Raw genomic sequence first — 57671 nt, 5'->3', positions numbered from 1 at the left:
GCTCTAGGATGGTCTTGCGGCGCTCCGAGTAACAGCGAAGTTCTGGCGCGTTGCCGGACGGCCGCAGATGAATGATCTCGTCATTCTGTATTCGTGCCCTAAGGCCGTTGGTTTCATCGACGTCGGCAACAGTCCCGAATGGAGCCAAGAACTGCTGCAGTGTGTCCGGATCCTCAAGCCTGCGGATCAAGCTGAGCAGCTGCGGGACATTTAGCGTATGCCATGGCCCGCCTCTCGTGGATTGCGGTCGATGTCTCTATGCCTGTTCGTTCCATTTGCCGAATTGCCCAGGTAGCGGTCTTAATCAAGATGAGAGATTCTTTGGCTGCCTTCTATCAAAATCAAACGACTTGGGTCCTTCAGATCGAACTCAATTACCCGCGGTACGAAAAGGCGTGCATATCGTGTAAAGGCGCTCGTCGGAGGAAACCGAACTACAGTATCGCAGCGCCCGAGAAGATACATCTCAACGAGGGCGGAAATTGCGCCGTCCATCCCAAGTGCTGCAGTGTGTAAGGGGCCGTCTTGATCGGATCGGAAATGCTTGGGGACGGTGAGAAGATCGGGAAACTTGGCCGACAGATGATCCAGGATTTGCGCGCTGTCCGTGCACAAGAACAGCCGCACAGGCTTGGGGTGCGGCAACGCTTTAGCCTTATCAACCGCAGTGCACACTTGTCGAACGGCGAACTCCGGATCGGCCCAGTAGGGCGCATGGTCCATGATGTCTTCACCGTTACCATGTCGAACATGAACCCCGATGATGCTGTGCCCCTCAAAACATTCTTGGTAAATGGCATCTATGCGTGTTTGAATTTCAGACCGAGGCTTGACACTCTGGAAGACCTGCCGCTCGGCATCCTCATCGCAGCGCCACATCAAGCAAGCGTCACACACTACTGTGTTCGCTTCGACATCGTGTTCGGCCTGAAAGAGCTCGCCCAACTCGTCGCGCTCTTGGAAAATCTGCTCATCTGGGCGGTAAAGGCAGTCGATCGCTGGCCTATTCCACCACTCCGGGAAGAATGGACCCGGGAAGGAAAAGTCGTTGATCCGGTCGTCGCAAATAGCCGGTACGCCAGCGATGTCATTGATCGGTTGGAAGAACACCGGAAAGGCATTTGTGAAGGGTTGGTCGAGATAGCAGGACCCGCGCCAGTCGACGGCTAGCGTTCGTCCCGACCGCTGAGCGTAGCGCCAAGCGGCCGCCAGCGACCACAGACAATCACCGAACCCCGTACGCCTCTGAGAGACGACGAACCTGCGCTTTACCAATCCACTGACCTGCATTTTCGGAAATCTCGTTTCAGAGACGAGGTTGCATCTGGCTTGGGATCTCTTAATCGATACTAGTCGACCGTTACGCCGGGCGATTTGGTAGAGGCTGCGCGTGGGGCAGAAGAGCTCCCTCAGCACTGCCTATCCTTATCTCTGTGACGCTCGCAAATCTTGACGCCGGGTGCACTCGCTTCCGGTTTAAATTCAGCGTTCTCTAATGCGCCCGGCGACATGTGTAAAATTGATTGCGTGGATGTGGCCCATCCATGTGATGGATACTAAGCGTTCCTTGACGATGAGCCTCTGCTGACGTGGGGCCGCGCTTTGCTAAGCGAAACAGCCGGTCGAGGCAGTCCACAAAGTCCCTTTTTCAAGTCCAATTCTTAACTGCCTCAACGTAACATGTCATTTGCGGGCGTTTCCTGAAGGACGGATGTGCAGGACCTGCCAGCCGTCGAATGTCAGGCGCAGGCCATCCACGTCATTTATGGCCATCATGGCGTCCGGTCCCATCGAAAGATGCGACACGGCGCCCTCTGACGCTTTCAAGTGCGCCAACATGGCGCAACTCCTGCCGGATAGCTTTCGAGCCGGCTGGACTGAGCGACTGGCACGCGATGCTGTGCGACGACGACCGAGAGAGGAATTTTGGCGTCTGCAGCCATGTGGAGGATCGTTCCGACGGTTCTGCGGGTTCTCGGTGTCGGAACCGACACCTGTGCGAACCCGCTCTCGTCCGTTTTCGACAGGCCCTTGAGGTTCATGACCCAGTTGTTCGCCGAGATCACCCGCCAGTTCAGCGATCCAGGTGAAGATCGGCACGCCTGTCGATGCGGCGATCATCGCCTCGGCCAGCGAAGACGATGAAGAGGGCCATTGGGTCAAGCACAAGGGCCGACCAGCGTTTCATTGCTTCAAAGCCCATTTCGGCGCCTACGCCGATACGGCCCTTGTCGAGGAGATCGCCGTCACGGCGCCCACACCGAGGACGGCAACGCCGTTCCTGATGCTCTGCCCGACAATCCCGGCGAAGTGTTTGCCGACAGCGCCTACCGAGGCAATCATCTCGGCGACGCGGTGCGCGCCAAGGGTGGAAGGCCGCGCGTCGTCGCAACCGCTATGTGGGGGCGCGACGAGGCCGAAAGCTCGACGCCTGGAACCAACCGATCCACAGAATTTGTAGTCGGATGGAGAAGATCTTCGGCACCTGTAGCAGGATGCGATGGCGAGGGCTGGCAAAGGCGGCCGTTCAAATTCGCCGCACTGCGATCGCCTACAGTATGAAACACAGTTTGATGGTCGCCTCGTCCCGCCCATCGTTGAAGTCCAGCCACCGTTTTCGGGCTAGCGCGCCCGAAATTCCATGGAGGTCAATACGTAATGCCCTAACCGCGCTTTTCGCCGCCGTCTCAGATGTGCAGCCGCCGACTGACACGAACTTTGTCTTCGCGCGGAGCGAAACCTCGCACCCACGACTTTGTGCCACCGATGGGGCCGCGCTGCCCAAACAATCCATTTTGTGGATGCACCTCATCCAAACAATCGATTTCACTGATCAAAACAATTTCCATTAGAAGACGCTGAGGCAGGCAATGATTAAGATTACTTGGGTAGCGCAAACGAGCGGTAAGGTGGAGTTGTCGGCTTGGACCCACATGCCCGCCATTTTATCTGGGAACGGCTACGTGCCCTGTTGGCGCAGGGCAAGACGATTCTACTGGCCACCCACTTCGTGGAAGAAGCGGAGCGGCTATGCAACCGACGTGCGTGCTTGAGAACGGACGTGCGTCCTCACTCGCTGATTGATGAGCAAATCGGGTGCGACATGATTGGAATCTATGTCGCTCACCCCGTGAGCTGAGTTCGGCACTCAGGCCGCATGTGCGACTTAGGCAGGTTAGCGGCGAGACTCTGTTTGCTATGCCTCGAAGCAGGAGCAGGTGTGCTCGCTGGCTGACACTGTCAATGACGAGCTCCGCGCCGCATCTGTCGAAATCCTACCATAGGGTATGGGGCGGGCCGCAGCTTGCTGGCGGTGTGGCGAGCCAGATTCGAAACTTCAACTATAATAGAGCAGGAAGAAAATGGGCGAGAACAGGAAAGTTGCTCTGGTTACGGGCATAACGGGACAGGATGGTGCCTATCTTACCCGTCTTCTGCTGGAAAAAGGCTACATCGTTCATGGGATTAAGCGACGTTCCTCTTCCTTCAACACGGGTCGCATCGAAGACATCTACCAAGACCCGCACGATCCCGATCCGCGCCTAATTTTGCATTACGGTGACCTCACTGATGCGACCAATCTCATCCGAGTAGTTCAGGAATCCCAGCCAGACGAGATTTACAACTTGGCCGCTCAGAGCCATGTCCAGGTGTCGTTCGAAACGCCGGAATACACAGCAAACGCCGACGGTATCGGAACATTGCGACTTCTTGAGGCGATCCGCCTCCTCGGTCTGAAGGACAAGACCCGCTTCTATCAGGCCTCGACTTCAGAGCTCTACGGCCTCGTGCAATCCGTACCGCAGAACGAAACAACGCCCTTTTATCCGCGCAGCCCTTACGCCGCCGCCAAGCTCTACGCCTACTGGATCGTGGTCAACTATCGCGAGGGCTATGGTATCCACGCTTCCAACGGCATTCTCTTTAATCATGAAAGCCCACTGCGCGGCGAAACTTTTGTGACGCGCAAGATCACCCGCGCCGCCGCTGCTATCTACCTCGGCAAGCAGGACAAGCTTTATCTCGGCAATCTCGATGCTCAACGCGATTGGGGCCATGCGCGTGAGTACGTGCGTGGTATGTGGATGATGATGCAGCAGGATCAACCGGATGATTACGTGCTGGCGACGGGCAAGACGACCCCTGTCCGCCAATTCGTCGAATGGGTTTTCGAAGATGTCGGCGTCGAGCTTGAATGGCGTGGTGAGGGAGTCGACGAAAAGGGCTATGATGTCGAGACCGGCAGATGCCTAGTCCAGGTAGACCCACGCTACTTCCGCCCCACGGAAGTCGATCTTCTCCTGGGCGATGCCACCAAGGCGAAGGAGAAGCTCGGCTGGGTGCATGAGACATCCGTGCGCGAGCTCGCCGCGGAAATGGTGCGGGAAGACCTCAAGGTCATGCAGACATCGGTAATAATGAAGGAAGCATAATGTACGATCTGAAGGGAAAAGCCGTGTGGGTCGCGGGCCACAAGCATGGTGGGCAGCGCTGTTGTACGCCGCCTCGCGTCTGAAGACTGCAAAGTTATGGCCGCCCTGACGTTTCCCCCAAATTTTATCCAGTCGTGAGTTCGTTTCCGGGGGTGGATTTGCCCTGATCCGATGTGCGAGTGCGGACGCGCGCCGTTGTAATCGGCGCGCCATACATTGAGCCTCGCGCGGGCCTGGGCCAGGGACGTGAACCGCGTCTCGTTGAGGAGTTCATCGCGAAGGTGGCCGTTGAAGCTCTCGCGTTAGGGTCCTAGCCAACCTCTGACTGTGAACTCGCGGAAGCGATTTACGGCAAGCGCACACAGCAGCTCGTCCACGGCGTTCGTACATGAAGTTTGGAAACTTATAACACTGGTACACACCTCCATGGCGGAACATTATCTCCAATATCTCAGCGATTACCGGATCTGCCTTCACCTACCTCGGCCTAGTGCAGAATCTTGGCCGAACGAACTCGGCGCTCTTGCTGCACACCAATGGTCCGTCCCGCGCGAAGTGCGATCATACCGCCGCAGCTTACCTTCAAATCCGGCACTGGCGAGGATCTAGATCCAAGCCGACGGCGCCGGGGATCAAAGAAAAGCCCGCCGACCGAAACCAGCCGCGGGCTTGACTGGGATGGCCCGCGCGGACGGTCAAGGCTGCGCCGGCCGACCATGGCGCAGGGACCACCTTAGTCAACGGCACGGCCCGATGACGGCGTGCCGATGTACCACAACATGCGGCCAGATAGAGCCTTCCGGCCTCGCGGAAAAAAGCCCGCTGGTTTTGAGCCAGCGGGCAAGTTCTGGAGTGGCTGAGATCAACCCAGCATCAGTCAACGACCGGCGGAAGGGTTGGTTGCAGTGGATGCAAGCTAGCCGCATCATGCTGTGAATCATAGCAAAGTGAAAAACAAACTCTGGATTCTAGGTCGGACTCGCCCCAATATTTGTTTGGGGGAATTCACATGAAAATTGGAGCACTCATCGCAAGTGCAGCCCTGTGCGTCAGCGGCTGCTCTACGGGCGCTGTCGTGTCGGACAGCGATCTCACGGCAATGAATACCGTTGCGCTGTGTCACGTTCTCGCCAGCAGCACGGACGAACAGTATCGTAGTCGGGTATCGGCCCTTCTAGTGCGCAGGCGCGCAACAGCAGAGAAGTGCACCAGGCTTGTGCAAACCGACAATGCTGTCGCGACAGGCATAGCGGTCGCGGCTGTCGGCGGCGCAGCTGTGGGTGTCGCTGCCAACAACGGCTATGGAGGCGGAACATATTACCGGCCACCGCCACCACAAATCTATGGCGTCGCGTGGGACCAATTCTATGGCCAGAACTACAGCGTTATCTGGCGCTGCCGCGACCGGTCCACCGGGCGGTTCGTTGACGATTACTATTGCGCCGGCCTGCCCATGGTCGACAGCGCATGGCCGGGCTGGTCGGCGTAGCGGATGAGCAGGCCATACCGCAAATATCGATTCAATCGGTGGCAGAGACCCACCGGTGCCAAGCTGTGGCGTCGCCAACTTGCGAGCGTGCCGGCAATGCTCGGTCTTACGGCAGCGGCGGCAGTGGCCGCCTTCCTGGCGCCGTCGGGCGCGCAACGTAGCGACGATGCATCAAAGGCCAGCCCACGAAGGGCGGCGCCCGCCTCGCTTACCGGTGTCGCTTCCGTTATTGACGGCGATACGATCGAAATCCACGGCCAGCGCGTCCGTTTCAACGGCATCGACGCGCCAGAGAGCCGACAGCTGTGCCGCGATGCGAATGGCGCCGAGTATCCTTGCGGCCGGCGATCGGCCGAAGCGCTGGACACTTTCCTGGCCGCGTCGAGGCCGCTCGAATGCACATTCGTGACGTGGGATCGCTACCACCGCTTTGTCGGCGATTGTCGGCGCGCCGACGGCGCGGGCGTGGCCGCCTGGATGGTCAAGCACGGCCAGGCGCTGGATTGGCCTCACTACAGCCAGGGCGCCTATGCGGGGCAGCAGGCGCAAGCCCAAGCCTCAAAGATCGGCCTGTGGGCCGGGACGTTTCAGGCACCCTGGAAATGGCGCGCTGCGCACGCCGACGCCGCGGCGCCGTCGAGTCGCCCGCTGGGCATCATCAGCCGTAAGCTGGTCGCGCAGAGCGGCTATTCTTGCGAGCCGCGGAGAACGTGCAAGCAGATCGGTTCCTGCGACCAAGCCAACTGGTACCTGCAAAACTGCTCATGGGGCGGAAAACTCGATCGCGACAAGGATGGGATCCCATGCGAAACACTCTGCTAGCTGAAATGTAACGGAGTAAGCGCTACGGCCTGTTCGGCTTTCCGCTTACACCGATCCAACGAAGACCATGCATGGACGACGCGGTCTGCTAACCCCATTTTTTGACGAGGTATTCTATATCTGAAGGGCAGAAAAAGTTATTGCGACAATAGAGAGAAGACGCCTTAACTAAGACTTTCAAAACCGTTAAGTGTATGCTGGCAGGCGATCAAGGCGTGATGTTGCCCTGTCTGGGGGCGAGTAAAATGCAGACTGTGATGAGTCAAAAGCTGGCAAGCTATGGCCAGTGGACCTACCGTGGTGCCTGGGCCCTAGAGATTGCGGCCGCAGCGATTGGTCTTACGACAGGTGTAGCATTAGGCGTACAAGCGTTTTCTGCAAGCGAGTCTGTCACTGCAATGGATTTGACGCTCGCCAGTGCACCCTTTCTCATGGTCGCAATCGCGGAGCTCACCAAGATACCGATAGCTACACTGCTTTTCAGCGCGTCTTGGCTCTGGAAGCCCATAATCTTGGTCTTCCTCCTGGTTCTTGCAGGCATCACCTTCGAAACTGTCTTTATGGGGATGGAGAGGGCAGGCGCATTGCGTCAGCTGCGTTATGAGGAGCTCGTAAACAAGATTGATGCCCTTGAGCAGGAAGCGACAAAGCTCGCCTCTGCTGACGAACTTGGTCGAAGAGCCGATCAGGTCGATCAAGCCCGTTCCGAAATTGAGCAGCTGACCTCTCTTGCAGAAAAATCGCGTGCGACCTCTCAGTCGCAAATTGCCGAGGCCAATGCGGAATTGGAGGGAACGACAGCCCTTACTCCAGAGGCCTCGCGTGTTCGCGATCAAGTGGATGAGAAAAATGCTGTTCGATCGGCGCTGATTCAACAGCGTGATCGCGAACTTAAAGACGCTGTCGATCAGTTTGAGCGCCAACGCGACAGCTTTGTTGAACGTATCAAGATGGCGCGCGATTCAGGCGACAGCGACTCGGCACGCAGGCTAGAATCGGAAGTGGCTAAACTTGCCAACCCCCGCACGAAAATTATCACCAAGTTCGACACTCGGATTGAGCCGCTCGATCAAGAGATTGCTGCGCTGCGCGAAAATTTCGATCGTTTGCGGGCAAATAGCCCTCCTATGACTACTGACCAGAGGCAGAAGCTTGTCGATAGGCGTTCGTCTCTGGAGCAAACGCGCGATAGTGATGGTCGCCAACTAAAGTTGAAGCAAAGCATCTATCCTCAAGGAGCGATTGAAGCCAAGCCACTTATCAAAGAAAGTGGCTAGCAAAATTCCACGATAACCTTTGGGTTAGCGGTAGGAATGTTCGAATGTTCTTCGACGAAGCTCTAACAGAACGCAAAGTGGGGCCAACTGAGGCATCTCAGAGAAAGAATTGTCGTCGGCGCATTGCGGGCACCGTCTGACTGAATGTCAAAAGGGGGCCGAAAGCGGACTGTCAGTTCTTGAGTGCCGCTGCGCCGATAGGTGCCGTTCTGCAGCCGACCCCATTGCGGCCGTCAGGAAGGCTTCCGCCGCAGCCTGAAACTTGCCATTCGTTCGGCTCCATACGCGGCAAATCCGGGGGCCGATTTCAAGACGATCCGCTTCTGAACGCCGAATATCGAATAGCTGCCGTTAAGAGCGGGCTGGTTTTCAAGACGGCTTCCGACCCACGGCGGCCGTTCAACAAGCTCCAGTGGATTTCCGGAACACTGCCGTGTTTAGGACGAAACGCCAGCAGATCTGGTGTTGGTCGCGTTTAGGGTCGCGCTAGTGGGAAGGTAAGCGTGTGTCCACATTGCGACCCAATGTCGATCTCGCGCCGGAAGCCGCGAGCTATGGCGTGTATCTACTTTGAGCTTCCGCCCTTTCTTCTGTACATGATGCGAAGGCTCTCTCCAGCACACCACATTCGAAGATAGAGCCTAGCGGCTGTAGCTGGTCGATATCCGAAGCGGAATGGATATAGACTTCACCGTCGTGTGCGACGATCGGATAAGTGAGCCGTCGCGCATGTCGGAGGTTCTTTTCGATACGGGTTTTTCCGACATATCTAGGCAGGCCAGCGATAGCAGTGGCCAAACTCCCACTCGGCTCGTCCCATTGTTCTCTGTTGGCTCCTCCAACAGAAATCGGCCAGTATTCGTAAACGCTCCAGATTGATGGAGCGAGAGCACGTATTAAATCTGACATTTCTTCCAGGAGGTGGAAGTTCATTTTCGTGACGATCGTATTAATTTTGATGGCCACACCAAGCCCACGGAGCCAACTCATCCGATCAATTACGATCTCGAAATGCTTGGGATGCTGCCTTATGAGTCCATGTGTCGAGGAGTCGGGCCCGTCAATTGGTAGGCCAAGCAGATCAACATAGGAAAGCAGGGCAGCTTTGTCGCTCTCGCGATGGCGAAGACCGATACCATTAGTGTCTAGGTGAACGAACAAGCCTGCCATTTTGGCGTTCGCAACCAGGTCACGCCACTCATGATAGAGGGTGGGGTCACCTCCGCCTATCGTTATCTTGGAAATCCCATGCTCATACAGCCGGGCCAGTACCCGATTAGTTACCACGAAATCCGGCTTGGCTCGAACGAAGGGGACGTAACACCAACTACATTTCAAATTGCAGCGGTGCTCGAAATTGAGGATTGCACGCATTATCAAATTAGTTTTTTGCGAGAAAGCAGGTCTGGAAGCGCAATTTTCTTTTTATGACTGTTTTTATTCAGCCAGTCCTCCAGCGGGATGGAAGCTTTCCAAAGCGCATCGAAATGGCGACCCATCATCTCATAGTTCGAGATACCCTGTGGAACATCGCCCTTGCGCATCTTTAAGCACATGAAGCGATTGGATATTCTGCCGCCATCCTCAGCAAGATGATAGGGATCGAAGTAAGCTTCATCCTGTGTAATGAAAACGCTACAGCTCATTCCCGCATCGACAAATCGAACCTCCAGATTCGAGAATTCGTTGCACGCGCGGATAATGTCACCAAACGGCAGCTTGCTGTCATCTCGCTCCCCTGCAACGTTGACGGAATTTCTCAGCGCGCGTTCTTTGCAGAATGGATCCAGCAGGATAACCCGGAACGGAACCCTTTCGCACAACCGCTGTCTCACGGCTGGCCAGTGACGTTGCAATCCAATCGACAGATAAGACGCTCCCGAGTTCGCCGCCAGCGACATCGTGTGGGCATTATTTATTGTGAGCGCTGTGTCATTATTGCGCCGGTTCTGATCTGCGAGCCTCTGCATGTTATACAAATCTGTCACGCCATATGAGACGGCTGCGTCCGCTAATTTGTCCGCTAGGGTATTGTGTGCCAAAAGTGCCATACGTTGCGGCTCAGAAAGGGTCCAACGCACAGCTGCGAACATGCCCATCGCGATGGCCGCGACAATCACATATGCCCACCATGGCGCTTTCACAAAGCTGGTAAGCCACGTCGCACCGAACGCGCTTACAACAAAAACAAGTGCTTCAATAACAAGCCCGAGTTTGTACACATTCAGCCGTTTTGATCTCATCATGCACCCACCCAAAGACTGATTTTGTTGCGCTACTGCGACGGAACTTAACATAGTGGCTAGTGGCCAGTATTTCTGTGCTGAACGGTTGAGCCCGAGTATATGTGGCAGCTAGTCGGCAAATTAGACTGAATCCTACCAGTCCGCATTCTTCCCCTGACGTGACGTAGATCCAGGTCCCAGCTTCCAATGGGAATTAGTACCCATTGACAGAATCGGGGCCGATTGTGGGAAGTCCGCCATGTGGTGCAATCATCAAATTGCTGCCCCTCACGAACGTTGCGCTGAAGACTCGGCCGGATGGCCACTGGGATCACGATGCTACTCGAATCAAGATAGTGTCAGAACGTCCCGGGAAGGCTGCAGGCAGGCGATGTCAGGTCTATCAGCTTGTAGATATGGTACCGCCCATTCGCCGAGACTTCGTGATGGGCATAGGAGGTGGGAATTCGTGCCTTGAGTTGGACGCGGCTGTCGGAGCAGGCGAGCACGGCAGCAGCGATGGCCTGAACCTTAGGGCCGCTGACAAACACGTTCACCACCGCACGCGAGCCGAACCCGTCGAGATATGTTTCGAAAGCATCGAGGTGGGCTATCAGCCCAAAAGCCTGGATGTCGCGAACTTCGCCATCTTCGAGCCGGTGGGTTTCACGCACCTTGGCTACCTGCTGATCGAGCAGGGCATCGATATGCGCATTCTTCTCGCTTCTGGGCACGAGCAGGGAAATCCGCTCCGGACTGACGATATCGATCAATCCGTAGAATACGTCGGCATCTCCTCCGATCCCCACGAGCAGGACTTTTTCTTCGCCCATTCCGCCGCTGCCTTGAAGGTGAGGGACGGTGACGTATCGGTCCAAGCCGCTGGAAAAATCCTCTTTGCCGCTCGCGTTCCCGTAGATGCCCTCGGCGTATCCGAACTCAAGAGACTGAATCGATATTTTCTTGAATGCCACCGCGATTAGCCATTGGATATAGATTCGCGGCATCGTCGAGCATTCGACGAAAACCCTCCGCAGGCTTCCTTCGTATGAGCCACAGGAAGCGGCCAGTTGTGTGAGCAGGTGGTCGAGGAGATTGATGTTCTTCTGATACTCGATGGAAGCATCGAGGGTGATAACCGTCACATCGACCCCCCATCGGTTTCCCAGTGCGATGAGCTTTCGTCGGTTTTCTTCAACGGCCGGGATGTTCCCCTCCTTCAGAGCAAAGTCCAGAACCACGATCTTGCCGACCTTCAGGTCAAGATGGGTCCCGAACGCGGCGAAACGCGTTTCCCAGCCAAGCGCGACGATCGCGATATCTGCCTCAATCGTTTCGCAGGTACCTGGATCTCTCGTCATCTCGGTGACGGCCAGATGGCCAAAGACCCGATACTTGACAGTTGAGGCGCTCATTCGAAGTCGCTCTCGAAAAGCGAGTGCTGGAATTCGGTCTTGGATGCGGGCCGCGCAACTAGTTCCTTGAACACAGAGTCGGCCCAGTCTTCTGGGAGCCGATGCCTGGTAAAGAGCAGGTCGACCATCCGTGCCGCAGGGATTGTGTTGATTTCGTAAGGGCCGCGATAGGAGAACCCGAAGTAAGGTGCAAATCGCCGATGCAATCTGATCATCATCTCCTTCGATGCGGGGTCGGCGCGGTCCACCTCAAGGTTGCCGGCGGCGGAAACCTCTCGGATAAACCCATCCTTTTCCGCCCTGCGCAACACCTCATCTAGTTTCCCGCTGGGTTGCTCCAGTCGGTTCACTAGCGAGCGCATTTCATTTAGATCGAGCCTGAAAATGCCTCTCTCTGTCGTTCCGAGAGCATTTTCTTCGGCAAACTCCGTCTGGAGGCGAGCGGTCAGATAGCCTAACGCCCGCACCATGCGCACGCTCTCTTCTTCGTACGGGTGTGAAAGCGCCTGAAGTCCATCAAGCTTCCGCTGTGAGGCGGCGTTCACTGCCTGCCTTTGCTGTTCGAGATGAATCTGTAAATCCGAGTTGATGAACTCCACCAGTTTTCCTGGATCACTGGTGTTCGGAACACTGCGGCGGAAGATCTCTCCCATTATATCGAGGAAATCGCGGATACAGACGTCGCTCAATGATGTAATGATCTGGTGCCCTACGTACGGATATTCGTGGAGACCGAGCATCCGACACGCTTTCAGAAAAGCCCACCCCTGTTTCCGGGCGATCGACCTCTTCAGATTTGAAGCATCCGCCTTGCTCATAGGCCGGCGCTTGATGTCCGGGTTCATGAGCGCGAGCGCCAGCCCTTCGGCATAAGGCCGCGCTTTGCGATCAAGGAGGAATTGCTGCTGATCCGCCGTCCTCAAATTCACGGAGAGGAATTCATATGCTGCAGCAGCGAGTGCCACCAGCTCTTCTCTGCCCTCAGAATGGCCCGATACGATAACCCGCTCGATGATGTCATTGACGGAAAGCCGCCCCAGCCGGTTCTTGAGCGAAAACGCACTGAGCGGGTCGTTGCGTTTGAGAGCGCTCCGCAGATGGTCAGGAAGCGCATAGTAGAGCCGAAGCGACGACACGTTCTCGCACAGAGTGGCGAACTCCCTCGGATCGACTAAATCGAGATTTTCGACGTCGCGGTCGGCATTCGAGAGCGACTGGCCGGGTATGATCGTCCGGATCGTGTCGTAGAGGCCGCCGATGTAGGCGAGGACCCATTTCACGTTGCCGCGCGTCTTCCTCACCAAGGTGTTCAGGAACTGCTGCTGGAGCGGTGTCAGGGCTTCACAGTCATCAATCAAAATCTTGAAGAAGGGCACCCTGTCGCTGGCGAAAGATGGGCCTTCCAAAAGCGGACTAATCGCGGTCGCGACCTTGTTGATGATCGCGCCAGGATCTGTCGCTCTGAAACTTGTCGCTCCGCCATCGGCGGCAAAGAAGAATGCGTTGAAGCATGCGTCCACGTACCGGGTTATCCCACCCCGCAGCTGATCGATGCTGAAGAAATCGAGACGGGCAGGTTGCGGTATGAAGTGCAGTACTTCGCGATGCAGCGAGAGGGCGACGTCCCTGTCTTCCGAGGCCCGGTATTTTAAGTGGCCGTCGCGTCTGAGCTGGCCGATGCTCTCAAGCAGGCGTTCGACTATCTTCAGCTCTAGATAGTGAGAGAAAATTACGAACTGCCGCGGGATCACCGCGGCAGTATCGAGGCGTATCTGCTCCGGAATGAGGTTCAGAACTGCGTTGTCGATTAGGGGCGAGAATGTCTCATTGAGCTGGAAGAAGACGCCATACCAGTCGAGCTTGCCGACCTGGTCCGCGAGGCTTTTGTCTTCAAGGATATGGACGGTGGAAAGCGAGCGAAGAATGCTGGTCTTGCCGCTACCTCGCGTTCCTGCTACAAAGACCGGCTTGGCGGCGGCGGAAATCACGGCAGACCTCTGACTGAACCACAGTATCGGGCGGCTTTCGTACTCGATCCTGTTGGGGCCGAACGGATTCTGCATCGTTATTCGCCCCTTACCTTGATGCGCCAAGCCGAATTTGCCTTCGTAAGGCCGTCTATCTCGACGGCGCGCGCCGCTTGGAGCATCAGAAGGGAATCCTCTAGATCCAGTCCCAGCTCGGCGGAGGCGGCAATCTCAGTGATCTCGTCCCAGAAGAGCAACCCAGTCCCACGCTCCCTGGCATGGTCGCGGAGCCGGCGGAGCAGGTCAAACGTTTTGCTGTCCAGAAAGGCCTTCCCGCTGGATATGGTCGAGATAAAGCAATGTTCGCCTTCCACGACCGTCCCGTCGGTGACGTTGGTGCGGTAGGGTATAAGTCGGATGCCGACGAGCTCTCCCTGATCGGTCATGAAGAAGACGAGCTCGTTGAAGCCAGACTGTATCTGCGGTGCTGAGACGCAAATCAATTTGCCATCCGGAAACCTTGGATCGTTAACGATCTCGACCGGATCGGCATGTATGTGTCCATGCAGGTAGACGATAGGCTTGTTGCTCTGCAGCAGCTGAGTTCTGACAAACCCGCTGTTGAGCATTTCGCCGTATGGCGTTATGCGCGGAGTCTTCTGTGGTAGCAGATTGTGATGGCCGATCATGATGCCGAAACGCATGTCGGGCTGCTGGAGCAATTCCTGTAGGCCTGCAAGCATCTCACGCGAGATGTATGGCGTGTCCATTTGACCGTAATACCCATCGTCCGATGTTTCCTTGTTTGGATCGCTGGGAGGTGTCGCAGGCGAATGTCCCGAGGTGTCCGGCGAGCCGAGATCTACGGGTTCGGTAAAAGGACTGATTTCTTTGAGACGATCACGAAGGAAAGCGGGAAGGTTCTGAAGCTCCCAACTGCCTATCGCTGTGTTGACGAGGATGAAGTTCGCGCCTCCAGATCCTGTCGGAAGTCTGAAATGCACGGGTTGGTCCACGGGAACGGTCTGCCAACCGAAGCGGGCGGCTAAACCCGCCATTTCGCTGAATTTTTCAGTCGGTCCAAGTTCACGCGCGTCATCACGGTTCACATCGTGATTTCCCGGTACGAATATCAACGGAAGGGCCTGTGAACTGCGCCCCTGCGCGCGGCAGAGCAACGTGAAATGCTGGAATGCCGAAGCGATGAAGGTCTTGTCGCCACGGCTCGTGAAATCCCCCATGAAGGCAATAGAATCGAGGGGCTTCGAAGTCGTCAGCCGACGAAGTTTCGTCAGGACGGCACGCAGCGAAGAAGCACGCAGCTTCTGCGTTATTTTTGGAGCGAACTTGCTGTCCTTGGCATCGATATCGCTGGAGGTAGGATGCCAGTCAGGATAGTGGATGTCGCCAATTTGAAGGATTCGTACACGCCGCATAACTCGCCCCTGCCGAGAGCAATAGACTGATCCGTTCGCTTTTGCCAAGCGCGAATGAGAGTCGTCACGACTCGCAGGACTATCTCGTATGTTCCATGGTACTCCTTCCCGGTGTCTGGGGGGCGGCTCTTTGGCAGAACATTCTTCCGAGCAAAGACACGCCTCGGAAGAATTCATTGTCGCTGCGTGGGTCGGCAGTCGTGCAATATGGAACAGCCTGTTCGACCGTCGCGTGACTTGCTCTGCTCGTAGGACATTGTTGCACCATTACTGCCACGTCTGCTTTTGGTGCGCGCCCGAACTCGACCAGATGACCGCCTTCAGGCGCAGAGCCGGCATTGGTTCGGGGCAGATCAGCTCGTCTATTGTGCCCTGTGTTTCGGTTGCCGCCGGCAAATTGCTTCAATGCATTTGCCCGCCTAGAAAGGTGCCGCCTCGGACTCCCTGGTCGCTGTCACTTATTCGGACCCTGAAATTGGCTGCCGCCGCGATTTCTCTGACTTGTCGACGACAGGGAGCCCTTCCTTTCTGGCCTTGGCAAACGCTCGATCGCTCTCCAGGAACTCCGCCAGCATGAACGGGATCAGTTCCGCTACCGATTCGGACTCGCCATAGGTCTGACGATAAAGCGCCGCATAGTCCTTCAGTGCTTGGTTCAGGTCTGCACTTACGCTTATGGTGATCTTCGAAGGTGTCCGATCCGGAAGTTTGCCGAGTTTCAGATTGGTCATGATGACTCCAGTCAATTCGGGTACGGCCGCAGCACAAGATCCTTGTGCACGATGACGCGCAGTGGCCAACCGGGCCGGATAGTGATGGTGGGTTGGATATTGAGGTTCTTCTCGGTGATGCGCTGGCCAGCTTGACTGACGTTCTGCTGAGCGGATTCGCGGATTGCTTTGACTAGGTCGCTTTCGTCTTCCCCGAGGCTCAGCTCGGTGCCGACCCCTACCAACGTGGCCAGCGCAACGCCTTTGATCAGCTGCCAGGTGTGGAAATCCACCTTGTCCTCAAGCCCGGCATAGCCGGCGGTGTCTGTTGCCGGCAGATTGTCGATTTCGATCGAAGAGCCGTCGGGCAGCAGTATCCTTTGCCAGACCAGCAGCGCGCGCCTTTGTCCAAAGGCAACAACGCTGTCATAGGTGCCAATCATGCGAGAGCCTTGCGGAATGAGCAAGGTGCTGCCGGTGACTGTGTCGTGCACATTCTCGGTGACCTGTGCGACGACGAGGCCGGGCAAGTCGGAATTGATGCCAGTGATCAGGCTCGCTGCGATGACGCTGCCGGCCATCAGCTGATACGGCGAAGCCGGCGTCTGCAGTGCATGCAGATTGTAGATTCCACTTGTGTTCCGCTGGCTGACAAAATCGAGCTTGCGCTGTTGATTGTTTTGGTCGCCCTCGGCCGGTGCAACGGAAGCTAAATCGCGTGCGGCATCGGATTGTGGAGCCGTTGCCTCAAAGGGTGGACGCCCGCCCTGCCCGTTGCCGGCGATCTCCGCTTGCCGGGGTCGATTTTCGATCCGGAAGAAGACTTGCGATTCGCGTGCCTCGACCGCCTGCTGTGCAAGGCGCTGCTCCTCCGCCGAAACCTCCTGGCCCGGCGCGATGCCCAGCCGGCGTTGGTGCTCAAGGATGGGGCGGCCGAGGTCGCCGGGCAGCGGTGGTCCAAGCACCGGAGGCTTGGGCTTGATCCCGGAATAGTCCTTAGGCAGCCTTTCAATTGCCTCCGCGGTTGGCTTCCGCTCAGTGTTGTAAAGCTCTTCAGCCTGCTCTTTGATGCGCAGCGCCGGTCCCTGCAGCGCCATCATGGTGACGCCTAGAACGGTCCCGGAACCAACAGCAGCAATGGCGACAATAATGCCGCGCTTGAAGCGCACAGCGCGGCGAGGCGAGGCCCGCAGCTGCAGCTGTTCTGGATCGAGTTTCGGTGAAGCATCGGAGCGGGAAGTATCCGTCATGGGCCGTCCCTCACCTGCTGGAACGCGAAAAGAGCAATATCCGCCGCGGCGCTTGCCTGCCGTCGGTCCTCGTGATGCGCACCACCTGCTGCTGCTTGGCGCCGAGGCGCAGTTCGGCCGCGGCGAAGAGGCGATCGACGATGTAATAGTTGCCCCGTATGCGGTAGTTGACGAGCTGGTTGTCCCCGTCAGCACCGACGATGAAGAGCGGTGGGGCCTCGCCCTGATCGATGCGGCGCGGGAACTCGATGTAGACCTTGCTGCCATCATCGAACGCGCGCGTCGGCCTCCAGGGCGGCATGTCGCCGGTAATCGAATAGCGGAAGCGAATATTTTCGAGAGCCACATTCGACGCCACTGGCATAGCGGCGTCGGCCTGCGCATTGCGCCGGCGTAGCGCGATGATCTGGTCCTCGCTGTAAGTCCAGGAGATGGCTGCCATGGCGGTCTTATCCGTGCTTTGAAGCTGCAGGTGATAGCTTCGCCGGTCCGTGGTGATCACCAGATTGGTGGCAAGTCCTGGCGCGAAGGGCTTCACCAGCACATGGGTGCGCTGATCATCGCCGGAGCCACTGACGGTGTCGCCAATTACCCAGCGCACTGTATCGCCGGCCGACACGGATTGGAGTTTCTCGCCTGACTGCAGAGCGATATCGCTGACGCGCTCCGGTGCGGCATAGAGCTGGTAGAGCGCGCCTTCGGCAAAGGGGTAAACCTGCACCGCATTCACATAGCCATATTTGGTGGGTTGCTGCGTCGCCGCCTTGTTGGCATCGGCGACACGTTCTTCAGGCGAGCGCTTGTCTTCAGCAGCCTTGCCCGGCTCGGGCTGCAACTGGCCGGGCAGCGGCAGCGGTTTCGGCACTTCCACGACTTTGACGGGCTTCCCCGGCGCCTTCTCAATCGCGGCCGGCTTGAAGTCAGCATGGTCATAGGAAATCTGCGGCGGCGGCACCGGCTTCGAGGCACAGGCGGAAATGACCGCAGCCGACGCCGACAGGATCAGCGCAGTGCGGAGAGACGACAGTCTATTTATCATTGGCGGGCTCCTTTGGGGGAACGGAAGTTTGCGCGGCACTGTCGAGCTCGCGCGACCAGTCGATTGCGTTGATGAAGACGCCGAGCGGGTTTTTGCGCAGCTGATCGGTATTGTTCGGCGGCCGGATCACAATGGTGAGGATCCCGGTCCAACGCGTTGTGCTGGCGAGGCTGCCGCGCTCAAAGACCTGCTCGGTCCATTTGACTTGATAGGAGCTGTCGGACGCTCGAACCACGCTCGTCACCTGCACCGAGACGCTGCGCGTCCCGATCTTGCCGAACGGGTCGTTGGCCTTAGCGTACTCGTTGAGAAAGAGGGCTCCACGGTCGGTGGCAAAGTCGTAGGCCGACAGCCAATTCTGCCGCACTAGCACCGCATCGGTGGAAACAGAGCGGACATTCTGGATGAAGCGGCCGAGATGCCAGGCGATCTGGGCATCGGTGGGCTCGTAGGTTTGGATTGCCGGCGCGACAGCCCGTGTCTCACCGAAGCGGTCGACCTCGACAACATAAGGCACAACGCGGCCCTGCATCGACTGCCACAAGAGTCCACCAGAGAGCCCGGTGGCCAGAGCGAGGCAGCCAAAGGCCATCAGGCGCCAGTTCCTTGCCTGCACGCGCGCAGTGCCGATGCGCTCGTCCCAAAGTTGGGCGGCCTTCTGGTATGGTGTGACGGGGCGGGGCGTCTTCCCGTAACGTTGAACTGGTCGCTTGAAGAGCATCTAGTCTTCCTTATCGTTGAGAGAGGGGTTGGCGCCGCTTCCACCCCGATCGCCATCGCGGACGGCCTGCGTGGCGGCGTGGCGATGGGCGCGCGCGGTCTGTTCGGAACGCAAGCGCCTCGCCCACGCCGGCGCGGCATTGGCACCTGACGCGGCAGGGTTTCCGGTCATTGATGCGGTCGGCGTGCCGCCCGTCGCGGTCCAGGCGGCATCGCGGCCGGCATCGGCGCTGCGCCGGAATGGTTCTGTTGCAGATCGCATTCCCCGAATCGCGGCGCCGCCAGCTGCGCCGGCAACGCCCTGCAGTCCAGCAGCTACGCCGGAGAGGCCGGACTCGGGCGATGTTGCACGCCTCATCTGCCAAGCTGTGGAAGCAGCCGATCCCATGGCCGTGCCGGCTCGAACGGCGGCGAGACCGCCGCCGGTTGCCATGCGCGCGCCGGCAAGCGCCGCACCTCCGGCAACGAGCGTTGATCCGGCGGCCGCCGCGGTGGTTCCGAGTGCGGCTCCCGCGCCAAGCTGCGGCGCGCCGGAAACAAGACCCGAGGCAATTCCCGGTCCGAAAATGCCGAGCCCAAGCAGCGCCAACGCGCCCAGTACCTGTGACATGGCCGCGGCCAAGTCCGGCTCCTTGCCTTGCAGGGCGGAAGCGAACTCGCCGAAGAGCGTGGAGCCGATGCCGACGATGACGGCAAGCACCATCACCTTAATGCCCGACGAGATCACATTGCCGAGCACGCGCTCGGCCAGAAACGCCGAGCGGTTCCAGAGCGCGAAGGGCACCAGAACAAAGCCGGCCAATGTGGTGAGTTTGAACTCCAGGATGGTGATGAAAAGCTGGATGGAAAGGATAAAGAAGGCGATGAGGACCAGGAACCAGGCGAGAAGCAGCACGAAGATGGTCAGCGCGTTGCCAAAGATCTCGGGGAAGCCGACTAGCTGGCTCGCTTGATTGAGCAGCGGCCAGGCGCCCTCGAAGCCGGCCGCGGCAATGCGGCCTGGCCGCAGGAGACTGTCGGCGGACAGATTGCCGGACGAAGCGTTGATGCCGAGCCCGGCAAAGGAGCGGTAGATAATGTCGGCAAGGCTTCTGAAATTGTTCAGGATGAACGCGAAGGCGCCGACATAGAGCACCTTTCGGACGAGCCGACCGAGAATATTGGGTTCGCCGCCGAACGCCCAGACCAGGCCCGCCAGCGTGATGTCAATGCCGATCAGGATGGTAGTGAGAAAGGCGACGTCGCCCGAAAGCAGACCGAACCCGCTGTCGATATACCGGATGAAGGTCTGCATAAAGCGATCGATGACGCCGAGGTCATTCATGTCGCCGTCTTCCTCGTTGTCTTGAAGACTGCTGATCAGTTGCCGGGATAGGCCGTACCGGTGCCCAGGAAACGCTTCGTCGTCTCGCGGGCGGCTTCCTCAGACTGCGCCTTGCGGGCAGCATCTTCGGCTTCAGCCCGGAACTGGGTCGCGAGCAGCGTCTGGATCTGCATCTGCTGCTTGGTCGAAAGCGCGATCAGCTGATTGGTGGCCTGGCTTGCCTCAAGGGCACCTGCCGCGCCCTGACTGCGGTTGACGAGATCGGTAAGCAGGTCGCCGTCGGCCCGCACGTTCTCCACGATCTGCGACTGCGCGCTCATGGTTTGGCGGAACGCCTGCATGGCGTTTTGCCAGCGCTCGCGCGCGGCGCTCGCCACATCGTTGACCTCGATTGTGGCGTCGTAGCTTTCCGGATATTGCACACGCCACTGGTTCTGAAGCTTGTCGAGATCGAAGCTCAGGCCGCTGGCCTGGGTCATCAGGCCGTCGATCCGTTGGAGCGAACCTGTGAGCTGGCCCACGGAAGAAAAATCCAGGCGCTGAAGGTGCCGCGCCATGTTCTGCAGCATCGTCGCCTGGTTCTGAAGCGACTGGATCTGGTTGTTTATCTGCTCCAGGGAACGTGCCGCTGTCAGCACGTTCTGCGCATAATTCGACGGATCGAACACGATCAGGGCGTGGGCCGGCTGGACGTAGTCGGCCATTGGTTTTGCGATCAGGGAAACGGTGATCAGGCTGGTGAGAAGGCGGCGCCGCATCATGACGATTGCTCCTTGTCTGGTTGAGGGAATTGCTGGAGAAGCTCGGCAGCCCAATCGAGGCCGCGCGCAATCAGAAACCGGGCGGCAAAGCCCTCCTGTCCGTGCTCTGACAGCACCTTGTCGATCAGGGTCTGCGTGGCCGGATCAGAGGCGCCGCAGAGCGCAAGAGCGATCGGGCCGAGCCCGAGCTCGAAGAGGCGGTTGCCGCGGCGCGACTGCAGATAATACTGGCGCTTCGGTGTGGCACGGGCGACCAATTCGATTTGCCGCTCGTTCAGGCCGAAGCACTCATAGGCTGCCCGCACCTGCGGTTCCACGGCACGGTCATTGGGAAGAAAAATGCGCTGTGGGCAGCTCTCGATGATTGCCGGCGCGATCGACGAGGCAGCGATGTCTGCAAGTGACTGCGTGGCGAAAATGACGGAGACGTTCTTCTTTCGCAGCACCTTCAGCCATTCGCGGATGCGGGCGGCAAAGAGAGGGTTGTCGAGATAGACCCACGCCTCGTCGAGCATCAGCAGCGTCGGCCGTCCGTCGAACCGCTCCTCGAGACGATGGAACAGATAGGTGAGCACCGGGAGCACAGCGCCTTGGCTGTGCATCAGCTCTTCGGTCTCGAAACACTGCACATCCGACAAAGCCAGCCGATCTTCATCGGCATCGAGCAGCCGGCCGAAGGGACCGTCGAGCGTGTAGGGCATCAACGCGGCCTTGAGCCCATTGGACTGAAGCAGAACCGACAGGCCCGTCAGCGTGCGTTCCTGCACCGGCGCAGTCGCAAGGCTGATGAGTGCCGACCAGATCGCCTCCTTTACCTCCGGCGTAACGCTGACATTCTCATGGGCAACGAGGCCGGCGATCCATTCCGCCGCCCAGCTGCGAGTAGTCTGGTCGCCGATATTGCTCAGTGGCTGGAAGGCAAGCGCACCATCCGCGCCCAGCGCGTGGTGTTCTCCGCCCATGGCCAGTGTTGCCGCACGAGCCGAATTGCCCTTGTCGAAGACATAGACCTGCGCCCCGGCATAGCGTCGAAACTGCAGAGCGACTAGCGCGAGCAGAACCGACTTGCCGGCACCGGTCGGCCCAACGACCAGCATGTGGCCGACATCGCCGACGTGGGTGGAAAGCCGAAACGGTGTCGACCCGTTGGTCTCTGCGAAGAGAAGCGGCGGGGATTCGGTCCCAGTCACGTTGGCGAGATGCTCGTTGTCCACCGGACCGGCCCACGCCGACGACAGCGGCATGACATGGGCAAGATTCAGCGTGTGAACGAGCGGCTGGCGAACGTTAGCGTAGACATGACCGGGCAACGAGCCGAGCCACGCCTCGACCGCGTTGATGCTTTCACGGATCGTGGTGAAGCCGAGCCCATTGACTATGCGCTCAACCGCTCGGAGCTTTTCCGCGGCGGCCTGCCGGTCCTGGTCCCATACCGTCACCGTTGTGGTGAGATAGCCGAAGCCGACGTGATCGCCGCCCAATGCCTGAAGGGCGGCATCCGCATCGAGCGCCTTGTTGTCGGCGTCACTATCGACGAGAGGGACGGGTTCGTTGGTCACGACCTCGCGCAGGATAGCTGCGACCGATTTGCGCTTGGCAAACCACTGACGGCGCAACCGGGTCAGTGTCTTTGTGGCTTCCGTCTTGTCGAGCGGGATGAAGCGCGTCATCCAGCGGTAGGCGAAATCCTGATGGTTGAGCGCGTCGAGGATCCCTGGCCGGGTGACGTTCGGGAAACCAAGAACGGTGAGGGTGCACAGATGCTGCTCACCCAGCATCGGCTCCAGACCGCCGGTAAGCGGCGCGTCAACCAGAACACCGTCGAGATACATTGGCGTTTCCGGCATGGCGACCGGATGGCGGTAGGTCGAGATTGTGCCGTGCAGATAGGTTAGCGTCTCGGCATCATCGAGGGCGCGCACTTCCGGCATGAAGCCGGACAGCAAATCCAGGACGCGGTCGGTCTCGTCGCGAAACCACGCCAGCTCCTGGCGCCAGTCTCTAGCCCCTCCCGAGTGATGCGAGTCGACCAGTGCGCTTTCCGCCCGCGCCTGGCCATCTGGCGCCGGCATGAAGACCAAGGTCAGATGATAGCGACTCTCGAAGTGCGCGACCTTGCCCTCGAAGGCCGCGCGCCGTTCCTCATCGACCAGCCATGAGGCAGCATCGGGAAAAGCCGAGCTCGGATAGCCCAGCGCTTCAACGCGCTCGGCCTCGAAAAACAACCCCCATCCGGAGCCCAACCTTCGTAGCGCATTGTTAGCTCGTGCGCAGATGCCGACCAACTCGGCTTCGGTCGCGCTTTCAAGGTCGGGGCCACGGAACCGGAAGGTTCGCTGGAAGCTACTGTCTTTATTGAGCACGATGCCGGGCGCGACCAAAGCGGCCCAGGGCAGATGATCGGCAAGCCGATCGGCTTTGCCGCGATACTCCGAAAGGTTCAGCATGCAAGCCACCCCTTCAGGCGAAGATGACGGACAAGCACGCTGGCGAAGTCCGGATCGCGGCGAGCGGCAAAGACCGCGAGGGTGTGGCCGGCGATCCAGAGCGCCAGTCCGGCGATCCACTGCTGCAGGCCAAGGCCTATTGCCGCGGCCACCGTGCCGTTGAGGATCGCCACCGCTCGCGGCGCGCCGCCCAGCAGGATCGGCTCAGTCAATGCCCTGTGAACGGGGACTTCGAAACCCTCGATATGCTGCTCTCCGGTGGCCATCAGACGAGTGCCCCGCCGCCGAAGGAGAAGAAGGAGAGAAAGAAGCTCGATGCCGCGAAGGCGATCGACAGGCCGAAGACAATCTGGATCAGCCGGCGAAAACCGCCTGCCGTGTCGCCGAAAGCAAGGGTCAGGCCGGTGGTGATGATGATGATCACCGCGACGATCTTGGCGACCGGTCCCTGGACCGACTCAAGGATCTGCTGCAGCGGCTGTTCCCAAGGCATGCCGGAGCCCGCTGCGTGGGCCGGGACGGTGAGAAGAAACGCGAGCGCGGTGGACGAAAGGAAGCGAAGCTTCTTGAGCATGAGGTGACCTTTCAAAACTGCTGGAGTTGCGGAAGCGTGAGCGGGGTGACGGCGTAATCACCGCTGCTGTCGAGACCGGTGACCTCAGCGATCGCGTCAATGCGGCGCGAGGATCCGCGCCCAGCGATGAAGACGATCAGATCTACCGCATCAGCGATGAGGCGGCGGGGAACGGTGACGACGGCTTCCTGGGCGAGCTGCTCGATACGGTAGAGAGCGGAGCGCGCCGAATTGGCGTGAACCGTTGCGATGCCGCCGGGATGCCCGGTGTTCCATGCCTTCAGCATGTCCAGGGCTTCCGCGCCCCTGACTTCGCCCACGATGATGCGGTCGGGTCTGAGCCGCAGGGTCGAGCGCACGAGATCGGCGAGCGTGACCGACCCCCGCCTCGTCCTCAAGGCAACGCAATCCTTCGCCGCGCATTGCAGTTCGCGCGTGTCCTCGATCAGGATCACCCGCTCGTCGCAATCGGCGGCTTGTGCCAGCAGCGCATTGGCAAGTGTTGTCTTGCCCGACGACGTGCCGCCGGCGACCAGGATGTTGCCCCGCTCGCGGACCGCCTTCTTCAGCGCATCGGCCTGCAGCGGCAGCATGACCCGGTCGGCGACATAGTCGGCCAACGTGTAGAGTTTCGCCGCAGGCTTTCGGATGGCGAAGCATGGCCCCAGCACGACAGGCGGCAGCAGACCCTCGAAGCGCTCGCCCGATGGCAATTCGGCGCTGACAATCGGATTGTCCGCATGCGCCTCGGCGCGCACGTGGGAGGCGACCAGGCGGATGATGCGTTCGGCCTCAGAAGGATGCATGTGCACGCCGGTGTCGACCCGGCCTTCACCCAACCGGTCGAGCCGCAGCGCACCGTCGGGATTGACCATCACCTCAATGACGGTCGGATCGGCAAGGGCTTCGGTGATCGCCGGACCCATGGCGGTGCGCAGCATGGCGCGGCGGCGATGGTCGGCTTCCGGATGAGAACTCATCCTTCCCCTCCCCTGCGATCGTCGGTGCCAAGTGACCGTTTCCCGGAAGCGATTTGGCGGCCGACTTGTTCGACGAACTTCTCGAAGCGCTCCTGGGCAATCGCTTGCGTCGCCTTGTCCGGCACCGGCGTGTGAGCATGAAGCGTGATCGAAAAGCGGATGAAGAGCGCCAGGCTCTCCAGGATCATCTCGACATCGCGCCTGACATGTCCGAGGTCACGGGAAAGACGGTCGAGCCTCTTGCCGTAGCGGTGGTCGAGTTCATTCTCCCCACGCCGCTTGATAAAGGCCTCGACCGCGTGCGCCACAATGGCCGATTTGGTGGTCGATGGATTGCGGCTGAGGTTCTCCAGCTTCTCGCTCAACTCGGGTCCAAGCAAAAACTGATGACGAATGCGGTGGGGCTTCATGCTGCTTGTTCCCTCTGACCGGCGCTGATGCACCGGCGACGGGAACGAGCATCGTCGAGATCCTCGAAATCGCTTACGGCCGTTATCTACGCTGAGATGCGCCCGCGTATGGCGCGCCGTTCAGAAGCCGGGCACGATGTCCTTGTCGTCGCCCATTCCCTCATTGAGGCCGTACGCACGTGCTGCGGTGGAAATCCGATCCATGACGCGCTTGTCGGCGAGCGTCTCGCAGTCATCGTCTGCGGGCGTGAACAGATCGCCATGATCAGGCTCCTGGGCGACGAGGGTCCGTTCTTCGGGCAGGCCCGGATGGCGCTGCTGCTGGACACCTCCGTCTTCGATTGCCGCGCCGGCACTGTCGTCGTCGCCAACCAGACGCCGATCCACGCCGCGCACCTGTCCGCTCCAATCGTCCGGGCGCGACGTGGGCCGATCCGGGTAGGCACCGTCGCGCAGCACCGGCGAAGGCAGCACTCGCTCCGTGAAATTCGGATCCTGGTAATAACGCAACTTCTTGGCGCGAATCGGCGGCAATCCCGAAACCAGGATTAGTTCGTCAGCCTGCGGCAACTGCATCACCTCACCCGGCGTCAGCAGGGGGCGAGCGGTCTCTTGGCGGCTTACCATGACGTGGGACAACCAGGGCGCCAACCGATGGCCGGCATAGTTACGCATCGATCTGAGTTCCGTCGCGGTACCGAGCGCGTCCGAGATGCGTTTGGCCGTGCGCTCGTCATTTGAGGAAAAGGCAATCCGCACATGGCAATTGTCGAGAATGGCGTTGTTCTCGCCATAGGCCTTGGAGATTTGGTTCAACGATTGCGCTATCAGATAAGCGCGGATGCCGTAGCCTGCCATGAAGGCGAGCGCAGTCTCGAAGAAGTCGAGCCGACCGAGCGCCGGAAATTCATCCAGCATCATCAGGAGCTGATGCTTGCGGCTCTTCTTTGGATCGCCCTCCAGGCGCTCGGTCAGCCGCCGGCCGATTTGATTGAGCACCAATCGCACCAGGGGCTTAGTGCGCGAGATATCCGACGGCGGCACGACCAGATACAGCGACATCGGTCGCTCGGCATCCACAAGGTCGGCAATGCGCCAGTCGCAGGCCGATGTTGCCGCGGCCACCGTTGGATCACGATAGAGCCCGAGAAACGACATGGCGGTCGAGAGAACGCCTGAGCGCTCGTTCTCTGACTTGTTCAGCACCTCACGAGCCGCCGAGGCCACGACCGGATGGACCTGGGGCTTGTCCACCGTGCCGAGGTGGTTGGTGGTCATCATCCGCTGCAGTGTCGCAGCGAATGAGCGTTGCGGGTCCGACAGGAAGGTGGCGACACGGGCGAGTGTCTTTTCCTCTTCGGCGTAGAGCACGTGCAAGATGGCGCCAACTAGAAGTGAATGACTGGTCTTCTCCCAATGGTTCCGCCGCTCCAGCGCGCCTTCCGGATCGACGAGAATGTCGGCGATGTTCTGAACGTCGCGGACCTCATCCGGACCTTTGCGCACTTCCAGCAGCGGGTTGTACCGCGCCGATCTCGGATCGGTCGGATTGAACAAGAGACAGTGCGAGAACTTCGATCTCCAGCCAGAGGTCAGCTGCCAGTTCTCGCCTTTGATGTCGTGAATGACGGCCGAGCCGGTCCAGGAAAGAAGGGTTGGAACAACGAGTCCGACGCCCTTGCCCGAACGTGTCGGCGCAAAGGCCATGACGTGTTCCGGTCCGTCATGGCGCAGATAGCGATAATTCAGTCCGCCAAGGAAAACGCCGGCCGGCTGAAACAGCCCCGCCTTCTCGATCTCCAGCTTCATGGCCCATCGTGAGGACCCATAGGTGGTGACCAACCCCCGCTGCCGTGCGCGCCAGAGGGACCCAGCTATCGCGGCGGCACAGCCCAGGAACCCGCTGGCTCCGGCAAGTATGCCAGCCTTGTCGAAGACTTCAGGCGCATAGGCGTCAAATTGGAACCACCATTCGAACAGTTTCCACGGCTGGTAGATCGGCCAGCCGACTGTCACAAACCATGGCGCGCCGAGTGGCGGCTGATAGGAGAGCATGTAGGCGCACCATTGGGTTGCAGTCCACACGCCAAGAATGACAATTGCGAATACGACAGCGATCTGCCCAATCAGCAACTTCGTGGGTGTCAATGGCTTGCTCCGCTCTTCTGGGCAGACGGACCAAACATCGCGCGGAGCGATGAGAATTCGAACGGCCTCTACGTGCGACTAGGTGCGATGACAAGGTTGATAGGTATTGTTCAGCTGCGAACAGCGAAAATCCGCCGCAGCAACCTATCGGCGTGCCAGGTACGCGGTTTGGTTGCAGAAATGTTGGCATCTGCGCGGGGCACATTGAAGAAGGCTGTGTGTGGTGAGGAAGGCGCATCCGGGCCACGATGATGCCAAGCGTCAGGGGACTGGCACCCGGTGCTTGATGCCGTCCGGCGTCGGGGACAGGCCATCTGGCAGGCCTTGCCGCTAGCCGAGCAGCGCCGCGTGGTGCGTCATCTTCGTGCGCTGTGGGATGTGCATCGCTTCCGCATCGCGCCACAGATCGCGGCCGTGCTCGATCGCCGCGTTGCCGAGGGCAGGCTTGCCTATCGCGCCGCATCGATTGTCGGCGCCGAACAGGCAGACGGATGCATTCGCGTGCGGCAGCGGCTGCGTGGCCAACGCAGCCTCGTTGTCGATGCTTTCGACAGTGTGATCGTGACGACCGGACCGGCGCACGCCGATGTCTTGCGGACCAACACAGCGATTGCGGCGCTCGAGCGGATGGGATTGGTCCGGCTCGACCCGATTGGTCTTGCTTTGGAGACCGACAGTCAAGGCCGTGCGGTCGGCACATCCGGGCGCCCGACCGACAGATTTTCGTCAGCGGGCCACTGGCGCGCGGCAGCGTTGGCGAATTGATGGGAATTCCCGAAGTCACCGCGCATGCCGAGCGCATCGCCGCTGAAATCGACGAATGGCTTGGATATCAAACGGCGTTGCGCCACAAGGTGTCATGAAGCTGCAAACACGATAAGGCTATCCAGATGACACTGACCGAACGCGTTCCCCCAGTGGAAACCCGGATTCCCCTGAAATTTGCGATGCGACACTTGGCCGGAGCTGTCTCCGTGGTGACCGCAGGTGTTGGCGACGAACGGACGGGCGCAACCGTTACTACCGCCCATTCCCTATCGGTCGAACCAGAGGTGATGGTTGTGAGCATCAACCTGAACTCGTCTACCTGGGCAGCCATCAGCCGGCATGGGCATTTCTGCGTGAATGTGCTGCGTGCCGACCAGATGGCGATTGCCGACCGTTTCGCCGGACGCGGTGACCTGAGGGGGGCGGCGCGTTACGAGGGAGCCCGCTGGTCTAGCCTTACAAGCGGCGCATTGGCACTCGACAGCGCGCTCGCCGCGGTCGACTGTACGGTCGAGGACACGATTATTCGCCACAGCCACGCGCTGATCCTCGGCAGCGTCCGGCAGGTGGTGAGCGGAGAGCCAGGCCCGGCGCTGATCTATCATCACGGCGCATACGGATCATCGTGAGCTTGTTGGGTTCGGCTCCTTTCCAAACAGCTTGATTAAGCTAAACCGCGCGAAGCGATGTAAAGCGCCATCAGCCTGGCACTGGGCCACGGCGCCCCATCGCGCGAAGGGCAAGGTCGAAACCTTCGTCCACCGAGTTCACGATCCGGCCACTCAGTTCGTATCCAGGCAGACATCGGGATGGCGGGACAGGAGGCAGGGCAATGCCGTCGTGCATGACCTCGAGGCGACCATCGGGGTAGTCGCAGACGACGACCTTTTTGCGGGCAAGTCGCCTCGCGGTATCGGTCGGATCGAGAATGAACAGCACCTTGTCGTAGCGCAGTGTCAGGGCCTGAGACAGCGTGCGGACCTCCTTGCGGCACATGGCGCCGACCAGATTCTCGTGATCGGGGCGGCGCATGTCCTTCGGGTTGCGTGGTTCTTTGCGAAAACGTGCGTTAAAGTCCGCCATGAATGCCGGCGCAAAGGCGTTGGCCGCCTCGATGGTGTTGATGCCGCGAAGGCGCAGTTCCTTCATAAGCCGGTCCTGCAGCGTCTGATGGGCGCTTAACACGACCTTTTGCCTGTGGGGAGTTGGCGCAGATGATGTGGATGTTGAGCTCGTAGAGAGCCCGGCCGAACTGCGTCAGGCCACTGCTTCTATCCTTCTCCGAACATGTGTCGTCCGGAAGACGCCATGCTTGTCCCTGTAGAAAGAAAGCGGCTTGCCCCAGCGCCTTGCGGCATGAAAATAGTCGCACGTGTTCTCCGACCCCGCAAAGCGCAGATGCAGCAGCTTGCCGGTCGCGTCGTCTATGAAGACGAGCATGGCGCATTTGGGGCCACGATTCTCGAACCACCAGTGATGCGAGCCGTCGATCTGCACCATCTCGCCGAGACAGTCGCGCCGTCCGCGCGGCTGGTGCACGCGGCGCTTGCGTTCACGGCCCGATGTCCAGATCCCGGCCTCCGTCATCCATTTGCGCAGCGTCTCTGCTGACGGCGATTTGATGCCGCTCGATCACTCTTCGTGGGCAAGCGTTGGACCGAAGTCGACATAGTGTTCGCGGATCAGCTCCAAAGCGAAGTCGCGAATGCCATTGATGATGCGGGTGTCAGAGTCGGAAACGACAGCACATCGCGATGCCGTTGGGGGGGCGTCCACCGCATCGAGTAGGGCTGAGCATGAGGGGGAAGGCGGATAGCCGAAGCGTGACAGCGCGATGACCCGAAAGCCCTCGCCAACAGGGCGGCCGTAGGAGCACCGGCATACCGTCAGGCGCGATGCGGACCGACAGCCCCCCGGCGAAGGGCGCTGATTGATCGATCGAATTTGAATTCGGATCGTTTTATCAGCTGACATAATCCAAATCGAATTCCTCACGATGTTTCAGCACGCGCCTGGATTTTTCTGCATTTGGCTCCGGCGAAGACCCCGGTGGTGCGGTGTAAGCGCGCCTCCGGCATCTTGGACTGCTGCATTGCCGCAGCGATGGTTCCAACCTGCTAGGCGTCGCCAAACCGCGCATCATTGGGTTGGATGCCGGATCCCCGTGGGCGACGTTGCCGGATCCAAACCAACCATGGCCGCGACCAGAGTTGCCACGTCGGAATGGCCAAGCACCTTGCCGTCGCCGGACTTGATGGTTTCGCCGACATTGCCCGGCCCGGCGAACAGTCATTGATCAGCCCTTGTCGGTGGTGCCCAGTACGCTGGCTGAAACCGATCACGATCAGGAAAAGTCGATACTTGAACAACAGGATCGAGCAGGACCATCGGCGCATTCAATCGCCGTGTGCGGCCGATGCTGGCCTTCAAGTCGCCGGCCACCGCCAGCATCATCCTGTCCGGGATCGAAATGCTTCACATGATGCGCAAGCGACAGGCAAGTACGCATTCAATCCAAATCCCTCCCTGGCCGAGCAGTTCGCCATGCTGGCGGCATGACAGCGGCCGGTCTCGACCACCTTCATGACGCAGAAAAAACTTTGGGACCGAGCAGGGAGATTTTGCAGAGAGACAGGAAGCAGCGAGCGGTTGCTCATGGCATACTCATGCAATCGGTCAATCCCATTCCGGCGTCCACGGCACCTTGTTCTTGTCCACGCACCTGAAGTTCGTGCATGTGAGAGCGTCGATCCGCTTCATGTCGACGCTAGATAGAACGAAATCCATGACGTCGAAGTTCGACCGCATGTTTTCCGGCTTGGTTGACATTGTATTGACGGCGACGCCTTTCTGCAGAATCCATCTCAACACCACCTGCGCAGCCGACTTTCCGTAGGCTATGCCGATCTGGCCAAATTGCGGATATTTGAAAACCTCCCCCCTCGCGACCGAAGAGAACGAAGCCAGCGGAACGCCCGTCTGAAAGGACATGTCGAGCAGAATTGACTGATCGAGAAGCGGGTGGAATTCAACCTGGTTGATCGCGATTTCGCCATTGGTGAATGATTGCGCGTCCCGCATCATTGAGGCCGTGAAATTAGAGACGCCGATCTCGGTCGCGATTCCCTTACGCTTCGCGTCCTGAAGTAGGGCGAGAGACTTGCGATTGTCCCCGGACGGATCCGGCCAATGAAGGAGCAGAAGGGCGACCTTCGACACGCCAAGAGCGTTCAGACTCGCCTCCACCGATTTCAGGAACTGTTCCTCGGTGTAGTTCTCGGGATGCACTTTCGTGGTGATGAGAAGGTCGTCTGTCGAGACGTTAGCCTGGCGGATGGCCGCGCCCAAGTCGGCCTCGTTTCCGTACAGTTGAGCTGTGTCGAATGATCGATAGCCGACCTCGTACGCAGCGGCAAATGCCTTCTCCAAATCCTCGCCCTTGAGCGGATATGTTCCAAACGAACGTTCATGTCCCGGCCGAAAGCAGATCGACATTTTCCTTTCCTTTCCCAGGCGCCGTAGCGAACCGTGTGCACATTGAGCTGCTATAGATGGATGCTGTCCCAAACCACGGCGCGATCGATCGACTGGATCACCTTCCTCTCTGCCACGGCCATTCTCCGACTGACGTCCTTTCATAATGCAGTGGTCAACCTCCGTTGTGGATGGAGCCGACGTCAATCATGCGATCCAGCGAACGGATGAAGCTCCAAAGCTAGCCACATGCAATCCGTATCCGCGTAATACTGATGCCATGGGTAGAGAAACCCGCCAATACTATCGCTTGTGCAATCGAAGAATGGCTGGGCGAAGCCCGGAGCCATCAGGATTTCTTCGGTCAGTGTTTCCCGCTGCTGCGTCTGAAACTTCTGCATCCGTCCCACTCCCATGATCTGCACATGGGTCTCGATGAATGGATGCAGATTGTGGATCAGGCAGTCCGTCGCTTCCGGAGCAAACCAAAGATTGGCTTTCGCGGCAAAAGTCATGCCGTCGGTCTCCGGGTTCCCGGCAAGCATTGCCGCTGCACCGCTCAGACGAATTTCAATAAGGTCGTCCTGCGATGAGCGGTAGAGCGGCAGTCCGAGAATTTCCGCGGTCGGGTCGGTGATCGTCTCCGCATATCGCGGCCACCCTAGAGTGCTCGCCCTGGCGCCTACTGTCTCGAGAACACGGATCACAATCATTGCCTGTGCGTTCTCGATGACCGCGTCGATGAGCGTGGTCGATGAAAATGGCTGGATTGTTTGCCGAGGCTTACCAGCGATCTCAACGACGGTATCACCGATGTTGAAGACGATATTGCGCCCGTGAAGTGCGAATGACGAAGCGCCCTCAATCAGTTCGGCGTCAACCACAGCGTTGGAGAAATTGAGATCTCGCCGGTTGTTACGCCTAGCCATGAGCTTCCTCTCTTGCCATCGTCGCCCGGTCCGGTCCGTCCGACAGGGACATGGTGGTGTTCGTGGGAGGGCGTGGATCGCAGCGAAATCCAAAGATCGGTGCGCGCCACGCCGCTGACATCTGGGCCCATCAGCTGGCCAGCCGCGCCTCGCGTGCCGTCTGTGCAGCGAAATATCTCGCGATTGCATCGATAACCCGAGTTGTCGCCTTTCCATCGCCGTAGGCGTCCACGGGCCGGGCCATTCGTGAATATTCGTCCGGATCGCGCAGCAGTCGGGTCGCTTCACTCACGATGCGGGCGGTGCTGCGGCCCACAAGGCGCGCTGTGCCAGCTTCGACAGCCTCCGGCCGCTCGGTGATGTCCCTTAAAACAAGCGTCGGTTTGCCGAGTGAAGGGCCTTCTTCCTCTGCGCCGCTGCTGTCCGAGATGATGATGTCCGAGCGCAGCATAAGGCTGCAGAAATTCCGGTACGGTAGCGGATCCACCACCGTAATATTCGCCTGGTTGCTCAGATAGGGCAACATGACTTCGCGCACTGCCAGGTTCTTGTGCAATGGGATGATGACACGCACGTTCTCCTGGGATGATAGCTGCACCAGAGCTCTTGCGATCTCGTGCATCGGTGCACCCCACGACTCGCGTCGATGTGCTGAGGCGACCACGATTCGCCGCGTATCGTTCTTGAGGTCGGCAAGTGCGGGCTCGGCGAAGGCGGGAGCATTTTCGGCCGCCCAATGAAGTGCATCGACGACCGTGTTGCCGGTGACCGTGATACGATCCTCACGGGCACCTTCGCGGATAAGGTTCTCGCTGCTCCGGATGGTCGGCGCCAGGTGGAGATCCGTTATCTGGGCAACGAGGCGCCGATTGGCCTCCTCTGGATATGGTGATGCAATGTTGCCGCTGCGTAAGCCCGCCTCGAGATGGATGATGGGGATACGGTGCTGGAAGGCGGCCAGGGCGCCTGCCAGGGTGCTCGCGGTATCGCCATGAACGATCACCGCGTCCATTCCCCATTGTTCCATTTGCACGGAGAGCATTTCCAGTATTCGATGTGTGACCTGCGACAAGGTCTGGCGAGGTTGCATGACGTTTAGTTCGATGTCCGGTCGAATACCGAATTCCGGTAAAGTGATATCAAGCATCTCGCGATGCTGCCCCGTGGAAACAACGAGTGGCTCGAACCTGCGGTCGAGCTTCATTGCGTTGATGACTGGGGCGCATTTAATCGCCTCAGGACGAGTACCGAAAATGAATGCCACTTTGGACATGATCGTCTCTCCAGAAGAATCTGAGGGGTCGCCGGCGACCGCAGTTGCCAAGGACTTCCATAGGGGGGCCATCCATCAGGGCCTAAGCGAACCACGTGTTGGCCAATCACAGCGGACAACGAGAATCCTCTAGCCGAGGTCGACTGGAATGCGAGCGTCGCTTTCTGGTGGACGGCGATGCGCCCTTCCCACAGAATGCGGTCTGACGCAGATCTCCTTCTTGTTTCATCCATCGCGGCTAACCGCGCCATCAATGCTGGTCGGCAGTTGCTGCCGCCACTCCTCAACGAAGAGACACAAAACTCGTGCCAATTTGGCTGATCGAGCTGAAGAAAAAACTTTGTGGTTGCTTTACAGCTATTTAGCCAAAGACAAAGGATCGGCTAAACAAGACTGTGTGTGACGGATCCGACAAAGAGACTGTGTGTCACGGACCCGACAAGGCCGACAGAAGGCGCGGATCTGGTGCAACGAAGAAAAAATTGGCCGCGTTGGTCCACGTTGGCGTTGGACCGCCCCTCAAAGCGTCGCTGACTCTTCACTCTTTCCCTGATCGCCCACCACAGTCCCGGCAGTGATTGGCGGAGAATGGCTGTGGGGTTCTGGATTGGCTTTTCGGTCGAAAAGCGAAGGGGATTTCGGGCTGACAGAATGGGAACTCTCGGAACGAGGTAACCCGATGATGGTCTATCGCAACAGAGGACTAACCATCTTTCCGTGCTGGTCGCCGGTGGCGACACCGATCACCGCGCCCTCGTCGTTGTAGAGCACTTCGGTTGCGGCAAAGCCGGGATAGATCTCGACGCCGAGCTCTTCCGCCTTGGTCGCCAGTCAGCGACAGACATTGCCGAGCGATACGATGTAGTTGCCATGATTGTTCATCAAGGGCGGCATGGCGAAGTTCGGCAGGCGGATCGAGCCGGCCGGGCCGAGCAGCAAGAAATGGTCGTCCGTCACCGTGGTCTTGAACGGATGGCTATCGTCCACGCACCAGTCAGGCAGCAGGCGGTCGATGCCGATGGGATCGACAACGGCGCCCGACAGGATATGGGCGCCGACTTCCGAGCCCTTTTCCAGCACGAGGACGGTGAGATCAGGATTGACCTGCTTCAACCGGATCGCGGCCGACAGGCCCGCAGGCCCCGCGCCGACGATCACGACGTCGAATTCCATGCTCTCGCGTTCGGAGAGTTCGATCGTCATCGAAGCAGCTAAGTCCTCAAAGCGCCTTTTCGAGTTCCGGCAGGGCCTCGAAGAGATCCGCAACGAGACCGTAGTCGGCAACTTGGAAAATAGGCGCCTCCTCGTCCTTATTGATCGCGACGATGACCTTCGAATCCTTCATGCCGGCCAGATGCTGGATGGCCCCGGAGATGCCGCAGGCGATGTAAAGGTCCGGGGCGACCACCTTGCCGGTCTGGCCGACCTGCCAGTCGTTGGGTGCATAGCCAGCATCGACGGCCGCACGCGACGCACCGACGGCGGCGCCAAGCTTGTCCGCAACGGGAAGGATGACTTCTTTGAATTTCTCCGACGAGCCGAGCGCCCGACCGCCGGAGATGATGATCTTCGCCGAGGTCAGCTCCGGTCGGTCCGAGGTCGAAAGTGCGTTCGACACAAAGGTCGAAAGCTCTGAAGAAAAGGCTGCCGTCGAGATTTCCTCGACGACAGCAGATGGGCCTTGGGAGGCGTGGGAAAAGGACGCCGAGCGTACGGTGATCACCTTCTTGGCGTCAGTCGACTGCACCACCTGGATGGCATTGCCGGCATAGATCGGCCGTTTGAACGTGTCGGCAGAGACGACCTCGACGATTTCCGAGATCTGCGCGACATCGAGCAGCGCAGCAACGCGCGGCAGGATGTTTTTGCCGACCGAGGTCGCGGCCGAGACGACCGCATCGTAATTGCCGGCGATCGACACGATGAGCGCCGCCAGCGGTTCTGCGAGATTGTTGGCAAGACTGGCGTCGTCGGCAAGCAGCACCTTGGAAACGCCGGAGAGTTTTGCAGCCGCATCGGCCGCAGCCTTGACGCCGGAGCCGGCGACGAGCACATGCACGTCGGAACCGATCTTCGACGCGGCCGTCAGCGCCTTTGCGGTCTGGTCGGAAAGGGTTTCATTGTCGTGATCTGCCAGAAGAAGAATGGCCATGGTTTAGTCTCCCTTTCCCACCTTAGAGCACGCCGGCTTCGGTCTTGAGCTTTTCAACCAGTTCGGCGACCGACTTAACCTTGACGCCTGCCTTGCGGCCGAACGGTTCCTGGGTCTTCAGCACCTTGAGGCGCGGGGCGGTGTCGACGCCGAAGTCGACCGGTGTCTTCTTGTCGAGCGGCTTTTTTTTGGCCTTCATGATGTTCGGCAGCGACGCATAACGCGGCTCGTTGAGGCGAAGGTCGGTCGTAACGACGGCCGGAAGCTTCACGTCGATCGTCTGGAGACCACCGTCGACTTCGCGCGTCACCCTGGCTGTGCCCTCTGGTGCCTTGCCGTCGTCGATCTCGACCTTGGAAGCAAACGTCGCCTGCGCCCAACCAAGAAGGGCCGAGAGCATCTGGCCGGTCTGGCTGCTGTCGTCGTCGATCGCCTGCTTGCCGACGATGACGAGGCCGGGCTGTTCGGCCTCGGTGACACCCTTGAGGATCTTGGCGACGGCGAGCGGCTCGACGGCGTCGTCCGTCTCGACCAGCAAGGCGCGATCGGCGCCCATGGCAAGCGCGGTGCGCAGCGTCTCTTCGGCTTTCGCAGGACCGATCGACACCACAACCACTTCCTCAGCCTTGCCGGCTTCCCTGAGGCGTAGCGCTTCCTCAACCGAAATCTCGTCAAACGGGTTCATCGACATCTTGACATTCGTAAGCTCGACACCGGAGCCATCCGCCTTCACGCGGATCTTTACGTTGTAATCAACAACGCGCTTGACTGGGACCAAGATCTTCATGGCTCGACTCCAAAATTCGTCAGCAGAGGGCGTGGAAACGTTCGACCATGACGTCAAGCACCTCGCCGGGATCACGCTTCCACCAGTTGTTAGCGGAGAAAATCTCGACCTCGCAGGGACCGGTGTAGCCGGTGCCTTCGACACTCGCGCGGATCGTCTTGAGATCGGCAACACCGTCGCCCATCATACCGCGGTCCAGCAGCACGTCGCGCGTGTCGGCAAGCCAATCGCAAAGGTGATAGCCGAAAATCCTGTCCTTGCCGGCGCGCTGCAACTGGGTGTCAAGATCGCAGTCCCACCAGACATGGTAGACGTCAACGGCAATGCCAAGGTTCGGCGCATCAACCGCCTCGCAGATATCGACAGCGTCACGCACGGTCGTCAGGCAGGAGCGGTTCCCGGCGTAGACGGGATTGAGAGGTTCCAGCGCCAGCTTGACATTGCGGTCCGCCGCATAGAGTGCGAGGTCGGCAACACGTTCAGCGACAATCTTCAAGCTCTCGGCAGTGCCCTTGGTGCCGGGATGTACGCCGCCCACCACAATCGTCAGCACAGTGGCACCCAGACCGGCAGCCATATCGATGGACGCCCTCGCCTCATCGAGAACCGCTGTCCTGTCGATCGCTTCGCTACCGACAAGGAACGGTGTGCGGCAAAGCCCGGCGACGGAAAGGCCTGCCGAGCGCACCCGCTCGCCAATCTCGTTCGCCCGCGCACCGACTTCGCGGCGCCAGAAGACGATCGAGCCGAAACGACGGGCAGCACACGCATCAATCACCCGCTCCGGTGACCAGCCTGCACCGTGGCCATCCAAGTTGTGTCCGAGGCTGGCGGTGTTGAGCGCGAGCGCCAAATGGTCCGTCGAGAAATCGCGCATCGCCTACGCCCCGTAAACAGCGAGCAACTTCTTCATGCGCTCGACGGCGCGGTTGGGATCGCGCAGCAGGCCGCACTGGTCCGCCTGACGGAACACCTCGACGAAATACGGCAGCGGCCGCATCGCCTGGGCGCCGTTCAGCATCACGAAGTGATCCTGGAAGCCGTTCAGCCAGGCGAGGAAGACGACGCCGGTCTTGTAGTATTGGGTGGGCGCGCGGAAGATCAGGCGAGCGAGCGGCACGGTCGGGTCGAGCGTTGCACGGAAGCCCGCCTTGTCGCCGTCGCCCAGCCGCTCCACCGCATAGGCGGCGGCCGGCGCGAGCGGGTCGAAGATGCCGAGAAGGGCGTGCGAAAAGCCCTCGCTGTCACCTTCGATGAGTTCCGGATAGTTGAAGTCGTCGCCCGTATACATTTTCACGCCGGCGGGCAGACGACGGCGCATGACGGCCTCCTTTTCCTTGTCGAGAAGGGAGATCTTGATGCCGTCAACCTTGGCCGTGTTCGCTTCGATGACGGCGAGCGCCGTCTGCATGGCGGGGTCAAACGCCGCGTCGCCCCAATAGCCGGCAAGCTGCGGATCAAACATATCGCCGAGCCAATGCAGGATCACCGGCTGGTCGCAGGCGGCGAGCACATCGGAATAGATCTTGACGTAGTCTTCCGGCTTTTTTGCGACGCGCACCAGAGCACGGGAGGCCATGAGGATGAGGCGGCCGCCGAGCTTCTGAATGGCTTCCGCCTGTTCCAGATAGGCCCGGCGCACATCGTCCAGACTCGCCACTGCCGCGGGGTCGAGATGATCCGTGCTGCAGCCATTGGCGACCACCGCATCCGGGAGTTCCTCGCGGGTGCGGCGGATCAGCTCCAGTGCGCCCGGCCAGTCGAGACCCATGCCGCGCTGCGCCGTATCCATCGCCTCGGCAATGCCGAGGCCGAGGCCGGCGAGATAGCGGCGAAACTCCATCGTCTTGGCCCAGTCGACCGTGGCGCGACCCGACGGATCGTTCGCAGTGAAGGGATCGGCGACGACGTGGGCGGCCGAGTAGACTGTTCGCGCCGGGTTCCTGCCAAGCGTGGCGGCGGCGATTGGCTTTCCGGTCAGGGCATAGTGCGCAAGGCGGCCAGCGGTATCGGGAAGGGCGATTTTCATGAAAAACCTCAGAAGCGCGGGACGAGCATGCCGGCATCGGCTGGGATCGACAGTCCGGTTGTGTACGGAAGCCTGCCAGTCGCAAGCGAGGCAATCAGCGCACCGACCTCCTCAGGCTCGCCGACACGCGGGAAAAGCGTGAGGCCCTGCGCGGCCCGTTCGCGATAGGCCTCGATAACCGGCGCGGTCATCTCGGTGGCAATCAGGCCCGGCTGGACGTCATAGACGGCAATGTTCTCGCGCCCGAGACGGACGGCGAGAGTCTTGGAGACCATGGCGGCGGCGGCCTTCGAGGCGCAGTATTCCGAGCGCTGCTCCGCCACCGCGACCGCATTCGAAGACGTGACATTGACGATCGAATGGAAGAGTGGCGGCCGCGCGCGTGCAAGCAGACGACGCGCGAATGCCTGGCTCAGGAAGAACATAGCCTTCGTGTTGACGGCAAAACACCCGTCCCAGCTCTCCTCGGAGACCTCCATCATGTCTCCGCGCTTGAGCACGCCGACACCGGCATTGTTGACGAGCGTGGTAAGCGGCCCGAGCTTTTCCTCGACCGCATCGATCGCCGCACCGTGACCGCCGATCGCAGCGACATCGAACGCGGCGGCGACGACGGGGACGCCATGGGCGGCGACGCGCTCGACCGCGGCGGCAAGTTCGGCGTCCTCAGCCGGCCCGTTGACGGCGACCGCAAATCCTTCCTTCGCCAGAGCTTCAGCAACGGCAAGGCCGATGCCGCGCGAGGAGCCGGTGACGAGCGCGACCAGCCGGGCGGACGCGGCGCTCATGCCCTAGCGCCTTTCTTCAGGAGTTCGCGCGCGATGATCATGCGCTGGATCTGGTTCGTGCCTTCATAGATCTGTGTGATCTTTGCATCGCGGTAGAGCCGCTCCACCTCGAAGCCGCGGATATAGCCGGATCCGCCAAAGACCTGCACGGCATCGGCGGTACGCTGTACAGCCATGTCGCCGGCAAAGCACTTGGCGATGGAGCAGGCTTTGGTCGCATCCGCGCCGCTGTCGATTTTCGAAGCGGCAGAATGGACGAGCAGGCGTGCGGCCTCGATGTCCTTCGCCATGTCGGCCAGAAGCCATTGCACGCCCTGGAAGTCGGCGATCGCCTTGCCGAACTGTTTGCGCGTCCCGGCATAGTCGAGGGCGGCCTCCAGGCCGGCCTGTGCGATACCGACGGCGAGTGACGCAATGCCGACGCGCCCCTTGTCGAGGACCGACATCATCATGTGGAAACCGCGCCCCTCGGTGCCGAGCAGGGCATCTGCCCGAAGGCGCACATCGGTGAAGTTCAGCGCGCCGACCTGGCTGGCGCGCTGGCCCATCTTGTGCTCCTTCGGCCCCTTCTCGACGCCGGCCGCATGCAGGTCGACGATGAAGATCGACATGCCGCGATTGCCGGCTTGCTTGTCGGTTCGCGCCAGCACGAAACCGTAGTCGGCCACCGGCGCATTGTGGATCCAGATCTTGCCGCCGTTCAAACGCCAGCCGTCGCCGTCGCGCTCGGCCGTCGTGCGGATGCCCGAAACATCAGTGCCCGCCTCCGGCTCGGTGATGCAGTAGGCGACCTTCGAGCGCATGCCGAGTATTTCCGGCAGCAGGGCCTGCTGGCTTTCAGTGCCGTGGCGCACCAACAGGCTTGAGATCAGTTCGACCAGGCCGCACTGGTCGGCGACGGAAGCATATCCGCGGCTCAACTCCTCCATCACAAGGGCATAGGTCAGCGTGTCGAAGCCCGGCCCGCCGAGGGCTTCCGGCACGCCTATGCCGAATAGGCCGAGCTTTGCCATTTCGTCGTAAAGAGCCGTCGGGAAGCGTTCCTCGCGGTCCAATTCCTCGGCCACGGGCCGGATCATTTCGTCGGCAAAGGCGCGCGCCATCTCTCGCACCTGCTCCTGCGTTTCAGTGAGATACATGGCCCTCGACTCCCACTTAGTAACTATCCGGTTATATACATTCCCCAGTCTCAAGACGTCAAGTCGGAAAAATCGGAGACCGGGAAGAAAGCTGCTTGCACAGGCGTTTGGTCCGTGCTTATTTATTCACCAACTGGTTACTTATGGAGGAGAGGCATGCACCCTGGCGAAAAGAGGAAATTCGGCCGAACAGAACTTGACGTCACGACGTTCGGCTTTGGGACCGCGCCCGTCGGCAACATTTTCCGCGAGATCGACGAAGCCACAGCCGGCGATATGTTCGAACGCGCATGGGCCGCCGGCGTACGGTTCTTCGACACCGCGCCGATGTATGGCCACGGGCTTGCCGAACTGCGCACGAGCCACGCCCTGCGCTGGAAGGAGCGAGACGATTTCGTCCTCTCCTCCAAGGTCGGGCGCCTGCTGCGACCGGCACGGCGCGACACCATCGATTTTGCGCCGTGGACGAATGCTGCGCCCTTCACCATGCATTTCGACTACAGTTACGACGGCACGATGCGCGCCTTCGAGGACAGCCTGCAGCGGCTGGGGTTGGAGCGGATGGACATGTGTTTCATCCATGACATCGACGTTTTCACACGCGGGAGCGAGCAGCCGGAAGTGTTCGAGCAGGCGATGGACGGCGCCTGGCGCGCGCTGGAGCGGCTGCGCTCGGAAAAGGTCGTGAAGGCGATCGGCGTCGGCGTCAACGAATGGCAGGTCTGCCATGAGGCCCTCCGCCGTCACGATTTCGACTGCTTCCTGCTGGCCGGCCGCTACACCCTCCTCGAACAGGACGCGCTCGACGCGTTCCTTCCGCTGTGCGAGGCACGTGGCGCGGCGGTCGTCGTGGGCGGCGGCTTCAATTCGGGAATCCTTGCCACCGGCGCGAAGGAAGGGGCGAAGTACAATTACGCGCCGGCGCCGCGCGACATCCTGGAAAAGGTCGCGAAAATCGAGGTGGTCTGTGCGGCGCATGGCGTGCCGCTGGCCGCCGCCGCACTGCAATTCGTGCTCGCCCATCCTGCCGTACCCTCTTTCATGGCGGGCACGCGCACGGTCGAACAGCTTGACCAGAACCTTGCCTGGTTCTCCCATCCGATCCCGGCAGAGTTCTGGGCGGATCTCAAGAGGCAGGGCCTATTGCGCGAGGACGCACCCGTTCCGGGCTGAGCTCGCATCAGCCCGCGCTGCAACAAGCGGCGCGGGCAACCTCTAACGGATCAGGATTGCCCTGAAGTCATTGACATTGGTTCCTGTCGGGCCGGGCACGAACAGGTCGCCCAAACGATGAAACGCCGTCCAGGCGTCGTTGCCGGCAAGCAGTGCGGCAGGATCCGCCCCCAGTTCCCGCAGGCGCCCCATGCTGGCGCCGTCGGCAAAGGCCCCCGCATTGTCCTCTGAGCCATCGATACCATCCGTATCGGCGGCAAGTGCTGCAAACGGCACACCTTCGCCTGCGAGCGCGAGCGACAACAAAAACTCCGTGTTGCGTCCACCCTTGCCACGTCCCTTGATCGTCACCGTCGTTTCTCCGCCGGAGAGGATGACGACGGGACGCAAGAACGGGCGGTCACGGCTGGCGACCTCGCGAGCGATAGCGGCGTGAACACCCGCGACGTCGCGTGCCTCCCCCTCTATGCAGTCCGATAGAATGACGGCGGGCACGCCGAGCGCCTCCGACCGTTGCGCGGCAGCCTCCAGTGAGAGGCGTGCAGAAGCGATGATGTGGACCTCATGACTGGCAAAGGCTGAGTCATGAGGCGATGGCGGCTGGCCCACGTCTTCATCAAGCCAAGCCAGGATCCGCTCGGGCAGCTTGACACCCCATGTCTTGACCAGTGCGCGCGCCTCTTTGCGATTGCTTGCATCCGGCACGGTCGGTCCACTGGCGACCTGCGCCGGGTCGTCGCCAGGCACATCGGAGACAACGAGCGTCACAACCCTTGCAGGATGACATGCGGCGGCGAGCCGCCCACCCTTAATGCCGGAGACCTGCTTGCGAATAGCGTTCATGACGGAAATCGGCGCACCGCCCGCCAGCAGCGCGCTGTTTAGAGCGGCTTCATCCTTCAGCGTGAGATCGCCGGGCGGGGCTGGGAGCAGGGCGGACCCGCCGCCACAGATCAGCGCCACGACGAGATCATTCTCACCAAGCCCCTTTACAGCTTCGAAAAGCGATTGAGACGCTTCAAGCCCTGCAACATCCGGAACGGGATGGGCAGCCTCCAGCACACGGATCCTCTGGCAGGCCGCCGAATAGCCATAACGCGTCACCACAACCCCTTCCAGTGGGCCATCCCACAGCCTTTCGAAAGCCGCGGCAAGCTGCGCGGCGCCCTTGCCCGCGCCGATGACGACGGTCTTTCCTTTGGGTCGGGTCGGTAGATATGTGCTTAAGGCCTTTTCGGGAGCCGCGGCTTCGATCGCTGCGCGAAAGAGTTGTGCGAGAAAATCTTTGTCTTCAGGCTTCATGAGACCGCCAAACGGATCAGGAGTATGCGATGACCGAAAGCTATCTGTCGAAACGCGCCGGCCGCTTCTGCCTGTGGGCCGCCAGCCCTTCCGTGAGATCTTCGGATGCAGCCGCCACCGCGCCGGCCAAGGCCTCTACGACCCGTTCGCTCTCCTCGTGCTCGGCGGCATTGATCAGCATCTTCGTCAATTCTGTCGCCCTTGGAGATCGCTTCAGCACGCGGGCCGCGGCGGCCTGTGCGGCGGCGCCACCCTCGCCCGTGGGCACGACCTGATCAACGAGCCCGAGCGCGATGGCCTCATCAGCTGAGTAGACTTCGCCAAAAAGCGCCATGCGGCGGACAAGCTGCGTGCCGAAGCGGCGCGAGGCGCGCTGCGTGCCGGACCAGCCGGGAATGATGCCGAGGCCGGCCTCCGGCTGGCCGATCTTCACATGCACTTCGGCGATACGCAGGTCCGCGCAGGCAGCAAGCTCCAGCCCGCCGCCGAGCGCGTGGCCGTTCAGCACCGCGATCAGTGGAACCGTGAGGCGGGCCAGCGCATCGAAGGCGCCGTGTCCGTCGCGCAGCCAGCGGCGCGAGAACGTGTCGGCGTCGAGGCTGCTCCACGCCTCGATATCGCCCCCCGCGCAAAAGGACCTGCCGCCCTCTCCCGACAGGATCGCAACTCGGGCATCCGAGCGCTCGATGGTACGGCAGGCCCGCAACAGCGCATCGACCATGTCCTCGTCGATCGCGTTCAGCTTTTCCGGCCGTCGCAGGGTGAGCCGCGCAAGGTGTCCCTCGATTCGGAGTTCGATGCGCGGATCGCTCACAGCGCCAGCCCCATGGTGCCAGCGCGGAATAGCGCATCGTCCATCACCCTGAGCGTCTGCGAGACGCGTAACGGCGTCGCCGCCTGGTCGAGGACGTCACGCTGAAGGTCGAGGCCGGGGGCGATCTCTGTTATCACAAGTCCGTCCGTATCAAGCTCTATTACGCAGCGCTCCGTGACACATGTGATCTCCTGCCCCTGCGCGCGGGCGCGCTTGCCAGAAAAACTGACCTGATCAACTTTTGGCACGAACTTGGCGATGCGGCCCTCCATGTCGATCACCAACCGGCCGTCCTCGATGTGCATCTTGGCGCCTGCATTGAAATTGCCGGAGAAGACGATTTTTTTCGCACGCGACGTGATATCGACAAAACCGCCGGCGCCAGCGGTGCGGTGTGGCGTTGCCGCCAGGCGGCTGACATTGACCGAGCCCTCGGCGTCGATTTCCAGGAAGGACAGGAGCGAGCAGTCGAAGCCGCCCGCCTGGAAGTAACAGAACTGATGGGGCGAGGCGACGAAGGCCTCGGCGTTGGAGGCACAGCCGAACTTGAAATCGAGAAGCGGCACGCCGCCGACGGCGCCCTGCTCGATCACCCAGGTGATTTTGCCGTGCAGCCCCTCCTCGATGAGGATGCGCGGCACGTTGGCCGAAATGCCGAAGCCGATATTGACGGCCCAGCCATCCTGCAGTTCCCGCGCCACGCGGCGGGCGATGACCTTGCCAACATCGAGGGCCGGCAGGCGGAAGGTTTCGAGCGGCCGGAAGAGCTCGCCGGAAATCGCCGGGTCATAGGGCGTCGCCGTCGTCTGCAATTGATCGGGCGCCTCGACGATGACGTCGACGAGGATGCCGGGGACGCGCACGTCATGGGGCCGCAGGGTGCCGCTGGCCGCCACCCGCTTGACCTGCGCTATGACCAGACCGCCGGAATTGCGGGCGGCCAGCGCCATTTCCATAGCGCCGAGAGTCGCACCCTCCTGTTCGAAGGTGAGGTTGCCCTTCTCGTCGGAGGTCGTCGCACGGATGATCGCAACATCGGGGCGAAGCGCCGGGAAATGCAGCCAGTCCTCTCCCGCGAACGAAACCCGCTGAACGATCGGCTCGGCGCGCGCACTCGCATTCATCGCGCAGCCTTCCTGATCGGGATCGACGAAGGTCTCCATGCCGACCTTGGTGAGCACGCCCGGACGCTTGGCGGCGCCCTCCCGGAGCATGTCGAAGACGATGCCGGAGGGCACGTTCCAGGCGGCGAGCTCCTCCTTGAGGATCATCTGCCAGACCAGCGGCGGCTCGGCATTGCTTGGCCCCGAGGGATAGGAGCCGCCGATGATCTTCTTCAGCATGCCCGGCTTGGCGATGTGGTCAACACCACGGGTGCCAAAGAAGTCGCCGGCCGCGATCGGGTGAATGGAGGTGAGACCGCGCGGATGGCCTTCGCGATCAAAGCGTTCGCCTAGCGCCTTGAGAACGGCCTCAGGGCAACACAGGCCCGACGAAGAGTTGACTGCAACGACCGCACCATCCCTGACGAGTTGGGCCGCCTCCTCCGCCGTCTTTACCTTCTTCATCGACTTCACCTCCGTTCCGCATTGCATTAAGTAACTAACTAGTTATAGATTAAACACGGCCTGGGCAATCAGGCAAGCAGGTTTTTCGCGTCGACGCGCATGGCGCCATCGATGCTCCCAGACAGCCAAGGAGGAGGCATGAACATCTATTTCCAGAAGAGCTTTCAGCGCGGCTTCGGCACCTTTCCGCTGAAGGGAAACGACCTCAGACACACGATCGCTGCCGCCATCGGCGCCGGTTACCGAGCGTTCGATACGGCGCAGATGTACGGCAACGAGGCCGATACGGGTGCGGCACTCGCAGTCTGCAGCGTCGCGCGGGAAGAGCTCTGCATTACCACGAAGGTGCATCCGGACAACTATTCAGAAGAAAAATTCCTGCCCTCGGTCGAGGCCAGCCTGAAGTCATTGCAGATCGATCGCCTCGATGCGCTTCTCCTGCACTGGCCGCCGGCAGACGGTGACGTCGCGCCATCCCTGCGCCTCCTGCAATCCGCCCGGGACAGGGGTCTTACGGATACCATCGGCGTCTCGAACTATACCGCACGCATGATGCGTGTGGCGCGCGCCGTGGTCGAAGGACCGCTCGTCACCAACCAAGTGGAGTTTCACCCGCTGGTCAACCAGCAGAAGCTCCTCGCCGCCGCATCGGAGACGGGCATCCCGCTTTCCTCCTACGCGTCCATCGCCCGCGGCGAAGTGTTCAAGCACCGTCTTTTCGCCGAGATCGGCAAAACCTACGGAAAATCTGCTGCACAGGTCGTGCTGCGCTGGACGCTCCAGAAGGGTGTGCCGCTCAACACGATGTCGACGAAGCCGGAAAACATCCGGGGGAATTTCGACATCATGGATTTCACGCTGTCGTCCATCGACATGGACAGGATCGACGCCCTGAACGCGACCGGTTACCGCATTGTCAAGCCGGGGCAACTGCCCTGGGTCCCCCAATGGGACTGACGCAAAAGGGCGGCCGCAAGGCCGCCCTTTTGCTTGAGACGCCTCGATCGATCAGGCATTGCCGCGGATCATGTCCGATGCCTTTTCGCCGATCATGATAGTCACCGCATTGGTATTGGAGCCGACGAGGCTCGGCATGATGGAACTGTCGCAGATGCGGATGCCATCGAGGCCGTGGACGCGCAGTTGCGGGTCGACCACCGACATCTCGTCCCGCCCCATCTTGCAGGTGCAGGTGGGGTGATAGGAGGTACGCCCGTATTGGCGCGCATAGGCGACATAGTCTTCCTGCGTGCGCACGTTTCTATCGGGAAAATGCAACGTTTTGATGCATTTCTGCAGGGAAGGCTGGCCAAAGATTTCCTGACTGATCTTCACGCCTTCAGCGGAAATCCTTACATCGTCGGGGTCGCCGAGGAAGTTCGGATCGATAACGGGCAAGGCGCGCGGATCGGCCGAGCGCAAGGTCACGGTTCCGCGCGACTTCGGCCGAAGCGTATAGGAGTTCAGCGTGATGCCGGACGCGCCCTTCGGCACGCTCGGTACGCCTGCCTCCGCCCCCGCGCCCGCAAGGAAGTGGAACTGCAGGTCCGGGGTCGGGCTCGCCTCGTCGCCATACCAGAACGCCCCACCCTGCACGACGTTGGAGGTGATGCGGCTCGCCTTGTCGCCATACCAGAACGCCCCACCCTCCACGAGGTTGGAGGTGATGGGGCCGGACTTGAAGAGTGTGTACTGAATGCCTGCCCAGATCGACCAGTGCAACTTGTTGTATTTGTCGAGGCTATCGTGGTTCTTCAGTTCCGCGACGATGTCGACGCCAAAATGGTCCTGGAGGTTCTGCCCTACGCCGGCCATGTCCTGCACCACCTCGATGCCGTGGCTGTTGAGCGCATCGGCCGGCCCGACGCCGGAGAGCATCATCAGCTTCGGCGTGCCGATGGCGCCAGAGGTAAGAATCACTTCGCTTTCCGCCCGCGCCGTCGTGCGGTAGCCGCCGGCCTCATAGTCGACGCCCACCGCACGGAGTCCCTCGAAGACAATGCGCAGGACAAGCGCACCGGTGACGACCGTCAGGTTGGGACGCTTCAGGGCCGGACGCAGATAGCCGACGGCCGCCGAGCAGCGCCGGTTGTCGCGCGTCGTCGTCTGGTAAACGCCCGCCCCCTCCTGCACCGGGCCATTGAAATCCGGATTGTAGGGAATGCCGAACTCCTGGCAGCTCTGCACGAAGGCGCGCGTCATGCGTTGCGGCTCGGGGATGTTGGAGACGCCGAGCGGGCCATCCGTTCCATGCCAGGCACCGGAGAGGATCGAATTGCCCTCCGATCGCAGGAAATATTTCTGGATGTCCTTGAAGCCCCACCCTTCCGCGCCTTCCTCGACCCAGCGATCATAATCGGCGGGCACACCACGCGTGAAAACCTCGGCATTGATCGACGACCCGCCCCCGAGCACCTTGGCCTGCGCGTAAAGGATCTCACGGTTGTTGGCGTGCTTCTGGGGCGCGGTCTTCAGGCCCCAAGTGAGCGGCCCCGTCGTCATCTTAGCGAAGCCAACGGGCATGTGGATGAGCGGATTGGTATCGCGCCCGCCCGCCTCGATGAGGCACACTCGCGCGGACGGGTTTTCCGAAAGCCGCGCCGCCAGCACGCACCCGGAGGTACCGCCGCCGACGATCACATAGTCATAGCCAGCGGCCATCATGCGATCCAATGCGTGCGCTTGCCGATCTGGACATGAACGGACTTCACCTGCGTATATTCCTCTACCCCATACATCCCGGCCTCTCGGCCCCAGCCGGACTGCTTGAAGCCGCCGAGCGGCATTTCGGGACCGCCGGCCATGATCGTGTTGACCCAGAAGCGCCCGGCGCGAACCCGGCGGCTCACCATCAGTGCCTTGTCGATATTCTTCGTCCAGACGCTCGCCGCAAGACCGTAAACCGTGTCATTGGCAAGCTTGATCGCTTCTTCCAACGTATCGAAATGCATGGAGCACAGCACGGGGCCGAAAATCTCGTCGCGGGCGATGACCATGTCGCATGAAACGCCGGAGAAGAGCGTCGGCGCGATATACTGGCCGCGACCAAGATTGATCGGCCCGCCGCCGGTGAGAAGTTTTGCGCCCTCGGCCTTGCCCTTCGCGATGTAGTCGAGAATCGTGGCGTTCTGCGCCTCTGTCGTAATGGCCCCGACCTGAGTCGCCTCGTCCAGCGGATCGCCGACGCGGATCTTCTTCATTTTTTCGACGAGCAGCTTTTCGAATTCGGCGGCGATGGAGCGCTCGACGATCAGGCGCGAGGAGGAGACGCAGCATTGCCCGGTGTTAAAGCTGATGCCGAAGGCCGCGCCGTCGCCGGCGTCTTCCAGATCGGCATCGGCGAAGACGATGATGGGGTTCTTGCCGCCAAGCTCCAGGCCGAGCTTCTTGAAGTTGCTGTCGGCTGCCGCGTGGACGCAGGAGCGGCCGACGGCTGTCGAGCCGGTGAAGGACAGCATGTCGACGTCAGGATGCTCGGACAGCGCCTGGCCAATCCTGCGGCCGGCACCGGTGATGACGTTGTAGACACCGGCCGGAAGGCCCGCTTCCGCCAGCACTTCGGCGAGCAGCAGCGTCGTTGCAGCGGTCACTTCCGACGGCTTCACGATCATCGTGCAGCCAGAGGCGAGGATGAAGGGCACGCGCTCGCAGAGGATCAGGAACGGGAAGTTCCAGGGCGTGATGAGGCCGACGACGCCGATCGGCTCGCGCAGCACCATGCCGAAGAGATCGTCGCCGAGCGAGTTGAAGCTGTCTCCGTGCAGCATGCGCGCCGCACCGGCGCCCGTTTGGAAGCAGGCGATGCAGTGATCGATTTCACCTCGCGCTTGGGAGATCGGCTTGCCGTTTTCCAGCGCCTCCCAATAGGCGATTTCGTCGCGACGGCGGCGCAAGATTTCAGCAACGCGCAACAGGACGCTTCCGCGGGCCGCACCCGAAAGGCCAGCCCAGCGGCGATCTTCGAAGGCGCGGCGTGCCGCGGCGACGGCGGCGTTCAGATCATCGACCGTGCAACGAACCGTGCGCGTGACAGGCGTGCCGTGGCCGGGCGACGTGCGTTCGAAGTATTGCGCGCCGTCTTTCCACTCGCCATCGACGAAAAAGCCGAAGGTGCGCGCTGCGGCCGGGGCAGAAAGGAACGGGTTTTTCTGGTCCACGGGATACCTCCACTTCGATAGGTCTTACGCCGCAATGGCGATTTGCGTCTTCAGGTCGTGCGGCCGTTCCCCGAGGGTGTCGAAAGCCGCCTGGATATTCTCCAGGGAGTAGCTCGCCTTGGTGAAATCATCCGTGCGGAACCGGCCATGCGATAGAAGGGTCAATGCGTCATGCATATCCTCCCCCATGCCCGCGACGGAGCCCTTGAGGCTCGTCTCCTCCAGAACCGTGCGGAGGATATCGAGGGGGACCGTCTCGCCCCGCGACGTGATGCCGAAGAAGGCGATGTGCCCGCCGCGGCGCGTCAGGTCGAAAGCCTGTTCATAGAGCTTTCTGTTGCCGACGCTTTCGACCACCAGATCCGCGCCGCGTCCGCCGGTCATCCGCAGCACGGTTTTCTTGAGCTCGGCCGGATCGGACACCGCCGCATCCGCGCCGGCTTCGAGAGCCATCCGGGAGCGCTCGGCGGACAGATCGGCGACGATAATGGGGGCCGCGCCGACGAGCCGCATCATCTGCACATGAAGATTGCCAATCGGCCCTGCGCCGAAGATTACGACCGACTGGCCGAAGGTCGCCCTCGCCTTGCGCGCGGCGCGGACGACGCAGGCGACCGGCTCGGTGAGGACGAGAACTTCGTCAGCGATGTTACCCTCAACGGGGATCGCGAGGCGCGCGGGCACGGCGACGAATTCGGCGAAAGCCCCATCCCTGCCGATGCCGACCTGGGTGACCTCGGCGCAGTTCAACACCTCATTACGCCGGCACCAGAAGCATGTGCCGCAGCCGATATTAATGTCGACGACCACGCGCGTGCCAGGCGCCAGATGGCGCACATTGGTGCCCATCTCAGCAATCGTGCCGCAGAACTCATGGCCGGGGATCAGCGGCAACTGGTCAGCGGCGTAGTGGCCGTTGAAGATATGGATATCCGTGCCGCAAATGCCTGTGCGCGTTACCCGCACCAGTACATCATCCGGCCCGACGGACGGCACCGGAACGTCGCGGAGTTCGAAGCGCTTCGGCGCAGTGAGGACAGCGGCGCGCATGGTGCTCATGGCCAGATCCTCACTTCACGGTGCGCAGCTTTGCGCGGTCGATGGTCAGCGCGATGGCGACGATCAGCACGACGCCGAAAACCATCTGCTGGCGCGTCGCGTCGATCTCGAAATAGAGCATCGAGGCGCGGATGACGGCAACAATGAGCGTACCGACCACGGTGTTGACGACACCGCCGACGCCACCTGTCAGCGGCGTACCACCGACGAGCACCGCAACGATGGCCGGCAGCAGGAAGCCGTTGGCGATCGTCGGCGCACCGCCCGAAAGCTTTACCGCAAAGAGGAGGCCGGCAATGGCGGCGAGTGCGCCCGAGATCGCGAAAGCAAGAATCTTGTAGCGGGCGACATTGAGGCCTGAGGCCGCGGCCGCGAGTTCGCCGGCACCGACGGCCTTCAGGGCACGGCCAAGCGTCGTGCGTCGCTCGATGAAGAGGCAGATCGCGACGAGCGCCGCGGCAATCAGCAGCTCATGCGGCACGCCCCAGGTGCGGCCGATCATCCAGCCGAAGGTCTCGTTGCGCTGTGTGGCATCCATGTTGAGTGCGCGCTGGCCGGAGAGCCATTGCGCAATAGAAAAGGCGACACCGCCGACAGCGAGCGTGGAGATGAAGGACGGCACGAAAAGCCGCGTCGTCACATAACCGGAGAGCATGCCGAGCAGGAAGCCGGCAAGCACGCACAGCAGGGCGACCCACGCCCCCATGGAGGCGAGATATACCGAGGCGACGACCGTCACCATGTTCGCCATGGACTGCGCCGAAAGATCGATGCCCCCGATATAGATAGCAAAGGTGAGCCCGAGCGCCATGATGAAGAGCGGCACGATATCCCCGGCGATGCCGAGTAGGTTCGAAGGGCGCAGGAAGCCGGGATCGTTGACGCCGACGGTCGCGACGAGCACGACCAGCGTGATCCAGGGTAGGTGCGGTTTGAGGCGCTGAATATCCATCTCTTCCCTCAGATCATATGGTGCAGCAGGTCGAAGGGCGTGGGCTTGGCGCCCGGCTTACAGGCGAATTGCTTCTGGATGCGCCCGTCCTTGACGACGATGATGGTGTGCGACAGGCCGATCCCTTCTTCCAGCGTATCGGCGACGAGCACGATGCCGACGCCTGCCGCGCCCATCGCGCGGATCATGTCGTAGACGTCTTCCTTCGCGCCGATGTCGAGGCCGCGCGTCGGGTGGTCGAGCAACATGATGTCGGAGCCGGCGGAACGCCATTTGGCCAGCACGACCTTCTGCTGATTGCCGCCCGAGAGATTGCCGCAATCGGCAAATTCCGAATGTGCCTTGATCGAGAGTTTCTTGATCCAGTCGCGCGCCAGCGCCCGCTCCTCGTTAACGCGCAGTACCCCCCCGCTCGAATGGTTCCGCATCTGCGAGAGCGTCATGTTCTCGTAGACGTTCATGCCGGCGACGATGCCTTCGATCTTGCGTTCGCGCGGCACATAGCCGACCCCATGGGCGACCGACTGGCGCGGCGAATAGCCTGTGGCGTCAGCGCCCTTGATCTTGAGACGGCCGGTCGCCGGCGTCAGCATGCCGTAGATCGTGCGCAGGATCGCCTCGCGCCCGGAACCTTCCGTGCCGACGAGACACAGGACTTCACCGGCATGCACTTTGAACGAGATATCCTGGATGCTGCCCGGCAGTCCGACGGCCGCCATCTCGACCAGCACCTTCGAGCCATCGAACGGCTTCTGCAGGTGTTCTCGGTAATATTGCTTGTCGACGTTGCGGCCGACCATCTTGTGCTGGATGGCCTCCGCCGTCGCGCCGCCCCGCTCTACCACGTCGACCACCTCGCCGTCCTTCATGACATAGATGCGGTCGGAGAGCTCCATCACCTCTTCCATGCGATGCGAAACGAAGATGAAGGAGGCGCGCGTCGTCAGCTCCCGCACAAGCTTGAAGAGCAGCTCGACCTCTTCCTTCGATAGAACCGAGGTCGGCTCGTCAAGCAGGATGACGAGGTCGCCCTTCACCCGCTCCTCCAGTGTCAGAACCTTGGCGAGTTCGACAAGCTGGCGCTGGGCGAAGGAGAGTTTCGAGGTCACCGTCACCGGGTCGACGTCGAGCTTCACCTTGGCGAGCTGCGCCTTGGCCGCGCTCGCCATCGCCTTCCAGTCGACCACGCCGAAGCGGACGAACTGGCGCTCGTAGCCGAGAAAGATGTTCTCCATGACAGAGAGGTTCGGGATCAGGGACTGTTCCTGGAACACCATCCCGATGCCCTTTTCCATCGCCTGGCGCGGATTGGCGAAGCGAACGGACGCGCCGTTGATAAGGACCTGGCCGCCATCCGGCTGGTAGGCGCCGTAGATGACCTTCATCAGCGTGGATTTGCCGGCGCCGTTCTCACCGACGAGACCGACGATCTCACCGCGCTTGATGTGGAAATTGATAGACTTCAGCGCGTGGACGCCGGGGAATTTCTTGTCGACGGCTTTCAGCTCGTACATGGCGCTCCTCACTTAACGAAGGAAACCATCTTGCGGTCGGTGGAAAGCACCACCGCAAGAATGACGAGGAGGCCCAGCACTCCGTCCTGGAGGAAATCGGGCAGACCGATGACGACCATGCCGTTGTCGATGACGTTGACGATAAGAACGCCGACGAGCGCGTTCCACACGCCGCCGATGCCGCCCCAGAGCGCCACGCCGCCGACGACCACAGAGGTGATGGAGACGAACATGAAGTTTGCGCCCGTCACAGATTCCGCCTGCCCGATGCGGGCGACGACGAGGATCGCGGCGATGGCGTAGAAGACGCCGGCGAGCGCAAAGCCGGTGACGCGGACGCGGGTGACGTTGAGGCCCGAGGCGTGAGCGAGGTCCTCGCCGCCGCCGACAGCGTAGAAATTGCGGCCGAGCGTCGTGTGGGTTTGGATGAACCTGCCGACGAACAGGAAGAGGGCCGCGACATAGACCATCAGCGGGAAGCCGAGCCAGCGCACCGTGAGCAGGCCGCGGAAGGTGGCATCGCTGACCTTCACGATATCACCGCCGGTCAGCAGGATCGCGGCACCGGTGCCGACAAAGCCCATGGCGAGGCTTGCCATGAAGGACGGGATCTTCAGTTTCACATGCACCAGCCCGTTCAAGAGCCCGAGCATGCCGCCGAGCACGAGCACAAGCGGAATGGCTATCCAGCCGAAGCCGGCGAGCGTGCCGCCAAGCTGGGCGAAGATGAAGGCGAAGGAGACCGCCGTGAGCGAGACCGTTCCCTCCATGGAAAGGTCGATCGAACCCATGACGATGATGAAGGTGACGCCGACGGCGACCATGAGCGCCGGGGCCGCCGCGATCGCGATACGGGCAAAGTTCCGCAAGGAAAAGAAGGTCGGGTTGAGTGCGGTGAAAAAGATCAGCAGCGCGATCAGCACCAGTAGCGGCGCCCACTTGATCAAGGTTTCGCGCGAAAGGCGACGTGTCACGTCAGACACCCCTCTAATGAATTTCGCAGGAGATGTGGCGGCAGCGTACGGCTGCCGCCCTGCCTATGGTCAGGACTTGTACTGGATCTGACCGTTCGACGGGCCCCAGAAGTCCTTCCAGTCGTAGGTCGGCACGGAATCCAGGTACTTCGCCTTGAATTCCGCCGCGTCCTTGGCCGTAACGAGAATCGTCGGGCCATAGAATTCGCGATGCTCCTTCGGCTCCTCGGAAGGTTTGAAGGTGCCGATGGCGGCATGGTAGGCGAGTGCAGCGCTGATGCCGCCGCCCCAATGCGGATTGGTGAAGACGGTGGCGAGTAGCTGACCATCCATGACCATCTGCACGGCTTCCGGATTGCCGTCATAGGCGACGATCGGCATGTTCTCGATGCCCTCGGCACGCAGCGCCTCGATGACGCCGTAGGCTATGTTGTCATTGGCGCAATGCACGCCCTTGATCTTGTCACCGTAGCGCGTCAGGAACGAGGCCATCAGTGCCGCGCCCTTCTGTGTGTCCCAGTCGGCCGGCTCGGCATCGAGCAGCTCGACCTTCGGGAAGTCCTTCAGTGCGTTCTTGAGGCCGTTGAGGCGCTCGACGGCCGGATTGTTGGCTGCGATGCCGCCGAGATGGACCACGCCACCCTCACCGCCCATGGCTTTGAAGAGGATGCGGGCGGTTTCTTCCGCCGGCTTTTCGTCCGACCAGGTCATGTGCGAGACATAGTTGTCGCCGAAGTCCCAGGGGTGCAGGTCGTCGGTCTTGTTCCAGATCGTCGACACATAGGCGCCGGCAGCTTGAACGGCCTCGACGACCGGACGGGCGTTCGGGCTGTCATTGGCATCGCAGGCAATGGCGCAATTGCCATTGTTCTTGGCAAGGAAGGCCTTGATGTCAGCGAGCGACTTTTCCGTCGAGCCCTCGTTGATAAGGCTGATGAGTGTGCTCTTCGGCTTGCCGAGCGACTCCACGAAGGCCTCGCCGCCGGAGACGACAGAGTTCCAGTATGCCGAGGCGCGGTCGCGGTAGCTCCAGGCAATCGCCGGGTCTGTCAGCGCGGCGCGTGCGATGCCGCCACCGAATAGTCCCGGCACGGCAGCCGCGCCCATGCCGGCCGCAGCTGCGAACAGAAAATTGCGACGGCTGACCGTTTCGCGCTCGATGAAATCCTTGATAAAGGTCGACATTGGTTCCTCCCAATCTTCGATTGAAACGCTTCGCGCGTCACGACTGGCGCTGCTGTCGACAGGAGAGCCCTGCCTTCGGGCGAGGCGCTCCGGCGTGACCTACGCCATTTAACGCACTAACCAGTTACTTCTTTTAGTTTGCCCAAGTCAAGCGGTTTCAGTATGATCAAGACAAGCAATCGCGTCGAACGGCTGTGACGGACGGCGACGCGCGTGTATGAGTTGCAGGGAAGAAATCCCGACCGCGGCAGAGGGCAGGCGCAAAACATGACGGGCGAACGAAACGAAAAACCGGGACGAAAACCGCGCATCCGCGACGCGGAAGCCACCAAAGCGCGCATCCTCGAGGCGGCAAAAAAAGAATTTGCAAAGAAAGGCTTGGGTGGGGCGCGCGTCGACGACATCGCAGAGAAGGCGAAGGCCAACAAGCGCATGATCTACCACTATTTCGAGAGCAAGGAGGGCCTGTTCCAGACCATTCTCGAAGAGGCCTATCTCGATATTCGCAACGCCGAGCAGAAGCTGCACCTGGAAGATCTTGACCCGAAGGCAGCGCTCGAAAAACTGGTGCGCTTCACCTGGGAATACTACCTGAAGAACCCGGAATTTCTGACGCTCGTCAACAGCGAAAATCTGCATCGAGCCAAGCACCTGAAAAAGTCGGAGATCGTCAAGGTCTCCAGCAGGAAGCTCGTGAACTTGGTCTCAAGCATCCTTGAGCGCGGGGTGAAGGCGGGCGTCCTCCGCGACGGCATCGATCCCGTGCAGCTCAACATCACCATCGCGGCCGTCGGCTACTACTACCTGACAAACCGCTTCACCGGTTCGATCATCTACGAGCGGGACCTGATGGCCAAGGACGCCCTGGAGCAGCGCATCCAGTTCAATATCGATACGATCATGCGGCTCGTTGCCGCTTGACGTTACCGGCCGGCGGCACATTCCCTGAAACGGTCCGGAATCAAGGAAGTCGCGGCGGTGGCAGGCGTCGGTCGCAACGGCATCTTACGTGCTTTCGGGAACCGGCCGACCCTCCGAAGCGACACGCAAGCAGGTGCTGGCGGCGGCGGATGGGTTGTGTTGCAAAGTTTTTCTGCGTCATGAAGGTGGTCGAGACCGGCCGCTGTCATGCCGCCAGTATGGCGAACTGCTCGGCCAGGGAGGGATTTGGGTTGAACGCGTACCTTGCCTGTCGCTTGTCCGCGAGGCCTCGGCAAACAAACGGGCTGCGGCGGCAGTTGGATGAAGTCGCCGCCCGGCGTGTAGAAGGCGCGATTGCCGCCGATGCGAATTTCTGCGCCGCTGGGAGCGATGAACGCCTCGGCCTGCGGGATGATTTCGCGTTTGGGCAGCGGCTCAGACTGGGTGTAAAACTGCTCGGGCAGGCCCTCGCACTGCGCGACATTGAAGACGGTGAAACGCTTGAGGAAGGGCACCGCCTGCGGCTCGGTGTCTTCTTTTCTAGCGCGTTCCTTCTCGTTCTTCGGGATGAAGCGATCGGCATGAACGATAGTCGAGCCGTGCTCGCCTTTTCGACATTGCCGCAAGCGAAAGCGCCTGCCGGAAGGTGAGCCAGTTCTGGCCGGGGTGGCCGCGCTCGATCAGCGCGCCCCACAGGATCAGGATGTTGATGCCGGAACGTTGCGACCGGTGGCGGCATTCTTCGGCAAGCCAAGAGCTGATTTGGCGCTGCCCCAAGGGTTTGACCCAAGGCAGCGAGCCCCGCTCCAGATCTGCGATGATGCGGTCGGTGATCTCGCAATCAAGGCTCGCCCTTGGAGCCTCGTTCTTGTTCCCGCCCACTTCGCCACGGGCACCACGCTTGCCGGTCTGCGCATGATCTTCGTTTCCGGTCGCTAATCTCCCGCGCCTTACCCGTGAGTGGGGTGGGCGGCAGAAAGCGACTGGCTTGGCCCGCTGAACGAGGCGGGCCGCACCCGGAGGGCCGCAACGGAGTGGAGAATGTGAGCCAAGCAGGCATTGCGGCACGCCGCAGCGGGCTTAGAAAGGAGCGTCGCCCACCCCGCGAGCGGGGGCTGGCAACACAAAACAAAACCGCATCGCGAAGCGATGGCCTGAAGCAGCTATCAAATCGCCCTGACCGGCATATCGCTCAAGAGCGTGACCTGCCACTGAATTTTCATCCGGCTGCAGTTAGAGCCTCGGCGGGTTTTACGCCGTATGGCGCGGGTTGAGCAACGGGTGAT

At 60.7% G+C, this 57671-nt stretch carries 49 protein-coding genes and 5 pseudogenes (1 of these 54 running past the window's edge); 11 read left to right on the top strand and 43 right to left on the bottom strand.

Translation table 11 applies throughout. The features are described 5' to 3' along the window. The 3 genes from NKI24_RS19540 to NKI24_RS19530 all read right to left on the bottom strand — a co-directional run. Positions 1–148: the 5' portion of a hypothetical protein gene (locus NKI24_RS19540; protein WP_352479197.1), read on the bottom strand. The gene continues 14 nt to the left of window position 1, outside the view; the window shows 148 of its 162 coding nt (coding positions 1–148); it begins with the start codon at positions 146–148; its stop codon lies beyond the left edge, outside the window. A 152-nt stretch (positions 149–300) separates the two neighbouring features. Then, the gene (locus NKI24_RS19535; protein ID WP_352530898.1) at positions 301–1290 is read right to left on the bottom strand and encodes a nodulation protein NodZ; all 990 of its coding nucleotides are present in this window, start codon (positions 1288–1290) and stop codon (positions 301–303) included. Positions 1291–1683: 393 nt separating this feature from the next. Next, positions 1684–2163, bottom strand: a complete 480-nt coding sequence (locus NKI24_RS19530) for a hypothetical protein (protein ID WP_352747511.1) — start codon at positions 2161–2163, stop codon at positions 1684–1686. A 1199-nt stretch (positions 2164–3362) separates the two neighbouring features. On the opposite strand from NKI24_RS19530, the gene gmd reads away from it, so the two are divergent. Continuing rightward, positions 3363–4433 carry a GDP-mannose 4,6-dehydratase gene (gmd, locus tag NKI24_RS19520; protein ID WP_352622551.1) on the top strand — a complete coding sequence of 357 codons (1071 nt, stop codon included), beginning with the start codon at positions 3363–3365 and terminating at the stop codon, positions 4431–4433. A 167-nt stretch (positions 4434–4600) separates the two neighbouring features. Here gmd and NKI24_RS19515 read toward each other — a convergent pair. Further along, positions 4601–4732: pseudogene (locus NKI24_RS19515) on the bottom strand (integrase core domain-containing protein); the annotation flags it as partial. 710 nt (positions 4733–5442) lie between these two features. Here NKI24_RS19515 and NKI24_RS19510 point away from each other — a divergent pair. From NKI24_RS19510 to NKI24_RS19500, 3 genes are all read left to right on the top strand, one after another. Next, a complete protein-coding gene (locus NKI24_RS19510) occupies positions 5443–5922 on the top strand; it encodes a hypothetical protein (protein WP_352747507.1) in 480 nt (159 codons plus the stop codon). Positions 5923–5925: 3 nt separating this feature from the next. After that, a complete protein-coding gene (locus NKI24_RS19505; RefSeq protein ID WP_352747505.1) occupies positions 5926–6744 on the top strand; it encodes a thermonuclease family protein in 819 nt (272 codons plus the stop codon). A 245-nt stretch (positions 6745–6989) separates the two neighbouring features. Next, entirely contained in the window at positions 6990–8021 is a 1032-nt protein-coding gene (locus NKI24_RS19500; RefSeq protein ID WP_352747502.1) for a hypothetical protein, read from the top strand. A gap of 552 nt (positions 8022–8573) precedes the next feature. On the opposite strand, the gene NKI24_RS19495 is transcribed toward NKI24_RS19500, so the two are convergent. The 17 genes from NKI24_RS19495 to NKI24_RS19415 form a co-directional block, all read right to left on the bottom strand. Continuing rightward, positions 8574–9395 carry a radical SAM protein gene (locus NKI24_RS19495; RefSeq protein WP_352747500.1) on the bottom strand — a complete coding sequence of 274 codons (822 nt, stop codon included), beginning with the start codon at positions 9393–9395 and terminating at the stop codon, positions 8574–8576. A 2-nt stretch (positions 9396–9397) separates the two neighbouring features. Continuing rightward, the gene (locus NKI24_RS19490) at positions 9398–10267 is read right to left on the bottom strand and encodes a hypothetical protein (RefSeq protein WP_352747497.1); all 870 of its coding nucleotides are present in this window, start codon (positions 10265–10267) and stop codon (positions 9398–9400) included. 338 nt (positions 10268–10605) lie between these two features. Then, positions 10606–11661, bottom strand: a complete 1056-nt coding sequence (locus NKI24_RS19485; RefSeq protein ID WP_352747494.1) for a hypothetical protein — start codon at positions 11659–11661, stop codon at positions 10606–10608. After that, positions 11658–13724, bottom strand: a complete 2067-nt coding sequence (locus NKI24_RS19480) for an ORC-CDC6 family AAA ATPase (RefSeq protein WP_352747491.1) — start codon at positions 13722–13724, stop codon at positions 11658–11660. Before NKI24_RS19480 ends, NKI24_RS19485 begins: the two co-directional genes overlap by 4 nt. Before the next feature lie 2 nt (positions 13725–13726). Further along, entirely contained in the window at positions 13727–15064 is a 1338-nt protein-coding gene (locus tag NKI24_RS19475; protein ID WP_352747488.1) for a metallophosphoesterase family protein, read from the bottom strand. Positions 15065–15522: 458 nt separating this feature from the next. After that, positions 15523–15795: a DUF2274 domain-containing protein gene (locus NKI24_RS19470; protein WP_023718715.1), complete on the bottom strand. Its 273-nt coding sequence runs from the start codon at positions 15793–15795 to the stop codon at positions 15523–15525. A gap of 11 nt (positions 15796–15806) precedes the next feature. After that, positions 15807–17024 carry a TraB/TrbI/VirB10 family type IV secretion system protein gene (locus NKI24_RS19465; protein ID WP_352747573.1) on the bottom strand — a complete coding sequence of 406 codons (1218 nt, stop codon included), beginning with the start codon at positions 17022–17024 and terminating at the stop codon, positions 15807–15809. A 10-nt stretch (positions 17025–17034) separates the two neighbouring features. Further along, the gene (gene trbG / locus NKI24_RS19460) at positions 17035–18063 is read right to left on the bottom strand and encodes a P-type conjugative transfer protein TrbG (protein ID WP_352528987.1); all 1029 of its coding nucleotides are present in this window, start codon (positions 18061–18063) and stop codon (positions 17035–17037) included. Further along, a complete protein-coding gene (gene trbF, locus NKI24_RS19455; protein ID WP_352747485.1) occupies positions 18053–18784 on the bottom strand; it encodes a conjugal transfer protein TrbF in 732 nt (243 codons plus the stop codon). Before trbF ends, trbG begins: the two co-directional genes overlap by 11 nt. Continuing rightward, entirely contained in the window at positions 18785–20107 is a 1323-nt protein-coding gene (gene trbL / locus NKI24_RS19450; RefSeq protein WP_352720253.1) for a P-type conjugative transfer protein TrbL, read from the bottom strand. A gap of 35 nt (positions 20108–20142) precedes the next feature. Next, positions 20143–20868, bottom strand: a complete 726-nt coding sequence (gene trbJ, locus NKI24_RS19445) for a P-type conjugative transfer protein TrbJ (protein ID WP_352473678.1) — start codon at positions 20866–20868, stop codon at positions 20143–20145. Continuing rightward, complete coding sequence (gene trbE / locus NKI24_RS19440; RefSeq protein WP_352747482.1) at positions 20865–23315, bottom strand: conjugal transfer protein TrbE; 2451 nt, start codon at positions 23313–23315, stop codon at positions 20865–20867. Before trbE ends, trbJ begins: the two co-directional genes overlap by 4 nt. Then, complete coding sequence (locus NKI24_RS19435) at positions 23309–23581, bottom strand: VirB3 family type IV secretion system protein (RefSeq protein ID WP_023680309.1); 273 nt, start codon at positions 23579–23581, stop codon at positions 23309–23311. The genes trbE and NKI24_RS19435 overlap by 7 nt, the downstream gene beginning before the upstream one ends. Next, positions 23581–23889 (bottom strand): TrbC/VirB2 family type IV secretion system protein, encoded by a 309-nt coding sequence (locus NKI24_RS19430; RefSeq protein ID WP_023680310.1) that lies wholly within the window; start codon positions 23887–23889, stop codon positions 23581–23583. Before NKI24_RS19430 ends, NKI24_RS19435 begins: the two co-directional genes overlap by 1 nt. 11 nt (positions 23890–23900) lie before the next feature. Further along, complete coding sequence (gene trbB / locus NKI24_RS19425) at positions 23901–24869, bottom strand: P-type conjugative transfer ATPase TrbB (RefSeq protein ID WP_352747480.1); 969 nt, start codon at positions 24867–24869, stop codon at positions 23901–23903. After that, positions 24866–25279 carry a CopG family transcriptional regulator gene (locus NKI24_RS19420; RefSeq protein WP_352747477.1) on the bottom strand — a complete coding sequence of 138 codons (414 nt, stop codon included), beginning with the start codon at positions 25277–25279 and terminating at the stop codon, positions 24866–24868. The genes trbB and NKI24_RS19420 overlap by 4 nt, the downstream gene beginning before the upstream one ends. A gap of 120 nt (positions 25280–25399) precedes the next feature. Continuing rightward, positions 25400–27427, bottom strand: a complete 2028-nt coding sequence (locus tag NKI24_RS19415; protein WP_031213044.1) for a conjugal transfer protein TraG — start codon at positions 27425–27427, stop codon at positions 25400–25402. Positions 27428–27706: 279 nt separating this feature from the next. Between NKI24_RS19415 and NKI24_RS19410 the strand changes: the two genes are divergently transcribed. Further along, positions 27707–28192 (top strand): FAD/NAD(P)-binding protein, encoded by a 486-nt coding sequence (locus tag NKI24_RS19410; protein ID WP_352747474.1) that lies wholly within the window; start codon positions 27707–27709, stop codon positions 28190–28192. A 125-nt stretch (positions 28193–28317) separates the two neighbouring features. Continuing rightward, positions 28318–28824: a flavin reductase family protein gene (locus NKI24_RS19405; RefSeq protein WP_352578191.1), complete on the top strand. Its 507-nt coding sequence runs from the start codon at positions 28318–28320 to the stop codon at positions 28822–28824. 193 nt (positions 28825–29017) lie between these two features. On the opposite strand, the pseudogene NKI24_RS19400 reads toward NKI24_RS19405, so the two are convergent. Further along, positions 29018–29899, bottom strand: a pseudogene (locus tag NKI24_RS19400) (ISNCY family transposase); the annotation flags it as partial. A 627-nt stretch (positions 29900–30526) separates the two neighbouring features. Between NKI24_RS19400 and NKI24_RS19395 the strand changes: the two are divergent. Beyond that, positions 30527–30754 (top strand): annotated as a pseudogene (locus NKI24_RS19395) (DDE-type integrase/transposase/recombinase); the annotation flags it as partial. Between the two features lie 117 nt (positions 30755–30871). Here the strand turns inward: NKI24_RS19395 and NKI24_RS19390 are convergent. The 10 genes and pseudogenes from NKI24_RS19390 to NKI24_RS19345 all read right to left on the bottom strand — a co-directional run bounded on the left by NKI24_RS19390 (position 30872) and on the right by NKI24_RS19345 (position 40766). Then, on the bottom strand, positions 30872–31690 hold the full coding sequence (locus NKI24_RS19390) for an aldo/keto reductase (RefSeq protein ID WP_352578190.1): 819 nt from the start codon (positions 31688–31690) through the stop codon (positions 30872–30874). A 182-nt stretch (positions 31691–31872) separates the two neighbouring features. Next, complete coding sequence (locus tag NKI24_RS19385) at positions 31873–32598, bottom strand: hypothetical protein (protein WP_352517354.1); 726 nt, start codon at positions 32596–32598, stop codon at positions 31873–31875. Positions 32599–32728: 130 nt separating this feature from the next. Beyond that, on the bottom strand, positions 32729–33871 hold the full coding sequence (gene wecB, locus NKI24_RS19380) for a non-hydrolyzing UDP-N-acetylglucosamine 2-epimerase (RefSeq protein WP_352642338.1): 1143 nt from the start codon (positions 33869–33871) through the stop codon (positions 32729–32731). Between the two features lie 723 nt (positions 33872–34594). Continuing rightward, a pseudogene (locus tag NKI24_RS19375) lies at positions 34595–35074 on the bottom strand (NAD(P)/FAD-dependent oxidoreductase); the annotation flags it as partial. A gap of 16 nt (positions 35075–35090) precedes the next feature. Then, entirely contained in the window at positions 35091–36023 is a 933-nt protein-coding gene (locus tag NKI24_RS19370) for an electron transfer flavoprotein subunit alpha/FixB family protein (RefSeq protein ID WP_352747470.1), read from the bottom strand. 22 nt (positions 36024–36045) lie between these two features. Next, on the bottom strand, positions 36046–36810 hold the full coding sequence (locus NKI24_RS19365; protein WP_352496365.1) for an electron transfer flavoprotein subunit beta/FixA family protein: 765 nt from the start codon (positions 36808–36810) through the stop codon (positions 36046–36048). A gap of 19 nt (positions 36811–36829) precedes the next feature. Continuing rightward, positions 36830–37687 carry a sugar phosphate isomerase/epimerase family protein gene (locus NKI24_RS19360; protein WP_352496364.1) on the bottom strand — a complete coding sequence of 286 codons (858 nt, stop codon included), beginning with the start codon at positions 37685–37687 and terminating at the stop codon, positions 36830–36832. A 3-nt stretch (positions 37688–37690) separates the two neighbouring features. Beyond that, positions 37691–38839, bottom strand: coding sequence for a dihydrodipicolinate synthase family protein (locus NKI24_RS19355; RefSeq protein WP_352747467.1), 1149 nt, complete (start codon positions 38837–38839; stop codon positions 37691–37693). A gap of 8 nt (positions 38840–38847) precedes the next feature. Next, positions 38848–39627 (bottom strand): 3-ketoacyl-ACP reductase, encoded by a 780-nt coding sequence (locus tag NKI24_RS19350; RefSeq protein WP_352747466.1) that lies wholly within the window; start codon positions 39625–39627, stop codon positions 38848–38850. Then, the gene (locus tag NKI24_RS19345) at positions 39624–40766 is read right to left on the bottom strand and encodes an acyl-CoA dehydrogenase family protein (protein ID WP_352642349.1); all 1143 of its coding nucleotides are present in this window, start codon (positions 40764–40766) and stop codon (positions 39624–39626) included. The genes NKI24_RS19350 and NKI24_RS19345 overlap by 4 nt, the downstream gene beginning before the upstream one ends. Before the next feature lie 156 nt (positions 40767–40922). On the opposite strand from NKI24_RS19345, the gene NKI24_RS19340 reads away from it, so the two are divergent. After that, complete coding sequence (locus NKI24_RS19340; RefSeq protein WP_352747463.1) at positions 40923–41939, top strand: aldo/keto reductase; 1017 nt, start codon at positions 40923–40925, stop codon at positions 41937–41939. A gap of 42 nt (positions 41940–41981) precedes the next feature. On the opposite strand, the gene NKI24_RS19335 is transcribed toward NKI24_RS19340, so the two are convergent. The 3 genes from NKI24_RS19335 to NKI24_RS19325 are packed head-to-tail and all read right to left on the bottom strand — an operon-like array spanning position 41982 to position 45623. Next, positions 41982–43241, bottom strand: coding sequence for a glycerate kinase type-2 family protein (locus NKI24_RS19335; protein ID WP_352747461.1), 1260 nt, complete (start codon positions 43239–43241; stop codon positions 41982–41984). A 40-nt stretch (positions 43242–43281) separates the two neighbouring features. After that, a complete protein-coding gene (locus NKI24_RS19330; RefSeq protein WP_352690709.1) occupies positions 43282–44055 on the bottom strand; it encodes an enoyl-CoA hydratase/isomerase family protein in 774 nt (257 codons plus the stop codon). Continuing rightward, positions 44052–45623 carry an acyl CoA:acetate/3-ketoacid CoA transferase gene (locus NKI24_RS19325; protein WP_352578182.1) on the bottom strand — a complete coding sequence of 524 codons (1572 nt, stop codon included), beginning with the start codon at positions 45621–45623 and terminating at the stop codon, positions 44052–44054. Before NKI24_RS19325 ends, NKI24_RS19330 begins: the two co-directional genes overlap by 4 nt. 138 nt (positions 45624–45761) lie before the next feature. Here NKI24_RS19325 and NKI24_RS19320 point away from each other — a divergent pair, with 138 nt between their 5' ends. Then, entirely contained in the window at positions 45762–46580 is an 819-nt protein-coding gene (locus tag NKI24_RS19320) for an aldo/keto reductase (RefSeq protein WP_352747457.1), read from the top strand. Between the two features lie 51 nt (positions 46581–46631). On the opposite strand, the gene NKI24_RS19315 is transcribed toward NKI24_RS19320, so the two are convergent. The 7 genes from NKI24_RS19315 to NKI24_RS19285 form a co-directional block, all read right to left on the bottom strand. After that, entirely contained in the window at positions 46632–48284 is a 1653-nt protein-coding gene (locus NKI24_RS19315; RefSeq protein ID WP_352642356.1) for a GMC family oxidoreductase, read from the bottom strand. Next, positions 48284–49780, bottom strand: a complete 1497-nt coding sequence (locus NKI24_RS19310; protein ID WP_352747454.1) for an aldehyde dehydrogenase family protein — start codon at positions 49778–49780, stop codon at positions 48284–48286. Before NKI24_RS19310 ends, NKI24_RS19315 begins: the two co-directional genes overlap by 1 nt. Positions 49781–49804: 24 nt before the next feature. Beyond that, positions 49805–50776, bottom strand: a complete 972-nt coding sequence (locus NKI24_RS19305; RefSeq protein WP_352747451.1) for a zinc-dependent alcohol dehydrogenase — start codon at positions 50774–50776, stop codon at positions 49805–49807. Between the two features lie 73 nt (positions 50777–50849). Continuing rightward, positions 50850–51791 carry an ABC transporter permease gene (locus NKI24_RS19300; RefSeq protein ID WP_352747448.1) on the bottom strand — a complete coding sequence of 314 codons (942 nt, stop codon included), beginning with the start codon at positions 51789–51791 and terminating at the stop codon, positions 50850–50852. A gap of 8 nt (positions 51792–51799) precedes the next feature. After that, entirely contained in the window at positions 51800–53305 is a 1506-nt protein-coding gene (locus NKI24_RS19295; RefSeq protein ID WP_352747445.1) for a sugar ABC transporter ATP-binding protein, read from the bottom strand. 8 nt (positions 53306–53313) lie between these two features. After that, positions 53314–54279: an ABC transporter permease gene (locus NKI24_RS19290; protein ID WP_352496350.1), complete on the bottom strand. Its 966-nt coding sequence runs from the start codon at positions 54277–54279 to the stop codon at positions 53314–53316. A 69-nt stretch (positions 54280–54348) separates the two neighbouring features. Further along, positions 54349–55464 (bottom strand): sugar ABC transporter substrate-binding protein, encoded by a 1116-nt coding sequence (locus tag NKI24_RS19285; RefSeq protein WP_352517368.1) that lies wholly within the window; start codon positions 55462–55464, stop codon positions 54349–54351. A gap of 267 nt (positions 55465–55731) precedes the next feature. Here NKI24_RS19285 and NKI24_RS19280 point away from each other — a divergent pair, with 267 nt between their 5' ends. Further along, positions 55732–56385: a TetR/AcrR family transcriptional regulator gene (locus tag NKI24_RS19280; RefSeq protein ID WP_352517369.1), complete on the top strand. Its 654-nt coding sequence runs from the start codon at positions 55732–55734 to the stop codon at positions 56383–56385. Positions 56386–56738: 353 nt separating this feature from the next. Here the strand turns inward: NKI24_RS19280 and NKI24_RS19275 are convergent. Further along, a pseudogene (locus NKI24_RS19275) lies at positions 56739–57162 on the bottom strand (ArdC-like ssDNA-binding domain-containing protein); the annotation flags it as partial. Here NKI24_RS19275 and NKI24_RS19270 point away from each other — a divergent pair. Next, positions 57052–57324 carry a hypothetical protein gene (locus NKI24_RS19270; protein ID WP_352747584.1) on the top strand — a complete coding sequence of 91 codons (273 nt, stop codon included), beginning with the start codon at positions 57052–57054 and terminating at the stop codon, positions 57322–57324. The pseudogene NKI24_RS19275 and the gene NKI24_RS19270 sit on opposite strands and share 111 nt — an antisense overlap. Positions 57325–57671 lie beyond the last annotated feature (347 nt).

The sequence above is a fragment of the Mesorhizobium sp. M0701 genome (assembly GCF_040320365.1).
Classification (GTDB): domain Bacteria; phylum Pseudomonadota; class Alphaproteobacteria; order Rhizobiales; family Rhizobiaceae; genus Mesorhizobium.
This window is presented reverse-complemented; position numbering and strand designations above follow the sequence as displayed.

Coding starts and splice junctions, on each gene's coding strand:
- NKI24_RS19535 (WP_352530898.1), bottom strand. CDS start 1,290: ATGCAGGTCAGTGGATTGGTAAAGCGCAGGTTCGTCGTCTCTCAGAGG.
- gmd (WP_352622551.1), top strand. CDS start 3,363: ATGGGCGAGAACAGGAAAGTTGCTCTGGTTACGGGCATAACGGGACAG.
- NKI24_RS19510 (WP_352747507.1), top strand. CDS start 5,443: ATGAAAATTGGAGCACTCATCGCAAGTGCAGCCCTGTGCGTCAGCGGC.
- NKI24_RS19505 (WP_352747505.1), top strand. CDS start 5,926: ATGAGCAGGCCATACCGCAAATATCGATTCAATCGGTGGCAGAGACCC.
- NKI24_RS19500 (WP_352747502.1), top strand. CDS start 6,990: ATGCAGACTGTGATGAGTCAAAAGCTGGCAAGCTATGGCCAGTGGACC.
- NKI24_RS19495 (WP_352747500.1), bottom strand. CDS start 9,395: ATGCGTGCAATCCTCAATTTCGAGCACCGCTGCAATTTGAAATGTAGT.
- NKI24_RS19490 (WP_352747497.1), bottom strand. CDS start 10,267: ATGATGAGATCAAAACGGCTGAATGTGTACAAACTCGGGCTTGTTATT.
- NKI24_RS19485 (WP_352747494.1), bottom strand. CDS start 11,661: ATGAGCGCCTCAACTGTCAAGTATCGGGTCTTTGGCCATCTGGCCGTC.
- NKI24_RS19480 (WP_352747491.1), bottom strand. CDS start 13,724: ATGCAGAATCCGTTCGGCCCCAACAGGATCGAGTACGAAAGCCGCCCG.
- NKI24_RS19475 (WP_352747488.1), bottom strand. CDS start 15,064: ATGCGGCGTGTACGAATCCTTCAAATTGGCGACATCCACTATCCTGAC.
- NKI24_RS19470 (WP_023718715.1), bottom strand. CDS start 15,795: ATGACCAATCTGAAACTCGGCAAACTTCCGGATCGGACACCTTCGAAG.
- NKI24_RS19465 (WP_352747573.1), bottom strand. CDS start 17,024: ATGACGGATACTTCCCGCTCCGATGCTTCACCGAAACTCGATCCAGAA.
- trbG (WP_352528987.1), bottom strand. CDS start 18,063: ATGATAAATAGACTGTCGTCTCTCCGCACTGCGCTGATCCTGTCGGCG.
- trbF (WP_352747485.1), bottom strand. CDS start 18,784: ATGCTCTTCAAGCGACCAGTTCAACGTTACGGGAAGACGCCCCGCCCC.
- trbL (WP_352720253.1), bottom strand. CDS start 20,107: ATGAATGACCTCGGCGTCATCGATCGCTTTATGCAGACCTTCATCCGG.
- trbJ (WP_352473678.1), bottom strand. CDS start 20,868: ATGATGCGGCGCCGCCTTCTCACCAGCCTGATCACCGTTTCCCTGATC.
- trbE (WP_352747482.1), bottom strand. CDS start 23,315: ATGCTGAACCTTTCGGAGTATCGCGGCAAAGCCGATCGGCTTGCCGAT.
- NKI24_RS19435 (WP_023680309.1), bottom strand. CDS start 23,581: ATGGCCACCGGAGAGCAGCATATCGAGGGTTTCGAAGTCCCCGTTCAC.
- NKI24_RS19430 (WP_023680310.1), bottom strand. CDS start 23,889: ATGCTCAAGAAGCTTCGCTTCCTTTCGTCCACCGCGCTCGCGTTTCTT.
- trbB (WP_352747480.1), bottom strand. CDS start 24,869: ATGAGTTCTCATCCGGAAGCCGACCATCGCCGCCGCGCCATGCTGCGC.
- NKI24_RS19420 (WP_352747477.1), bottom strand. CDS start 25,279: ATGAAGCCCCACCGCATTCGTCATCAGTTTTTGCTTGGACCCGAGTTG.
- NKI24_RS19405 (WP_352578191.1), top strand. CDS start 28,318: ATGACACTGACCGAACGCGTTCCCCCAGTGGAAACCCGGATTCCCCTG.
- NKI24_RS19390 (WP_352578190.1), bottom strand. CDS start 31,690: ATGTCGATCTGCTTTCGGCCGGGACATGAACGTTCGTTTGGAACATAT.
- NKI24_RS19385 (WP_352517354.1), bottom strand. CDS start 32,598: ATGGCTAGGCGTAACAACCGGCGAGATCTCAATTTCTCCAACGCTGTG.
- wecB (WP_352642338.1), bottom strand. CDS start 33,871: ATGTCCAAAGTGGCATTCATTTTCGGTACTCGTCCTGAGGCGATTAAA.
- NKI24_RS19370 (WP_352747470.1), bottom strand. CDS start 36,023: ATGGCCATTCTTCTTCTGGCAGATCACGACAATGAAACCCTTTCCGAC.
- NKI24_RS19365 (WP_352496365.1), bottom strand. CDS start 36,810: ATGAAGATCTTGGTCCCAGTCAAGCGCGTTGTTGATTACAACGTAAAG.
- NKI24_RS19360 (WP_352496364.1), bottom strand. CDS start 37,687: ATGCGCGATTTCTCGACGGACCATTTGGCGCTCGCGCTCAACACCGCC.
- NKI24_RS19355 (WP_352747467.1), bottom strand. CDS start 38,839: ATGAAAATCGCCCTTCCCGATACCGCTGGCCGCCTTGCGCACTATGCC.
- NKI24_RS19350 (WP_352747466.1), bottom strand. CDS start 39,627: ATGAGCGCCGCGTCCGCCCGGCTGGTCGCGCTCGTCACCGGCTCCTCG.
- NKI24_RS19345 (WP_352642349.1), bottom strand. CDS start 40,766: ATGTATCTCACTGAAACGCAGGAGCAGGTGCGAGAGATGGCGCGCGCC.
- NKI24_RS19340 (WP_352747463.1), top strand. CDS start 40,923: ATGCACCCTGGCGAAAAGAGGAAATTCGGCCGAACAGAACTTGACGTC.
- NKI24_RS19335 (WP_352747461.1), bottom strand. CDS start 43,241: ATGAAGCCTGAAGACAAAGATTTTCTCGCACAACTCTTTCGCGCAGCG.
- NKI24_RS19325 (WP_352578182.1), bottom strand. CDS start 45,623: ATGAAGAAGGTAAAGACGGCGGAGGAGGCGGCCCAACTCGTCAGGGAT.
- NKI24_RS19320 (WP_352747457.1), top strand. CDS start 45,762: ATGAACATCTATTTCCAGAAGAGCTTTCAGCGCGGCTTCGGCACCTTT.
- NKI24_RS19315 (WP_352642356.1), bottom strand. CDS start 48,284: ATGGCCGCTGGCTATGACTATGTGATCGTCGGCGGCGGTACCTCCGGG.
- NKI24_RS19300 (WP_352747448.1), bottom strand. CDS start 51,791: ATGGATATTCAGCGCCTCAAACCGCACCTACCCTGGATCACGCTGGTC.
- NKI24_RS19295 (WP_352747445.1), bottom strand. CDS start 53,305: ATGTACGAGCTGAAAGCCGTCGACAAGAAATTCCCCGGCGTCCACGCG.
- NKI24_RS19285 (WP_352517368.1), bottom strand. CDS start 55,464: ATGTCGACCTTTATCAAGGATTTCATCGAGCGCGAAACGGTCAGCCGT.
- NKI24_RS19280 (WP_352517369.1), top strand. CDS start 55,732: ATGACGGGCGAACGAAACGAAAAACCGGGACGAAAACCGCGCATCCGC.